This window comes from Spartobacteria bacterium UBA695 (genome assembly GCA_002298145.1).
Classification (GTDB): domain Bacteria; phylum Verrucomicrobiota; class Verrucomicrobiia; order Chthoniobacterales; family Chthoniobacteraceae; genus UBA695.
Genome location: DBMP01000013.1, coordinates 1 through 55479 on the forward strand (window position 1 = coordinate 1; position 55479 = coordinate 55479).

Consider the following 55479-nt stretch of genomic DNA (forward strand, 5'->3'; position numbering starts at 1 on the left):
CCCACGCCGACCCCGACGCCCACCCCCAAACCGACACCCACGCCAACGCCCAAGGCCACCCCGACCCCCACGCCCAAGCCGACGCCGAAACCGACTCCAACCCCTACTCCCAAACCCAAGCCAACCCCCAAACCGACGCCCAAGGAGACCCCAAAACCCAAGGAGACCCCGAAGCCGAAACCCTCCGCCTCCGCCACGCCGAGCCCCAAGGCCTCCCCGAAACCGTCTGAAAAAGCCGCCGCCGCCAATGGAAAAGCCGCGGCTGACAGCGGCAAGAAAGCGGCGGAAGGCGAGCAAACCTCGGCAGCGAAAACGAAATTCCTGGATGCCACGGGCACCGGCAGCGGAACCACCGCCAACGGCAAAAAAGGTGGCAAGACCGCCGACGGCACCGGTGGCGGCGATGGAGCCGGGGGCAACGGCAATGGCAAGATCGGCGGCGTCGGCAACGGCACCGGCGGCGGCAAAGGCGACGGCCACGAGGGCGGCGGCAATAAGGAGACCAACTTCGGCTGGTACAACCTGATGCTGCACGACCGCTTCTATGCGCGCTGGGATCAGCCCCTCTCCGTGCTCCAGACCGGCCAGAGCTATGCCGCGCGGGTCAAGATCAAGATCGAGCGCAACGGCCATATCGCCAGCGTCTCGCTTTCGAAACCCTCCGGCAACGACACCGTTGACGAGTCGGTATTGACGGCCGCCCGGCGCGTCATGCAGGTCGACCCGATCCCCAAGGGCCTCGGCGACGCGGACGGCTATGAGGTTAATATCGAGTTCAATTTGAGCCCCTAGAGCAGCGGGCCGATATTCCAGGGAACCAAGCGCCCCGGGGCTTAATGGCTGACCCAGAACGTTGGTTTTTTTCCAAAAAAAATGAGCATTCCCATTCTCTACGGCCACGGCACGCTGCCGCTGGAACTGCCCCAGAATTGCAAGGCGGCGATCATCACCAAACCGGCCATGACCCTGCTGCCCGACCCGCGCCAGGCGGTCGCCGAAGCCTTGGCACACCCCTCCTCCGGAGAGCCGCTGGCCGCGCTGGCCACCAAGGCGAAATCAGCCTGCATCTTGATTTGCGACATCACGCGCCCCGTGCCCAATGGGCTCATCCTGCGTCCCATCATCGAGACGCTGCTGGCCGCGGGCATCGACGCCGCGCGCATTTGCGTCCTGGTCGCCACGGGCCTGCACCGGCCCAACCTCGGCGCCGAGCTGCACGAGTTGGTCAACGACGAGTGGGTAATCAACACCGTGCGCGTGGAAAACCACTACGCCCACGACGACGCAGCCCACGCCGACCTGGGGACAACGCCTTTCGGCACCCCGGTCAAGCTCGACCGCCGGTTCGTCGAGGCCGATCTGAAAATCGCCACGGGCCTCGTGGAGCCGCATTTCATGGCCGGGTACTCTGGTGGCCGGAAAGTCATCTCGCCAGGCATCGCCCACGCTGACACCATCGGCACCTTTCACAACACGCGATTCATGGAGAACCCTGCGGTGCGCAACTGCAACTTCGAGGGCAACACGCTCCACTCCGAGCAGTTGGCCATCGTCCGGATGCTGGGCCCCGTTCATGCCGTCAACACCTGCCTGGATGCCGAACGCCGGCTGGCCTTCGTCAACTTTGGCGAAATCACCGCCTCCCACGAAGAAGCCGTGCGCTTCATGCGGGCCTTTGCCGAACAAACGGCCCCGGTCCGCTACCGCTGCGTCATCACGAGCACCGCGGGCTACCCACTCGACAAGACCTACTACCAGACCATCAAGGGCATTGTGGGCGCATTGGGGATTTTGGAGAAAGGCGGCTCGCTTTTGATCGCCTCAGAGTGTTCCGAGGGGCTGGGGTCCGCCGAATTCCAGGAGGCGCAGACCGTGCTCGCGAACAAAGGCATCGAAGGCTTCCTCACCGAAGCGCGAAGCCGTTCCCTTGCCCACGTCGACGAATGGCAGACCGTCAAACTGATCGAGGCCATCCGCGACCACCGTGTCCACCTCTACTCCGCGAGCCTGAGCGACGAACAGCGGGCGCTCACCGGAGCCACCTGCCACCGCGATTGGGCAGAGGCCGTGGCCGCCGTCTTGCGCGAAACCTCCGCCACGGAAGTTGCTGTCATCCCCGAAGGGCCCTACGTCATCCCCTTTGCGAAACGTGAACCGTGAGAGGCACGTTGAGTTGACCCTCGTTCCCAATCTCCCGATTGGGAACGTCTTTTGTCTGCGAATCTCTGATTCGTTCCGTATGGCTATGGAATCAGAGATTCCAAGACAAGGGCGTTACGAATCTGGAGATTCGTAACGAGAGGCCATACCTCCCGCGCAAAACCCCGTTGTCCTCGGGTAAACCAAAGACAAACTGCCCGAGGCGGCGCGCGTAAGCCGACGCTATCGCGCGGTAGCGCGGAATGGATCCAGCGTCACGCTGGTTAGGTATATTTGAGGACCTCTTCGATCGTTGTCTCGCCGTCGTAAATACTGCGGAGACCATCCTCACGTAGCGTCTGCATCCCCAGCTCAATCGCCTTCTGGCGCAGCACCACACTCGGAGCACGCTGATTGATCAAATCGCGAATCGGATCCGTCACATTCAGCAACTCATAGATCCCCTTCCGGCCCTTATACCCCGTGTGATTGCAGGCCTCACAGCCCTTGCCGTAGTAGAAATTCTTGTCGCCAATATCGTGCGGCGAAAGGCCGAGCTGCGAAAGCACCGCCTCATTCGGCTCATACGGCGTGCGGCACTTCGGGCAAATGCGGCGGATCAACCGTTGCGCCAGCACCGCCTCCAGCGAAGCCGAAATCATGAACGGCTCCACCCCCATATCAATCAAACGCGTCACCGCGCCCGGCGCATCATTCGTATGCAGCGTCGTAAACACCAAGTGGCCCGTCAGCGAAGCCTGGATCGAGATTTGCGCCGTCTCCACATCGCGCGTTTCACCCACCATGATCCGGTCCGGGTCCTGACGCAAAAATGCCCGCAGCGCTCGGCCGAACGTCAGCCCGATGCTGTCCTGAATCGGCACCTGCATAATCCCCTCAATATCATACTCCACCGGGTCCTCCGCCGTGAGGATCTTCGAATCCATCGTATTGATCTGATTGAGGCAGGCGTAAAGCGTCGTCGTCTTGCCGGAACCCGTCGGGCCCGTCACAATGAAAATCCCGTTCGGCTTCTCGATCGTCTCCAGAATGTAATTATAAATATACTCCGGCATCCCGAGCGCCTTCAGGCTCAGATTCACCGTCGCACGGTCCAGAACGCGCAACACCACACTCTCCCCGAACTGCGTCGGCAGCGAAGAGACACGGAGATCCACCTGGCGGCCCCCCGTCGTCAACTGAATGCGGCCGTCCTGCGGCAACCGGCGCTCCGCGATATTCATATTCGCCATCACCTTGATGCGCGAAATCACAGGCAGCGCCAAGTGAATGGGAGGCGGAGCCATCTCGTAAAGCGCGCCGTCCACGCGGTAGCGGATCTTGAATTCCGTCTCGAACGGCTCAAAGTGAATATCACTCGCCCGGTCGGCAATGGCCTGCGCCAGGATGAGATCGACATAGCGGATGATCGGCGTCGCATTCGCCTCCTCCTCCATCGCGCGAGCATCGAGATTCTGCTCGCCGCCGCCGAATTCCACGTCCCCCCCCAGCTCGGCCAGAACATCGTTCAGGTTCGCCGAATCGCTGCCGTAGCTGCTCTGAATGAGATTCTGGATGTAGCCGACCTGCGCCACCACCACATAGATGTCGCGTCCCAGAGCAAAGCGAATGTCTTCCTGGATCTGGCTGTTGAGCGGGTCGATCAGCGCGATCGTCAACGCGGCTCCGTTCATGCCGATCGGCAGCGCGCCGTGCATCCGGGCGAGGCTGGCGGGCACCAGCGCGAGAATCTCTGCGGGCGGCTCGAACGAACTCAAGTCCACGTACTCCGTGCCGAGATAGGAGGCGATGCCCTGGTAAATCTGGTCCTCGGTCGTGATGCCCATGTCGGTCAGCACATCCACGATGGTTTTTCCCGAACTGAGGAGTTCTGCCGTGATGTCATCGACCTGGCTGCGATCAATGATTCCCCCGTCGACGAGAATTTCGATGACTTGATTTGCGTTCATAGCTGCTAGGATTTTTGGGAAAGGGATTCGCGATGTTTCCGGACGGCGAGCTGGGCGGCCAGTTCGCGGTCCTGGGATTTATTCATCACTTCCTGGTAGGAGATGATGCCGCGGGAGTGGAGGTCCACGAGCGACTGTTCCAGCGAGATCATGCCTTCCTCCGCGCTGGTCTGGACTACCGTGGTGAGGCCGTAGGTTTTATTCTCGCGGATGAGCGAGGCGACCGCAGGGGTGTTGATCAGGATCTCGAAAGCGGCCACGCGCCCCTTGCCGTCGGCCCGGGGCACCAGCACCTGCGAGATGACTGCCCGCAGCGTGGAGGCTAGCTGGATGCGCAGTTGCTCCTGCTGCCCTGGCGGAAACGCGCCCACGACGCGGTCCACTGTGCGGGTGGCTCCGGTGGTGTGGAGCGTGGAGAAAATGAGGTGGCCGGTCTCGGCGGCGGTGACGGCGGCCTCCATGGTTTCGAGGTCGCGCATTTCGCCCACCAGCATCACGTCCGGGTCCTGGCGCAGGCCCCGGCGCAGGCCGTCGGCGAAGTCCGGCAGGTCCACGCCCACCTCGCGCTGGTTGATGACGCCGCACTTGTGCGGGTGGATGTACTCGATGGGGTCCTCGATCGTGAGGATGTGCCGGGACGACGTCTCGTTGATGATATTGAGCATGCTGGCCAGCGTCGTCGATTTGCCAGAGCCGGTGGGCCCCGTGACGAGGATCAGGCCGCGCGGCAGGTCGAGCAGCTCGCGCACGAGGCTGGGGATGCCGATCTCCTCCAGCGTCAAGAAGCGGCTGGGGAGCAAGCGGATGGCCGCCGCGCAGTTGCCCCGCTCGCGGTAAAGGTTCACGCGGAAGCGCTGGTCGCGGAAGGTGACGGCGAAATCGGCGCTCCCATCGGAGTTAAGGCGCTCGATCCAGTGTGGGCTGGGGGCCGCGGCCTTGGCGAAGGCTTCGGTGTCTTCGGGGGTCAAAGAGGGGAGATTCAGCGGCGTGAGCTTGCCTGCAAGGCGCAGCACGGGCGGAATACCGACAGAGACGTGGAGGTCCGAGGCCTCCTCGTCGATCATCAGCCGCAACAAGTCTTCCAGGGGGGTGGCGGACATGACGTTTTAGTTGGCGTCAGACATGGTGGCCGAGATGACTTCGTCGGCGGTGGTGACGCCCGCGAGAACCTTGCGCACGCCGTCCTCGCGCAGGGTGCGCATGCCGAGCTCGCGTGCCCGCTTGCGCAGCTCCACGGTGGAGGCGCCATCGTTGATCATGTTGCGCACTTCGTCGTCGATCAAAAACATTTCGAAAATACCCACCCGGCCCTTGTAGCCGAGGTTGCGGCAGGCGTCGCAGCCCTTGCCGCGCATGACGCTGGCTCCGTCGAGCTGGGAGCGCTCCAGGCGCAGGCCGCGCAGCTCGGCGTCGGTCAGCTCGTGCGGTACTTTGCACTTCGGGCAGAGCTTGCGCACCAGGCGCTGGGCCACGATGGCGCGTACGGCGGAGGAAATCAGGAAGCGCTGGATGCCGATATCGGCCAAGCGGGCGACGGCGCTCGGGGCGTCGTTGGTGTGCAGGGTCGAGAAGACCAAGTGACCGGTCAAGGAGGCGTTGATGGCGATGCTGGCCGTCTCCATGTCTCGAATTTCACCGATCATGATGACGTTCGGGGCCTGGCGGAGCATGGACCGGAGGGCGGCGGGGAAGGTCATGCCGATGTCGGCCATGACCTGCACCTGGTTGATGCCGGGCATCTGGTATTCCACCGGGTCCTCGACGGTGATGATCTTCCGGTCGGGCCGGTTGATGTGGTTCAAGCAGGCGTAAAGGGTCGTCGATTTACCGGACCCGGTGGGGCCGGTGACGAGAATGATGCCGTCGGGCAGGCCGATCAACTGTTCGAAGGTCGCCTGGTCATCGCTCAGGAAGCCCAACTGCGGGAGCCCCAGTTGGAGGCCCGTTTTGTCGAGAATACGCATGACGACGCTCTCGCCGTGGCTGGTCGGGATGGTCGAGACGCGCAGATCGAGCTGGCTCTTGCCGATTTTGACCTGGATGCGGCCGTCCTGCGGAACGCGTTTTTCGGCGATGCTCATCGTGCCGCTCATGATTTTGAGGCGGCTGACGATGGCCTGCTGAAGCTTCTTGGGCGGGCTGGGCATCTCGTGCAGCACGCCGTCGACGCGGAAACGGACGCGGAATTCTTTCTCCAGCGGCTCCAGGTGAATATCACTGGCGCGCATTTTGTAGGCGTCCAGGAGGAGCATCGTTACGAGCTTGATGATGGGCGCGTCGCCCTCATCGGAAGCCCCGGCTCCGGCGGTTCCGGCGTCGGTGATCTGGACATCGCCCTGCTGGGCCTCCTCGGGGCCGTAGTATTTAAGAATCGCGGCCTGGATCTGGTCCGGCGCGGCGCAGACCCACTCCACGTCGCGGTTGATCAAATGGGTGACGGTGTCAAAGGTGTCGAAGTTGAGCGGGTCGCTCGTGGCCATCATGAGGCCCATCTCGACGTTGGCGATGGGGATGACCTTGTAGCGGCGGGCTACGTCGGCGGGGACGATCTCCAGCACATCGGGGGTGATGACCATGTGCGAGAGGTCAACGAACTCCATGCTGTTGTTGGCCGCCAGCGCGCGCAGGACGTCGGTGCGGGAGACGAGTTCCTTGGAAATCAGCGTTTCGACAACACTTTCTCCGGATGCAGTTGCCGATTGGGCTTCTTCCACCTGCTCCCGGGTGATCAGACAGGTGTCGAGAAGCAGTTCGATGATGTAATCTTCGTTGTTTGTCACGGGGGAAAAGGATGTAACCCGACCAACGTAGGGGGCTCCTCCGAAGATGTCAACGTTCTGTGGTGGTAGAAAAACAGGGTGCTTCCTACGGAAATTCCCCGATTCCGCCAGGGGCAGGGGGTTATTCCGGTTCGCCCATGAAGGCTTCGGCGAGCGAGTCGGCCACGAGTTTTCCTTTCCGGGTGAGGCGAATTTTCTCCCCGTGGGGCTCGAAAAAGCCCGCCTCCAGGTACTCGTCCACCTTCGGCTGCCAGGGCGCGAGCAGGGCGGCATCGAGGCCCCGGCTGGTGCGCAGCCCGAAGGCCACCCGCTCGGAAAGCCGGATCGCGGGGGTGAGCGTTTCTCGGAATTCGGCGGCCGGTTTTCCGGAAAGGACGCGCTCGCAGTAGGCGGCGACGCTCTCGACGTTTTCCCAGCGGTCCATGCCGCGGGTGGAAAAGGCGCTCGGCCCCAGGCCCAGGTAATCCGCCCCCTCCCAGTAGGCCAGGTTGTGGAGGCACTCGCGGCCGGGCCGGGCGTGGTTGGAGATTTCGTAGGGCTCGTAACCGCCCGCCGCGAGCCGGTCGAGCGTCAGTTCAAAGAGATCGGCGTCCCAGTCCTTGTCCTGGGCGTATTCGCCGGATTGGAAGCGGCGGTAAAAGGCCGTGTCCTCCTCGTAGGTCAGGCAATAGGCCGAGAGGTGCTCCGGGCCCAGCGCGATGGTTTTCTCCAGCGTGGCGGCCCACTGGGCGCGCGTCTGGGTCGGCACGGCGAACATCAGGTCGAGGTTTACGTTGTCGAACCCGGCCTCGCGCAAGATTTCGTAAGAGCGCTCCGCCTGGGCCGCCGTGTGGACGCGCCCCAGGACTTTCAGCAGCTCCGGCTCCCAAGATTGCACGCCCATGCTGATCCGGTTGACCCCCAGGGCCCGCAGCATCCGGGCTTTTTCCAGCGAAACCGTTGCCGGGTTCATCTCCAGCGTCCATTCCACCAGCTCGGAGAGGTCGAGCCGCTCGCGCATTCCGGTAAGGAGCGTTTCGAGCTGGGAGGTGGAGAGGGCGCTCGGCGTGCCGCCCCCGAAGAAAATCGTGCGGGGGCGCAGGGCGTCGCGGGAAAGGGCCTGGTCCAGCTCGGCCAGCAGAGCGTCGAGGAAGCGCCGCATCTTCTCCCGGTCGAGCGTCTCCTTATAGAAAGAGCAATACGGGCAGACCTTCAGGCAGAAGGGGATGTGGACGTAAAGGTGGCGGATCGGCGGCATCGGGCTGGCCTCTAATGTCGCTGCAAAACCGCCGCGAGCAAAGCAGAGAATGCCTTTACTTGCCCCCCTTCGCGGCTTACTTTGCCCCCAGGTATGACGACCATCGCGAGCTTCAATAAAGCGGAGGAGGCGCACTTGCTGAGAATGCGGCTCGAAGCGGCGGGTATCCCGGCTTATTTGAGGGATGAAACCATGTCGCAGGTCTGGGGAGCGTCCCTGGATCTTGGTGGCGTGAAGGTGGATGTGGACGACAAGGACGCCGACGCGGCGCGGGCGGTTCTGGCCGAAGGGAAATAGCTACCCTCTCCCCTCCGCGCACTCCTCCGAGCAGTAGAACCGGTCATCCTTCTCCAGCCCGGGGCCGTCCCAGTCCTCCCGAGGCTTTCCGCAGCGGGCGCACGGGCAGTCGTTTTCGTCCTTCGAAGGCGTGGCCTCCGGGGAGATGAACTCCTCCTGGACGGGGATCGTCTCCCGGGAAACCTCGTGGATTCCCGGAGGCAGACTTTCTTTCTTGGGCATACCCTTGTTTCGGCTGGCGGCCGGGATTTGAACGCCGGAGCCGTTTGCTGGTCCTAATCTTCACCAAATGCACTTACACGGGGAGACTTGCGCAGGCGCGTTTCAACGCTTAGCCTTTTCTCTCCGCAGGATGCTTTCACTTTACCGTATGAAAATCTCTTTTTGTGCCGCTCTTCTGGCCGCAATGGCGCTCGGGGCCTCGGTTGAAGCCCAGACCCCGCCCGCCAAGGAAAAACCCGCGCCCGCCAAGCCGGAAAAAGCCGTGAAAATGCCGGTCATCGACTTCGAGGAATACGAGCTGCCCAACGGCCTCCACGTCATTCTGCACGAAAACAAATCCGCGCCCGTCGTCGCCACCTACCTCCTCTACCATGTCGGCAGCAAGAACGAACGGGCCGACCGCACCGGCTTTGCCCACTTCTTCGAGCACCTCATGTTCGAGGGGAGCGACAACATCAAGCGCGGGCAGATCGACAAGCTCGTCTCCTCCGCCGGGGGCAACCTGAACGCCTCCACCTCCTTCGACCGCACCGACTACCACTTCAACCTCCCCTCCAACCAGCTCGGCCTCGCCCTCTGGATCGAGAGCGAGCGGATGATGCACGGCAAGGTGGAGGAGATCGGCGTCGAGACCCAGCGCCAGGTCGTCAAGGAAGAGCGTCGCCTCGGCACCGACAACGCCCCCTACGGCACCCTGTTCGAGACCCTCTCCTCGCAGGTCTTCAAGGGCACCCCCTACGAATGGGTCCCCATCGGCTCCGCGCAATACATCGACCAAGCCACGCTCAAGGAATTCCAGGACTTCTACCACCAGTACTACGTCCCCAACAACGCCACCCTCGTCGTGGCCGGGGACTTTGACAAAGAGGCCGTCAAAAAGCAGATCGCCGAGTACTTCGGCCCCATCCCGCGCGGCAAAGAGATCCCGCGGCCCATGTTCGAGCTTCAGCCGCAGACCGCGCCGACGGAGAAGACCGTCGCGCTGCCCACCACGCCGCTGCCCGCCGTGGTCCACGCCTGGCGCGCCCCGTCCGAAACCGCTGCCGATGCCCCCGCCGTTGAGCTCCTGGGCGACATCCTCGGCACCGGCCGTAGCTCGCGTCTCTACGAACGCCTCGTGCGCGACGAAGGGCTCGCCTCCGACGTGGACGTCTTCCCCTACCTGCTCGAAAAAGGCGGCGTCCTGGGCATCTTCGTCACCGGCAACCCGCAGACGCCCCTGGCGAAGCTTGACCGCGCGCTTGACGAAGAAGTCGCCAAAATCCGCGACCATGGCGTCACGCCCGAGGAATTGCAGAAAGTCAAAAACCTGAAACTGCGCGAACTGGCCTCCTCCTACGCCACCATGCAGAGCCGGGCGCAGAACCTCGCTCACTACCGGGTCATGTTCGGCGATACCGGTGCCATCAACCATCAGTTGGAGCGTTACGAAGCCGTTACGCCCGAGGCCATCCAGGCCGCGGCTAAGAAATACCTCACTCCCGAGGGCGTCAACGTCCTCCACTACCCCGTGGTGAAACCGGCCGCTGCCCCTGCCGCCCCTGCCGATGAAAAACCCGCCGCCAAATAATTTTCCACCCATGAAAACGCTTTCGCTTTTGCTAGCCACCGTCATCGCCACCATGGGCGTGGCACAGGCCGAACCCGCCGCCGATTCCGTTGACCGCACCCAGCCGCCCGCCGCCGGGCCGCTGCCCACCGTCCAGTTCCCGGACGCCGTCACCGAGACGCTCCCCAACGGGCTGAAAGTCATCGTACTGCCCACCCACAAGCAGCCGATCGCCACCTTCCGGCTCCTCTTCAAATCCGGTGACGCCGCCGATGGGGCCAAGCCCGGCCTCTCCGACCTGACCGCCTCCCTTCTCAACAAAGGCACCGCCCAGTATTCCGCCGCCGAGTTTGCGAAAAAGACCGACTTCCTGGGCATCCGCGTCGAAGGTGCTTCGGGGCCCGATGCCATCACCGTCACCGCCAGCGGCCTGAGCCGCGACACCGCGCAGATCCTTGAGTTCCTGCGCGACGCCGCCCTGCGCCCCGCCTTCCGCCCCGCGGAAGTGGCCAAGGAGAAAACGCAAATGATCTCCGCTCTGGAGCAGAAGAAATCCGATCCGGAGGAACTCGCCGCCCGCCTGCGCGACAAGCTCATCTACGGCCAGCATCCCTACGGCGCTTCGGCCACCGAGGAATCGGTGCAGTCCATCACGCGCGAGGACATCGCCAGCTTCCACAAGAACCACTACCGGCTCGACAACGCCACACTGGCCATTGTCGGCGATGTGGACCCGAAGAGCGTCCTTGCAGAAGTCAAAAAGACCTTTGCGGGCGAACCGGAAGTGGATGACCTGAAAGCCCTGCCCGGCATCCGGCCCGGCTTCCCGCAGATCCGGGGCGTGAACCTCTACGTTGTGGACCGCCCCGGCTCCGTCCAGAGCGCCATCATCGTCGCTGGGCGCGGCGTGCCTCGCGATAACCCGGACCTGCCCGAACTCGGCGTTGTCAACTCGATCCTGGGCGGCGGCATGTCGGGGCGGCTCTTTGCCAACCTCCGCGAAAAGCACGGCTACACCTACGGCTCCTACTCCGCCTTTGGCCCGCGCAAACTGGCCGGTGCCTTCTCCGCCACCGCGCAAGTGCGCAACGCCGTCACCGGAGCCGCCGTGGGCGAAATCCTCAGCGAACTCAAGCGGATTACCACCGAGCCGATTCCCGCCGAGGAGTTCAACCTCCAGCGCAGCTTCCTGGTCGGCAACTTCCTGATGAGCGTTGAGAACGACGCCCGCACCGCCGAGCGCCAGCAGGAGATCGACCTCTACGGCCTGCCGAAGGACTACTACAAAAACTACGCCGCCAAGCTCGAAGCCCTAACGCCCGAGCGGGCCTCCGAACTGGCCAAGCAATACCTGTCGCCGGAGAACCTCGTCATCATCGTCGTCGGCGAGGCGAAGGAGATCGTCCCGCAGCTGGAGAAATACGGTAAAGTGACCGTCTTCGACACCGACCTTAAGGAAAAGAAGTAAACCATCCTCGCCGCAAGCAGCGGGGTATTGAAACCTCGTTACGAATCTGGAGATTGGGAACGAGGCCCAGCCTGCTGCCGACGAACGCGGAGGATCAACACAATGCCCGCCGCCAGGAGGAACCAAGTTCCCGGCTCGGGCACCTCCTCGACCGCCCAGGCCATGCCGTAGTCTTGCGAATTGGAAGTGTCCCCGTTGTTGAAAAGATCCCCGGAATAGACGATTTCGATGAGATAGTTGCCCGTCGTCTGGAGCGTGAAATAGAGCTCCTGCGTGGTGCTGACGGGGCTGATGCTCTGCGCGACCAGTTGCCGGGCTTCGCCGACGAGCAGATAGATATAGAGATCGAGCTCCGCTTGCTTGAGATCGAGGTAGCTTTCCGCAGTGCTGTCCCACGTGCGGTTGCGGAACCATGCCAGCGTCACCGCGAGCTGCTCGCCCGCCGTAAGCGTATTGGTAAAGGTGTACGAATTGGTCCCTCCCAGGAGCGACGTCCCGTAGGCCCAGCCGACATTTTCGACCTGTAAATTAAACCCCGAATAGGCCACCGACGTGGAAGTCGTGACGTAGGCGCTGGTCGTGTATTGGGTAAAGGCTTTGGTGAGGTTCATCGCCCCGGCCCCCATGGTGTAGTCCAGCGCCTGAGTCGTGGTGATGACGCCGTTGACGAGGTGCTGGCCGTTGTTCCAGCCCGGCAGCTTGGTGGCTGAGTTCATAAGCACGGCTTTAGTGACCAGGCTTTGCGTGGCGGCGCTCTGGACGGAGGCATCGGAATTGGTGAACGCCGGCAGCGTCTTGGCGGTGCTGTTGAGCAGCGACGCACCTGCTGCCACCAGCGGCGCGGCGAAACTCGTCCCCTCCACCGAGTAGTAGCTGAAGCTCTCAATGGAACCATTGGTCCCTGTGGTTATCGTCGTGGGAATTGCGATGTCGGACCCCGGCGCGACCAAGTCGACGCCCGGGCGCGTCGCGGCTCCGTTGGCGTAGTAGTAGGTATTGGTACCGTCGGTCCAGGCGGTCTGCAAGGGGCCCACCGAGGAAAACGAGGCGACGGTGGTGTAGCCCGTCTCCCCGTCCAGAGCGCCTACTGAGATCGTGTTGTAGCCCGAAGCCGGGCCGCCGACCAGCCCCGTGGGCCCGGAGTTCCCCGCGGAGGCGACGATGGTGGTATGGGAATTGGTCACGGCCAGGGAATCGAGCAAGCCGCTCAGAATGCCGACCCCGGCGGTGTCCGAAGAATCCCCGATGCTGGTTGAAACGACATTCCCATGGCTGGCCGCGTAGGTGTAGGCCGATAAACTTTGGGTCGAAATATCGAACGAGCCGTCGGAATACGTCCCGGTGGCGATCGCGGCGGATCCGAGGGTCGTGCCGTAGGCCAGGCCGGTATTGAGGTAGTAGCCGGACTTGGTGTTGCCCCCCAGAAGGGCGGCGCAAAACGTGGCGTGCAATCCGGGGTCGGTCACGACGTCGGAAGTGGCGTAGGTGTAGGCAACGTTGGTGAAATTCTCCGCCGGGAAGAGATTCGTTCCGGTCAGCTGGGCATCAACCACCCACGAGGTCGTGTTTTGGCCCGTGATGCCGTATTGGTAGAACGTGGTCGCGCCGGTGACATCGGCCAGATTCGTGGCCGTGCTTTGGTCACTGGTGATCCCGAAATAATCGGGAGAGAGGCTGCCCTGCCACACCGCCTGGGCGTGCAGCAATACCGGCGAGAAGACGAGCAGGCAAACCAGAATGATTCGCCGGAAGAATAGAGTGCTCGCGATGGGGAGGGAGAAACGCATGGGAGCTGTGCGATAGGTAAAAACCAAATGGCGAAGCAGCGCAAGAAAAACGCGCTACCGCAGATCGCTCTGGATAATGTTGAGCATCCGGAGAAGGTCCTGCTTATTGACCCCCACGGAGGAATATTTGACGATGCCGCGCTGGTCGATCACATAGCAGCGCGGTACGAAATCCTTGGCGAAGAGCGCCGTGATCTCCTTACGGGGATCTTCCGCCAGCGTAAACGTCAGGCCCAGCTCGCGGCCCAGCGCCGCCATTTCCTCCGCCGTCTGCCCGCTGCCGAGCGCCACGATGCAGCCTCCCGCCGCGGAGAGCTTGGTTTGCAGGCCTTGCTGGAGGATTTTCAGCTCATCCTGGCAGGCCTGGCTTTGCGCGGTCACAATCGCCAGGAGCGTCAGCTTGCGGGCCGGTGCGTCGAGCGTCACCGTCTCTCCCTTGGTCGTCTTTGCCTTGAAGGCCGGGGCGCGGTCGCCCACCAGAATGATATCGGAATCGCGGGCCTGGCTCATGGGGAGAGCCGCGCTGGCTGGACCGGGGACCGGCGTTGCCTGGGCGGCCGAGACGGCGGCTTCCTTCTGCTGGTTCTTGCGGGCCCGGAAGGCGGCTGCGGCATCCGGTGCGGCGGTCAGCTCTGGGGCTTGCAGCGCCGTGATCCACTCCGGCGCGGCGCCCGCCGCCCGGAGCGCCTTTTCCTGGTCGGCCGTGAGCGGCTCCAGCAGCTTGCGCCGGGCGGTTTCCTGGAGCAGGAGCTGCGGCGAATCCCCCGAGCGCAGCCGCAGCGAAAGCTCCTGGAAGCTCATCGGGTCAGCGGCTAGGGAACAGAGGGAGGAGGCCAGCCACAAAGCGGCGGCAAAACGGATGGGGCGGAACATGGGAAGGATTATCCGCCAGAGGGGAAAAAAGGCAATACGCGGAGACGCGGAGACAGGGGGCGTGGAGAGAGGGAGAATCCGCCGCCTTCTTTTCTGGAAATTTGTTCCCTCAGATGCTCTAGTGATCTACTTCCTCTCCTTGCGCATGATCAAAGTCGAGCACCTCACCAAACGGTACGCGGGATTCACCGCCGTCAACGACCTCTCTTTCGAGGTTGAAAAAGGCGAAATTGTCGGCTTCCTCGGGCCCAACGGCGCGGGGAAATCGACCACCATGCGGATGCTGTCGACCTACATGCCCGCCACCTCGGGCACCGCATCCGTCGCCGGGTTCGACGTATTCAGCCAGTCCAAGGAAGCCCGCCGCCACCTCGGCTACATGCCCGAGAACGTCCCCCTCTACACCGACATGCGCGTGGATGAGTACCTCCGCTACCGGGCCTCGATCAAAGAGATCACCGGCTCCCGCCAGCGCGAGCGCGTCGGCGATGTCAAAGAGCTTTGCCACCTGCGCGAAGTCGAGAGCCGCATCATCGGCACCCTCTCCAAAGGCTACCGGCAGCGCGTGGGCCTCGCCGACGCCCTGCTCCACGCCCCGGACCTCCTCATTTTAGACGAGCCCACCATCGGCCTCGACCCGAACCAGATCCGCCAGGTTCGCGACTTGATCCGCACCCTCTCCAAGCACCACACCATCCTCCTCTCCACCCACATCCTGCCCGAGGTGGAGATGACCTGCTCCCGGGTCATCATCATCAACCGGGGCCAGATCGAAGCCGCCGACACCCCGGAGAACCTGATCCACTCCATGCGCGCCGCCGGGGAGATCCGCCTGCAAATCAAGACCGCCTCAGCCGAGGAAGCCGTCGCCCTGCTCGGGACGCTCCCGGGCGTCAAGGAAGTCTCCGCCGCCGTTGAAGAAGAAGGCTGGAGCCTCCTCACCCTGCGCATTGACTCCAAGGCCGACCCCGCCGAAAGCATCTGGGAAGCCGCCCGGGACCGGAAATGGGCCGTGCGCGAACTCTCCTGCCGCCGCGCCACCCTGGAGGACGTCTTTGTGGAAATGACCCTCGGCGACGAAGAAGCCTAAAATTGCCTTAGCCCGTATCCTGCCCATGTCGAAATTTTTCACCCTCCTGGCCCGCGAAGTGAAGAGCTACTTCTACTCGCCCATCGCCTACGTCGTCCTCTGTTTCTTCCTCATCCTCACCGGCCTCTGCTTCTACAGCGGCGTCGCGTTCCTCTCGCGGGGAGCCACGGAAGTCACCGTCGTCGAGGCCTTCTTCAACTCCGTCCCGTTCTGGATCGGCTTCATCCTCATCTTCCCGCCCATCACCATGCGCGTCTTCGCCGAGGAGTTTAAAATGGGCACCATGGAGACGCTCATGACCGCCCCGGTGGGCGACTGGCAGGTCGTCCTCTCGAAATTCGGCGGCGCGCTCATCTTCTACATCGTCCTCTGGCTGCCCACGCTGCTCTACTTCGTCATCTTCCAGGAAGTAGCCCGCACCGCCGCCGCCACCTCGCTCGGGGCCTACTGGGGCAGCTACCTGGAGCTACTCATGGTCGGGGCGCTCTTTATCTCCGTCGGCTGCTTCGCCTCCGTGCTCACTCAGAACCAGATCGTCGCCGCCGTCATCTCCCTCTGCGTCATCACCTTCTTCTTCCTGGGGGGCCTCATCTCCTACTTCACCCCGAACATCTCCGCCGCCTTCCGCCTCGCGGTCAACTACGGCTCGGTGCTGGAGCACATGGGCGAATTTTCCAAAGGCCTCATTGATTCGCGCCGGTTCGTCTTCTACGGCTCCGGCACGCTGCTCATGCTCTTCCTCACGCAACGGGTCTTCCAATACCGCCGCTGGAAATCGTAAACGCCCTCCTTCTTCATGGCCAAGAATTCTTCCCATATTCCCCGTCTTCGGATCGGTCTCAACGTCCTCATCCAGGCCGTGCTGGCGCTCGTCCTCTTCGGCATCGCCAACTACCTGGGCTTTCAGTACTACAAGCGCTGGGACTTCTCCCGCGACGGCAAATACACCCTCTCCAACCAGACGCAGCGAGTCATCGGCAACCTGAAAAAGCCGGTCCGCTTCATCGTCTTCTTCTCCGGAGCCTCGCCCGTCGCCAAGGACACCATCAACCTCCTCAAAGAGTACGGCTACGCCTCCAAGAAAATGATCGACGTCGAAGTCGTCGACCCCTTCCTGGCCATGACCCGCGCCCGCGAAGTCGCCACCAAGTACAAACTGCGCGACAACGACAACGTCGTCATCATCGACACCGACGGGCGCAGCAAATTCGTCAACGCCGCCGCCATGGCCGAGTTTGAGCCTGCGATGAACTTAGTCGACAAGCCCCACGTCAGGAACTTCAAGGGCGAGGCCGTCATCACCAGCGCGCTCATCGAACTGACCGAGCCGGACGTCAACCTGATCTACTGCGTCTCCGGCCACGGCGAAACCGCGCTGGACACCGACCCGGCCGTCAACGGCCTGCGGCAGTTCATCGAGCGCCAGAACGTCAAAGTCAAGCCGCTGAGCCTGGCGGGCATCGACGCCGTGCCCGACAACGCCAAGGCCCTCTACATCATCGCGCCGAAGTACGACTTCGACCCCTCCGAGATCAGCCTCCTGAAAACCTTCTGGAACGAGAAACACGGCCGCATTTTCGTCGCCCTCAACCCCGGCTCCTCCACCCCGCGCCTCGCCGTCTTCCTGGCCGAAATGGGCCTCACCATCAACGAAGACCGCATCCTGCGCACCTATCCCGTCAAGCTCGCGGGCGGCATCTTCCGAGGCATCCTCAAGGAAGTCACCGGCGACTTCGTCCCCGGCTCCCCCATCACCAAACGCCTCACCAACGCCTCCGCTCGGCTCTTCGGCGGCCTTGCCCAGTCCATCGCCTTGAATAAAGACCAGGCCGACTCGGTTGGCATCAAACTGCAGCCCCTCATCAAAGCTGCGGACGGCTATTGGGGCGAGACGCAGTACAACGCCGAGGCCGTCTACTTCGACCCGAAGGAAGACCACATCAACCCGCTCGTCGCCGCCTCCGCCGAAAAAGGGACCCCCGACGACATCCGCATCCACGTCGACGCCTCCTCGCGCCTGGTGGCCATCGGCAGCTCCGGCTTCCTGACCAACGAGCAGATCACCGAGTCCGACATGGACTTTATCCTAAGCAGCCTCAACTGGTTGCTCGACCGCGAGGAGTTGATCGGCATCACGCCCAAGCCCGTGCGCAACCTGGCCCTCAACCTCACCGAATCGCAGCTCGGCACCATCGCGCTCTCCACCATGGCCGCCATCCCCGGTTTCGCCGCCATCCTCGGCCTGATCGTCTGGCTCAAGCGGCGGCGCTAAGCCCACCCCACCCGCGACGTTTCGGAAACATACCCCGCTCCTTCTTTCTACTCCCGCAATGAATACCAAAACCACCTTTCTCCTGCTAATCGTGGTCGGCCTTCTCATCGGCGCCATCGCCCTTTTCGAACGCAACCGCCCGAGCGGCTTCGCGGCCCGGGACCAATACCTGCTCGTCTTCGATAAAAGCAAAGTCGAGGGGATCGACATCGTCAGCAACGAAGACCGAGTCGAACTTCGCCGCCGTGGGGCCAAGTGGTTCATCCAGTCCCCCTCCAAAGACCGGGCCAACCCGGCCGCCATAGCCGAGATCCTCGCCCTGTGCGAATCGCTGACCAAGGAACCCGTCGACGGCTGCCGCAACGCCGACAAAAAGCAGATCAAAGCCTTCGGCCTCGCCAAACCGGCCGTGAGCCTGAAGCTGATCGGCCGCCGCATGCCCGCCGAGCTGCTGCTCGGCAAGGACACCGCCGTCGAAGGCAAGCTCTACGCCCGCCTGGAGGGTTCCAACTCCGTCTGGGTCGTCGGCTCCGAACTGCGCAACGTCATGACCCGCAAGCCGGACGAATTCCGCGACCCCACCCTGGCCGACTTCGACAGCTCCTTGGTAAAGAAAGTCGCCGTCAAGACCCCCGCGGGCGACATCGACCTGAACCGCGACGCGGGCAAATGGTCCTTCGTCAAACCGATCCGGACCCGCGCCGACAACCCCACCGTCGTCAACTTCCTCAACAGCGTTCTGCGAACCAGAATCAACGCCTTCCTGCCCGAGAACCGGGGCAACCTCAACACCTACGGCCTGAGCGAACCGCGCGGCAGCGTCAGCTTCCAGCTCCTTGGCCAGTCGCAGCCCGTCGTCCTGGAGATCGGCGCTCGGGATGAGAAAACCGGCGGCGTCTACGGCCGCTTCTCCAGCCGGGGCGGCATCTGCCTCTTGCCCAAGGAATCCGAGAACATCCTCAAGCTGCTCCCCAACGACCTGCGCGACCGGCAGTTGATCCGGCTCGACAGCGACGTCATCGACCGCATCGCCATCACCCCGGCAGGCAAGCCTCCCATCAAAATCATCCGCACCAGAGAAGACTGGAACGTGAGCAGCGAGGGCTACGAAACGCTCCCCTCCATCGTTCCCGGCAACAAGGTCAAGATCATGCAAATGATCGCCGATCTACAGTCGCGGAAAGTCGTCCAGTTCGTCACCGACGTCGCCTCCGACCTTGGCAAATACGGCCTCGACCGTCCGCGCGTCCGGGTCACCTTCTCCTCCTACTCGTCTGAAAACACCGCGGAGAGCGAGGCCGGGGAACACCCGCTCCTGACGCTCGCCTTTGGCAAAACCGAGGGGAACCTGGTCTATGCCCGCGTGGAGAGCGAGCCCTTCATCGTGGCCATCGACGCCTCCGTGCTCGACAACCTCGGCCTGAGCTGGTCGGCCTGGCGTCAGCTGGCCGTCTTGCGCATCCGCTCAACAGAAATCTACTCGATCACCGTCATCCCCTATTCCGAAGGCCTCGCCAAGGCACCGCTCAACATCCGGGCCGACCCGGGCGGCAACTGGGCCACGAATGAACGGACCTTCGGCATCGTCAACCGCGACAACACCCGGCGGTTCCTCAAATCCATCTCCAACATCACCGCCGTGCAATGGACCGACGAGCCCGGCCCGCTGACCCCCTCCTTCATTATCGAATTCGTCACCACCCTGCAGAAGACCAATCGGCTCATCCTTGGGGCCACCGCCGAGGACGGCTCCTGCCTGGCCAGCTTTCAGGGCAAGCCGGGCATCTTCCGGCTGGCCGCCTCAGACAACGAGGTCCTCCACTCCCGGCTGATCGACCCGGTCACGCCGTAGGCGCCCGGTGTCTTGGGCGCGAGGCGCTCAGCTCCGCGATCATCCTCCCGCGAGCGCCCGATTTGCCTTACCCGAGGGAAATCTTCCCTTCGTGCCGGATGTCCTGGCCGCTGTAGAGGTAGAACACCTCTTCGGCGATATTTTGCACGTGGTCGGCGGCGCGTTCGATGGCCTTGGCCACCGTGATCAAGTTGAAGGCGCGCGTCACATTTTCCGGAGCCTCGATCATGAGCTTGATCAACTTGCGGGAAATCCGGCGGTTGAGCTCATCCACCTCCTTGTCGCGCGGGATCACCGTCTGGGCCAGCTCGTAGCGGGCCTCCACGAACGACGTGATCGCGTCATGGAGCATCTCCTTCATGAGCGAGGCCATTTCGGGAATATTCTCCACCTCCGTGAGCTGCGGCTCCTGGTTGAGATCCCGGGCGCGGCGGGCGATCTTGGTCGCCTGGTCGGCGATGCGCTCCAGGTTGCTGGAAATTTTTGAGGCGATCAGCATCAGGCGCGAGTCCCGAGCGATGGGCCCGTGGGTCGCCATGTAGGTCACCACCAGGTCGTCCACGGCCACTTCGAGTTGATCGATTTCGGTGTCGGAGGCTTCCACGAGGTCGGCGAGTTGGTTGTCGCGTTCCACGACGGCTCTCACCGCCAGCGTCAGGCTGCGGTCGGTGAGGGTGGACATCAGGAGGAGCGTCTCGCGGATGCGGGCGAGCTGTTGTTCGAAAGGATGGCTCATGGGTGAAAAGGATGGAGGCTAAGAGATGGAAAGGGAAACCGGGGTGGGTGCGCGCGCGGTCTGTGGATCAACCGAATCGTCCCGTAATATAGTCTTCCGTTTGTTTTTGCGTGGGGTTTGTGAAAATTTTCTCCGTGCGGTCGATCTCGATCAGCCGCCCGAGGTAGAAGAAGGCCGTCAGGTCCGAGCACCGGCCCGCCTGCTGCATATTATGGGTTACGATGATGATCGTGTAGCTCTTTTTCAGGTCGAAAATAAGCTCCTCAACCTTGGAAGTGGCGATCGGGTCGAGCGCGGAGCACGGCTCGTCCATCAGAATGATCTCGGGCTCCACAGCGATCGCGCGGGCGATGCAGAGGCGCTGCTGCTGGCCGCCGGAGAGGCCCACGCCGCTTTCGTGCAGCCGGTCCTTCACCTCGTCCCAAAGCGCGGCCGCCCGCAGCGAGCGCTCCACGATCTCGTCCAGCTCGGCGCGCTTATTGCGCCCCTGGATGCGCAGGCCGTAGACCACGTTTTCGTAAATCGACTTCGGGAACGGATTGGACTTCTGGAAGACCATGCCGACGCGCTTGCGCAGCTCGATGGGGTCGACGTTTGGGCCGTTGATATCCGTGCCGTGGACCTTGATGGAGCCGTGCTTGATGTGCGACTCGGGCACCAGGTCGTTCATGCGGTTGAAGCAGCGCAGCAGCGTGCTTTTGCCGCAGCCCGAGGGCCCGATGAAGGCCGTCACCTTGTGGGCGGGGATTTGTAGATTGACCCCGTGCAGCGCGTGGTAGTCGCCGTAGTAGAAGTCGAGGTTCTCCACATCGACGGCATTGGGCGAAGCGGGAGCCGCAGGCTGCGCGGGCGCGGTCTCTTCTTCTTGCGAAAGCGGTTGAGATGTTGACATTACCATTTGAGTTTGTTGCGGAGGCGGATCCGCAGGAGCACCGAGCCGAGCGAGATCAAGAGCACGATCGCGAGGAACACGAAGGCCGTGCCGTATTGCATCCGCTCGGTGTAGGCGTTTTGCGGAATTTTGGAACTAACAACGTAAATGTGATAGGGGAGCGCCTGGACGGGCTGGAAGAAGAAGTCCACCCAGCGGTCCACCTCCCACGGGTATTTATCGCGAACCACGTAAGCCGCCGTGAACAGGATCGGGGCCGTCTCGCCTGCCACGCGGGCGATGCCGAGAATCGAGGAAGTCAGGATGCCCGGGACGGCGTAGGGGAGGACGTTGGTGCGGATCGTTTGCCACTTGGTCGCCCCAAGGGCCAGCGAAGCTTCGCGGAACCCCTGCGGCACCGCCTTGAGCGCCTCCTCGGACGAAGTGATCACCACCGGCAGCACCATCAAGGCCAGCGTAAACCAGCCCGCCAGGAGCGAAATGTTCCACTTGAAGTAGACCACGAAAAGCGCCGCGCCGAAGAGGCCGAAGACGATTGAGGGCACGCCCGCCAGGTTCACGATGGCCAGGCGGATGAGCCGCATGCGCCACGAAGGCCGGGCGTATTCGCTCAGGTAAATCGCGCTCGCCACGCCGAGGATGAGCGCGATGGTCATCGAACCCGCCACGAGCAGCACCGTGCCGACGATGCAGGGCAGAATGCCGCCCGCCGAATGGGCGTAGCTTTCCGCCGGGATGTCCTCCACGTGCCGCTCGGCCTTGAAGGCGCGGAATTCGCTGTCGCTCAGCTCGTGCTTCTTGCCCTCCCACTCAAAGACGTACAAGGTCGAGGGCTTTTCCGTGAAGAAGGCCGTGTTGACGAAAGGCCAGTGGGTCGTGAAGACCGTCTCCGAACCTTTGATGCCGATTTGCAAAAAAATGCACGCGGCAGCGAGTAATACCAGGTAAGTCCCGGTGCGGATCAGCCACAGGGTTGCTTTTTCGCCGTAGTGGGCGGCGTCGCGGCGGTATTGGAACGGATTTTCGAGATCCGGCGCGGGGCTTGTGAGCGTATCGGTAGGCATGCTGGGTTACCCGATTGAAATTTTGTATTTGCGCACTACCGTCTGGGCCAGCCAGTTGATGAAGAGCGCCAGGAAGAAGAGGAAAAGGCCCACCATGAAGAGCGCCCGGTAGTGGAGCGTGCCGTTGGCGACCTCGCCCAGCTCCTGGGCCACGATGCCCGTCATCGTGTGGACCGGCTGGAACACCGTGCCGATGCCTTCGGTGAAATCCGGGATCGCAATGCGGTTGCCCGCGCAGAGGAGCACCACCATGGTCTCGCCGATCACGCGGCCAAAGCCGAGCAGCACCGCCGAGACGATGCCCGAGAGCGAGGCGGGCACCAGCACGCGCAAGATCGTCTGGAGCCGCGTGGCCCCGAGGGCGTAGCTGGCTTCCTTAAAGTGGCGCGGGATGGAGTTGAGCGCGTCTTCGGAGAGGGAAAAGATTGTCGGAATGGCCATCAGTGCCAGGAGCGCCCCGGCCGTGAAGGCGTTAAGGCGTTCGGCGATGGGGAAGGCGCTGATCCAGGAAAGCGCGTGCCACTGGGTCAGCTGCCGGATGTGTTCGCCCAGCACCGCGATGCCGAAGAACCCAAGCACCACCGAGGGAATGGCCGAGATGAATTCCAGGTACGGCTTGATGAACTTAGCCTCGGCTGGCTGGGCAAGCTCGCTGACGTAAACCGCCGCGCAGACGCCCAGCGGCACCGCGATGAGCAGCGCGATGATGGAGACCAGCAACGAACCGGCCAGGAGCGGGAGAATCCCGTACCAATCCTGCCAGAAACTATTGGTGATCCACTCCGTGCCGAAGAGGAACGAGGTCAAGCTCCGCCACCAGGGCACCGGCGCATCGGCCCGCCAGTTTTTCAGCTTCTCCTCGGTCTCGGGGAAGGTCTTCAGGTAGGCGCGGACGGCGTTTTGGAAATGTTTGTAGCGCGGCTGGTACTCATGCACCGGGAGCGTGAGCGGCTTCTCCAGCACGACTTCGAGATTCTGCTTCAGCGTGGCCACGGCGGCGGTGTAGGCCGGGAAGGTGGCGAGGACGGGGGCCAGCTCGGCCTTGAAATCGACCGTTGCCGTCTTGACCGCGTCGGCCTCGGTCTTCTTGCCCTCTTTGAGGAGGAATTCGCGCTGTTCGAGCGCGTCGTCGTGGATCTTGGCCTTTTCCTTAATGGCCGTTACCTCGTCGGTAAGGTCGGAGACGAGGCTGCGCAAGTCCCCCACCGCGGCGTCAAATTGCGTGGCGTAGGTGTCGAACTCTGCCAGCGCGGCCTGGGCCTCCTCCTGGGTTTTGCCCGCCTTGAGCATTGCCATGATCTGGCGCACCCGCAGGTCCTGCAAACTCCGGTTCAGAGTCGCGTGAGCGGCGGTCTGTTCGCGCATCAGGCCGACGTACTCCAGGCCCGCCTTGCGGTAGAGCCGGAGGTTTTGGAGGTTTTGCGGGAAAAACTCGGCTCCCTCCCGGAACAGGAAGAACGTAATAAGGCCGAGCACGATGATGGCGATCATCGCGTTGCCTCCAAAGAACCCTCTGATAAATGGGTCCAGGCGAAGCCGTCTGCGGTCAAAACGGGTGGGATTTTTCATCCTTGGGAGAGAATCCACCACCGGGGGCGGGGTGGAAAGCACAGTTTTCTAGAAAGCAAGCAACCCGCCGACACAACACCGGCGGGTTGCTTTTTATGGACCCTCTAATTACTTAACCGGAACAAAACCAACCTGTTCAGCAATCTTCTGGCCCTTGGCGCTCAGAGTGAAATCAACGAACGCCTTGGCGGTACCGGCGGGCGTGCCGTTGGTGTAGTAGAACGTGGGACGGGAGTAAGGATAGCTCTTGCTGCGCACGTCGGCCTGGTTGGGCACTTTGCCGTCCACCGCGGCGACCTTGACGCCCGGGGCCTGCGTGTAGGCGAGGCCGACGTAGCCGATGCCAGCCGGGTTTTTGGCCACTTCGGAAACGATCTGCTCGTTACCGGCCATCTTCTGGGCGCTGCCAGCGTAGTCCTTCTTGCTCATGGCGAGCTCTTTGAAGTCGGCGTAGGTGCCGGACGCGGTGTTGCGGGTGTAGATGGAGATCTTGCCCGGGGTGCCGCCCACGGCGGACCAGTCGGTGATTTCACCGGTGAAAATCTGTTCGACCTGCTTGGCGGTGAGGTTCTTGACCGGGTTCTTAGCGCTGATGACGATCGCGATGCCGTCCCAAGCCACGATGGTCGGGCGGAGATCGAGGCCCTTGGCCTGCGCGGCGGAGATTTCCGTCGGCTTGGCGCGGCGGCTGGACATGCCGATATTGGCCGTCTGGTCGATCAAGGCGGCGAAGCCGGTGGAGGAGCCCTCGGCGGCGATGTTAAAGGTGGTGCCGGGGTTTTCCGCCTTGAAGGCTTCGGCGAGCTGCGGGACGAGCTTGGCCCCGAGGGTATCGGAACCCTTGATGACCAGCGTCTCGGCGCTGGCGAGAGTGGCGGTGGCCGCGAACGCGGCGGCAATGGCGATTAGGTTTTTCATAATGACTTTGGTTTTTTTAGAACAATCTGAGCTGATCTGTCTTTTAAAAGAAGGAATTGCCGGTGCCACCCTTGGCACCGGCATGCGTGAAGATTCGTCTAGAACTTGATGTTCAGGTCGACCTGGACCACTTGAACGCTGTTCACGTTGGCGATGGCCTGCCCTGCAGTGGCCTGGCCGCCGTAGAGATCGCGGCGGAGGTTCCACGCATCGTAGTAGGTGACGCCCGCCACGCAGTAGTCGGTGAGGTTGTAGTTGATGCCCGCCTTGACGCCCTGCATGTTCAGGTAGCCGAGAGCGAAGTCGGAGTCGTTGAGGTTGGGGTCAACCGAGGAGAGACCCGTCTGGCGGTAGTTGGCCAGGATGGACCAGTCGCCGGCCTTCTTGTTTTCGCCCACCTGGATGCCCGCCAACCAAGCGAGGTCGTCGCGGTCGGAGTGGGTGGAGACCGGGTGGCCCTTGTAGGTGCCGATGCCGTTGAGGCCGTAGATGTCTTCCGTGCGCTGCTTGCCCGCGGTGTTGTAGGCGATGTCCCACAGGAACTTGGTCTTGAGGCCAAGGAGCTGGAAGGAAACGTCGCCCGGAGCGGTGATGATCGAGAGATCGCGCTGGGAGCTGAAGAGCGCCGTGCCGGTTGTGACCGTGTAGAGCGAGGTGCCCGTGACGACGGCGGTGCCGGTGGTAAACGAGGTCTGGTTATTGAGCACGCCCACGTTACCGTTCGTGTAGGTCATGTAGCCCGGGGCCACGGTGACTTTCACGTTCTTTGTGACTTTGGCGCTGGCGATCAACTGGGTGGCGAAGAGCCAGGAGTCGGTGCCCGCGTCGTGCGTGCTGTAGTCGTACTTGCTGGTCCAGGCGGCGGTGCCGGCTTCCTTGTTGTCGGCAAAGGCAAACTGCCCAGCCACGATGCTCAGGCCGAAGGGGCTATCGCTGGAGCCGAGGGCCTTGAGAATGTCGAGTTTCTCAACCGCGCCTACCGGGTTGATATCGGCGTCCCACACGAGGTCGGTGGTGTAGAACGGGTTGGGCTGTTTGCCGCCGATGACGGTCAGGTAATCGTTGGCCCAGCCGAAGTAGGCTTTGCTAATGTAAATGTTGTAGTTGCCGAAACCCGCGGAGTTATCCTTGGGGTCGTCGATGGTCTGGTTGCCGCTGTCGGCAGCCTGGGCGGTCTGGAGACCGACGCCGCCGAAGAACCCACCGGCGAGGGTGAAGTCGGCACCAAGGCGCAGACGGATGCGCTCACGGCTCTGCTGGGTGTCGTGGGCGTCGTTACTGGCCGAGGCGATCTGGTTCTGGGTGCTGTCGTACTGGTAACGCAGACGGATGTCGCCGTAGAGCTTCAGGCTCGTAATCGAGTTGGAGAGCTGAATCTTTCCGGCGTTGGTCTGGGTGTTTTCCTTGATGAGGTCGGCGCGAACGTCCTCGGCCTCCTGGGCGGAGAGGACTTTCTTTTTAACCAACGCGTCGATAAGGGCACTGCTATCCTGGGCCATGGTTGCTGCGGCGCTTCCGATGGAGAGCGCGCAGGCGAGGGCCCACGTAGTGAGGTTTTTTTGGGTCATGAGGTCGTTTCTAGTGATTTTTCAGCCGCTGCTTCCAGGGCCTAAGCCGGATGGCTGCGACCGGGGCAAGCTGAGGCCCCCTTGTGACAGCCCTGTGGCGCAAATGTGACAATCGCGTGACAATTCCCCGGCTTGCCCAGGGCGCGGTTTCCGGCGATGCTCAGCTCCGCGATATGAGTCTCTCTTCGCCGCTGCCATGCTCCTCAAATACCGCAAAGTCTTTAACATCGGCCTCCAGAACACGTTTGTGTACCGCTGGAACTTCCTTCTTCGTTCGCTCTTTGGGCTGGTGCCGCTGGCGGGGACGGTGCTGATCTGGCGGGCGATTTTCGCGGGGACGGGGGAGTCGGTCGGCACGTACGATTACCACGGCATGATCTGGTATTTCCTCATGGTGATCCTGGTGGATAACCTCGTGACGCCCACCGAGGACGAGTGGCAGATCGCCGCCGACATCCGGGAGGGGCAGATCAGCGCCTTTATGATCAAGCCGCTGAATTACCTCGGGTACCGCTTCGCGCTGTTTGTTTCCTACCGGCTGGTTTACACGCTGGTGACGGTGTTGCCGCTGGGGCTGGCGTTTTTCTGGTTCCGGGAGGTGATCGTGCTGCCAAAGGCTTTGGCGACGTGGCCGATTTTCTTCCTCTCGGCGGCGATGTCGGCCTGCATCTCGTTCCTGATCTCCTACACTCTGGCGCTCGCGGCGTTCTGGATTCTGGAGATCAGCACCATTGTTTTTATCCTATTCTCGTTCGAGTATTTCCTGAGCGGCCAGACCTTCCCGCTCGACATCATGCCCGGGTGGTTCCAGGCGATCCTGCAATGGCTGCCGTTCCCGTACGAGCTGTTTTTCCCCGTCCAGGTGTTCCTGGAGCGGGTGGAGGGGGCGGCGCTTTGGCGCGGGCTGGCGATCCAGGCGGGGTGGGTGGCGATTACCTACGGTATTTCGCAGTTGGTCTGGCGGCGGGGCATTCGGCGCTACCAGGCGGTGGGGGGGTAGGCTCCGAATGTAAAAAGAAAAGCCGGCGGAATGACAAGCTCAGGAAAAACACGAACTCGACCGCTGGCAGTAAGGTAGACACGAGCCCGCTGATGGCATGCCGTACGAATTCAACCCTTTGCGAGTAAACTCCTGCATGTCTCATGGTCTCTACCAACCAGGAATCCTTGACGAGCACGAGCTCATCAATCCAGAAGAGCGTGCTGAGCAGCAACATCCCATAGATAGCCTTCTGCCATTTTCCCGAAGCCTGAGATCCCTCCCAAAGGATCCACCCTAAAAAAGGCAACATGAGATAGCAGGTAAAATAGTGATGTGGCCAAACGACCCGATTGCATAGGCAGAAAACGGCCATTATTCCCGCGATGCTTGCAACGATAATGGAAGACTGGCTATTGGCAATTCTGCTGTTTTTCCAGTAACCCCAGTAGATACACCCAATCAAAGTCCAGTTTACCAGGGAAAAGAATTTCGCGGCATCGACTCCGAAAAGGTTAAAAAATAGTGCAGGGAGGCTGATCCCCGAGGGGATGTTGGCCTTGGGTAATATTTCTGTGAAAAACGTGTGATAGGGAGCGGTGCCCGCCTGATAAAGAACGGCCCCATTAAGGAGGATTGTCAAAACGCCCATTACGATAAGCGTTTTCCACTTAATGGGTTTGAGCAAGAATAACGGACACCAACTCAGCCCAATGCCTTTGAAGACAATTAGAGGAATGGTGCTAAACGCTATGACAGTCTCCCTCTTGCGCAGCCAAGCATAACTGGTAAGGGCAATCAAAAAGCCCAAGAAAGGAGAAATGTTGCCGATCTCCAATGTCGTCGATATTTTGCTTCCGAGCAGCATGGGGATCGCGGGAAGAAGGGCTGCAACTCCTTCGGTGTAGGTTGGCCTCTGGAAAAGAAGACGGCAGATGCGAGATGAAAAATAGCCGATCCCAAATAGCGAACTGCTCATCAGCAAAAGCCAAATGCGTGTGGCTGTGGGATAGTTAAAAAAGGCCAAAGGAGACAACAGAATGGCGAGAGGAGGGGGATAGATATAATGGCACTCACCCTGCAAATTAGGACTGAGCGCCAGAATTTCAGGTGCTACCTGTGAACTACTGGGCAGTGCGATTCCTGGATAAAAATTCCAATGTCCTTTGCGATTGAGGTTGGCTGTGGGTGAAGAGTCGAACAACCTGGAGGCAATTAACGGCTTGAAGACGGGGGCTGCATTATAAACGTCGTCGTTTGGCGTGGGATACAGGGAGTTCCAAAGGTGATGGTGTGCCGCGAGAGCCCCGATGTAATACTGTCCGAAGTCGCCTCCTTGCATTTGCCAGCTTGGGGGGAGTTTTTCTTTATAGAACCAGTGAAGAAGAGGGTATGTTACCACCATCCACGCGCCGCATACGGCGACCATTATCCGCACGAATTTAAGTGGCGGAATCCTTCCTTTTAGGGAAGAGATGAGTGGATCAAAAAGAGTCATATTGTAAAATATTCTTTTAAAGAATGCTGAAACAAGGAAGAGTTTTCCAGTATATTTTTATTCCCCTCCGGGGCATACCCCGCCGTTTGGGGGCGGATGGCTATTCGTAAATTTTCCAAGATGGTTTTTCCCAGGGTGATGTTACTAGATACGAAGAGTTGGGGGCTAATCTTTATTTGCGCTTATTCTATTGGAGGAAACTTAGCGTTTGCCGCTGGGGAATCGCACCCATTCCCGGTCCACACGGTTTACGCCCGGGGGACGCTTAAGCCGTCGCGGCGGCAGGAAATGCTCGATAGCACGGTGCTGGAGGTCTACCGCGAATGGAAGGCGGCCTATCTGCAATCGACGGCGGGCGGTGCTCAGCGCTACGTGGCCTGCAATGCCGACGGCGCTTTCAGCCCGAAGGCGACACGCTCCGTTTCGGAGGGGCACGGCTACGGGATGCTGGCAGCGGTGCTCATGGCCGGAGCCGACCCCGAGGCGCATCGCGATTTCGATGCCCTTTTTGCCTTTCTGCGAGCCCACCCGGCGAAGGGGTACCCCGCGCTGATGGCCTGGCGGCAATCGGCCCGGGGCGAGGCGCTGGTGGAGCGCCGGAATGACGACCGGGAGACGGCGACGGACGGCGATCTCGACATCGCCCTGTCGCTCCTCATGGCTGACCGCCAGTGGGGGAGCCAGGGGGCGGTCGATTACCGGGCCGAGGCGCTTGCGACGATCCGGGCGATCCGCGCTGCGGAGACGGACGCCACCCATGGCACCTTTGCGCTGGGGAGCTGGGTCGAGCGGGAGAGCAAGCAATGGGGCGCCACGCGGCCCTCGGATTTCATGCCCGCGCATCTGAAGGCGTTCGAGGCCGCCAGCAAAGATCCTCTTTGGGCCCAAGTGACTGGCGCAACCTATCGCCTTTTAGCCGATCTGACACGGCAGTACAGCCCGCAAACGGGGCTATTCCCGGACTTCGTGGCGGGGGAGGGGGCGGCTTACCGGCCTGCGCACGCTGGTTTTCTGGAAGGCGAGACCGACGGCGCTTTTGCCTACAATGCCTGCCGGGTTCCCTGGCGGCTGGGGACGGATTACCTCCTCACCGGCGACGAGCGCGCCCGGGTGCTCCTGGCACCGTTCAATGCCTGGGCTGAGAGGGTTTGCGAGGGCGATCCCGCGCGGTTTAACGCCGGTTATCGCCTGGACGGGACGGCGCTCAAAGAAGATGCCAGCGCTGCCTTTACCGGCCCGCTGGCAGTGGCGGCGATGACCGACCCGGCGCGGCAAAAATGGCTCGATGCCCTCTGGGCGCACCTCGCGGCCCGCCCCCCGGGCGAAGAAGGCTACTACGGCAACACGATCCGGCTGCTCACGATGATTGTGATTTCAGGAAATTGGTGGCAGCCTTAAGCCTCCTTATCCCATGCGCCGCTATCTGGAAATCTACGCGATCATGTTTCGCAACTCGCTCATTCGCGAGATGAACTTCAAGACGAACTTCCTGCTCTGGATCCTCGTCGAGGCGCTCTGGTTTATGGGGCAGATCGTCTTTATCGAGGTGATTTTTCAGTACGTGAACCAGATCGGCGATTGGACGAAATGGGAGGTGATCCTCTTAATCGGCACCCACCAGCTCATCAGCCAGGTGTTCCAGGCGTTTTTTTACCTAAATATCGTAAATATCCCCGAGCTGGTGCGCACGGGTCGGATGGATTTTATGATGCTCCTGCCGATGGACACGCAGTTCGCCATTTCCACGCGGCAATTCGGCCTCGATAGCGTGATCAACGCCGGGGTGAGCGTGGCGATCATCGGCTTGGCGCTGGCCAAGCTCGGCCTGCGGCCCACGGCGGGACAGGTGGCGCTTTACACGGCGGCCGTCGGAGTGGGGATCACCATCCATTACTCCATTATGTTCCTCCTGACCACGTTCTCCTTCTGGATTGTGCGCGCCCAGGGGCTGGTCTACGGCTATTATAATATTTTCAACATCGCCCGCTATCCCGACTCGATTTTCCGCCAGGCCCCCGTCATCAAATTCGTTTTTTCGTGGGTCATCCCGGTAATCCTCGTGGCCAACGTGCCCGCGCGCGTGCTCGTTCATGCCGATTCGGGGTCGATCGGGTGGCGGCTGGCGCAGATGGTTTCTGCGGCGCTGATCATCTTGACCGTCACGCGCTGCGTTTGGAGAGTGGCGCTTTCGCGTTACACCAGCGCCAGCTCGTAAGCGGCGCTTTACTCCCGCTGCGCGTTAACCCGTTCCACAAAGTTACGCAGGATGCGCAAGCCCACCTTTTGGCTTTTTTCCGGGTGGAACTGCGTGCCCGCGACGTTGCCCCGCGTGGCTGCGGCGGCGAACACCTCGCCGTACTCGGACGTGGCGGCCACCTCGGAGTTCTCGGCGGGTGCCGGGAAGTACGAGTGGACAAAGAAAACGTGTGGGTTGGCGGGGAGCCCCTGCCAGAGCCAGTGATCCGGCTGGGGAAACTCCAGGCTGTTCCAGCCGATCTGCGGAACCTTGAGCCCCGGCGTGGTAAAGCGCTTGACCTGGCCCTTGAAAAACCCGAACCCGGCCTCGCCATTGGGCGCTTCCTCGCTGCCTTCGAAGAGCATCTGGTAGCCGACGCAGATCCCCAGGAAGGGACGGCCAGACTGGAGCCATTGCTGGAGCGGTTCCCAGAGGCCGCGCACCTGGATGCCCTTGACGCAGTCGGCGAACGCCCCCACCCCAGGCAGCACCACGGCCTCGGCATGAGCCAGGCCCTCGGGGGTGCCGATAAGCTGCACGTCGGCGCCTTCGTGCTGCAAGGCTTTGTGGACGCTGCGGATATTGCCGCTGCCGTAGTCGATAAGGGCGATCATGGGAGAGCCATTAGAGCATTTCCGGGCTGGAAACGCCAGAAAAACGCCGCTTGGGGGGGCCCTTTAGGGCTTGATGTCGTGCTTGGTCAGGAAGGCTATTAACTCCTCCGTGCCGAAATCAGGAAGCACTTTTTCCCCCACGACCAGGGTGGGCGTGAGGCGCTGCCCGGAGAGGCGAATCATTTCGTCGTAGTCCTTGGAATCGGCTTCCACGTCGATTTCATCGTACTTGTACCCGTGTTCGTCGAGCCATGCCTTGGCGCGCACGCACCACGGGCACCACGTTTTGACATAGAGTTTTAGCGAAGTGGCCACGGGATCCAATCTACCCAAAGTTTCGCGGGTGGCAAGCCGCCGGGTTGTGCCTCCGAAGGCTTACAGAGGCCATTCGCCGGTCCAGACGCGCGGAATGAGCGAGTGTCCGGCGTAGACCAAGCGCCAGTCCCACGGCTTCCAGCTCTGGCGGCGCCAGGTGAATTCGAACGGGTCCCGGGAATGGTTGAGCGCCTCCTGCACCGCTTCGGCAAAGGGCATCCCGTTGCCGGAGATGCGCAGCCGGGTGGAGAGCTTCGCCTCCGGGCCCTCCAGGGTGAGCTTGGTTTCGCTGGCGGTGATCTCCAGGGTAAAAAACTGGCGAAGCACCTCGGCGGTCATGCGCACGGTCGCCGCTTTGTCGTCGTTGCCCGAGGTGCGGAAGTCCTCTGCCAGGAGGGGCTTGAATTTCCCCCAATTCCGCGTTTGCGCCGCTTCGAGCAGGTGGCGCTGGTGCAGCTGCACCTGGCGCTCTGGTTGCCATAGCCAGGCGCACCACCCCAAGGCGATCAGTACGAGAAGCGCTGCGAGCGGTTTCCATCGGGTGATGAGGAAAGCCAGGAGCATGGGAAAAAAGGGGTTAGCCTTCCTCCGTCGCGCCTTCGTCCTTGGCCCGGCTCTCGAACCGGGTGAATTCCTTCAGGAACGTCAGCGGAACGTCGCCTACGGGGCCGTTACGTTGCTTGGCGATAATGAGCGTTGCCTTGCCGCTCTTTTCCTCCCGCTCCTCGTCGTTTTCGGCGTAGTACTCCTCGCGAACGAGTAGGCCCACCAAGTCGGCGTCCTGTTCGATGGAGCCGGATTCACGCAAGTCAGAGAGGCGGGGGCGGCCCTTGCTGTCGCCCGTGCGCTGTTCCGGATTTCGGTTCAACTGGGCGAGAACGATGATCGGCAGCTCCAGTTCCTTGGCCAGCGCCTTCACGCCGGAGGAGATTTCCGCGATTTCCAACTGGCGGTTGTCCTGGGCGCGCTTGCTGGTTGATTTCAGCAGCTGAAGGTAGTCGATGACGATGAGCTGGATGTTGTCCTGCGCCTTCATGCGGCGGGCCTTGGCGCGCAGCTCCAGGATGCTTAAGCCAGCGGTGTCGTCGATGAGGATTTTGCTCTCGGAAATTTTGGCCGCTGCGTGGGTCAGGTTCTGGAAGTCGCGCTCGGCCATGAAGCCGTCGCGCACTTTGCCCAGGTTCACCTTGGCCCGCGAGCAGAGGAGACGTTGGACGAGCTGGTCGCTGCTCATTTCCAGAGAGAAGATGCCCACGGCGTGGCCTCCGTTGAGCGCCACGTTTTCGGCGATGTTCATGGCCAGGGCCGTTTTGCCCATGGAGGGACGGGCGGCGATGACGATCATTTCCGAGGAGTGGAGGCCGTCGGTCATCCGGTCGAAGTCCTCGAAGCCGGTGTGCAGGCCGGAGATTTCCCCCTTGCGGTCGTAGAGCTTCTCGATCGAATTCAGGGCGGAGACGACGGCGTCCTTGATCTGGAAGTTCTTGTCGTTGAGGCGGCTTTGGCTGATTTCAAAGACCTTTTTCTCCACGTCGTCGAGGAACGTGTCGACGTTTTCCTGCTCCTCGTAGGAGCGGGCGGCCAGGTCGGTGCAGGTGACGATGATCTGCCGCAGCGTGTGCTTTTCCTTGAGGATCTCAAGGTAGTAGCTGGCGTTGGCGGCAGTGGGGACGAATGTGAAGAGGCTCGTTACGAAGGCCGGGCCGCCGACTTTGTCCAATAATCCCCGGTCGCGCAGGAGCTGCGTGAGGAGAATGAAGTCGATCGGCTTGTTGGCGTCGTAAAGCTCGCGAAGAACGGTGAAGATGGTCGAGTGCGCCGGAACGTGAAAGTGTTCCGGCGAGATCTTTTTCTCCACGCATTCCCCCATGACTTCACGGGGTGCGAGCAGGATGGAGCCCAGGAGGCCGAGTTCGGCGTCCTGGCTCTGTGGTAACATCCGGTGGACATCCGGTGAATAAGTCCCCTTATCCCGAAGGTCCGACCGGTCGCTTTGTGCCTTTTTCGGCTTCGCCTTTTTTTCGATGGCGGCCGTTTCGGGCATGCGTTACTTCGTGTGCTTGGCCTTCGGCTTCGCTTTGAAGCCACCGGCTGCTTCTTCACCTTCGACGGCGGCTTCCTCGGAGGCTTTCTCCTGGGCGGCGGCGGATTCGATGGTGACGGTCAGCTTGGAGGCGACGTCGTGGTGCAGCTTGATGGCGACTTCGTGGGCTCCGCTTTCTTTGAGCGGGCGCTCCAGTTCGACGCTGTGGCGGTCGATCTCGATGCTCAGCTCGCTCTTGATGCGGTCCACGATGTCCTTGGCGGTCACGGAACCAAACGCCTTGCCGGTTTCGCCGGTTTCGAGCGTGAAGGTGAGCTTGAGTTTGTTGATCTTGCGCGAGATCTCCTCCGCTTCGTTGAGCTCGGCGGCTTCGCGCTCGGCGCGCTTGGCTTTAAGCTGGTTGATGCGGCGCAGCGTCACGGGCGTCACTTCCAGGGCTTTGCCGGAAGGAACGAGAAAATTGCGAGCATAGCCGCGTTTGACTTTAACAACGTCGGCTTCGGCGCCCAAGGACGCGATCTTTTCAGTGAGAATAACTTCAGTGGTTGGCATATGTCGTCTCCCGGCCTGGAATTTGCGGGACGTTCTTAGTAGCCGCTCCGGGTGCTTCTGTCAACGCGCTGTTTGAAGAAACTTTCACCGAGGCGGTCGCGGAGGAGGCGGCGGGCGTGGGGGCGGGGAGGCCGTTTCCGTCGTCGATGATGACGGTCATGCCCTCGGTGATCATGTTGGCGAGGCGGATGGCGTCCCAGTTGGCCAGGCGGATGCAGCCGTGGCTGCCCGCGCGGCCGATGGTCCAGGGCGAGTTGGTGCCGTGGACGCCGATGCCGGGTTTGTTAAGCCCGCACCAGAGGACGCCGACGGGGTTGGAGGGCCCGGAGGGGATGTTAAAGAAGTGGTCGGTGCGCACGCCGTGCATGAGGACGCCTTCGTCGTGCCGGAACCAGGGGAGCGTGGCGATGCCGAGGATGCGCCACTTGCCGACGGGGGCGGGTAGGGAGGCGGAGCCGGGGGTGATGGGGAAGGAGGCCAGCAGTTTCTCGCTGCCGCCCTTCGCGTCTATCAGGTCGAGCATCTTTTCCTTGGTGTTGATGCGGAGTTCGCGGGTCTTGAATTCCGGAACGGGGGGCAGTTTGCCGACTTCCCGCACGGTCTCGATTTTAAAGGGGGGGACGTTTGGGACGAAGATCGTGTCCCCCACGGCGAGAGTTTCGAGGTTCTTGCCGGGGTTGATGCGGGCGAGGAAATCCGGATCGGCGTGGTAGCGCTCGGCCACGAATTTGAGGAGCGAGGGGTAGGGGAGCTTTTTCAGCTTCGACTGGGCCTCGGGGCCGCTCGGGACGTCGCCCACGCGGTTCTGGTCCTCGGGGGTGATGGTGTACTGGGTGTAGATCGGGTCGATGGAATCGAGCGGGAGGGCGAGGCCTTCCTCCAGGACGCCGGTGCCGGGGAGGTTGTTGGCCTTTTCGTAGCGGGCCAGGGCTTTTAGGGTGAATTCCTTCGGGCGGCCGTCGATTTTCCCGGGGCCGAAGCCTTTGTTATCGAGGAAGATCTGGAGGCGCGTGGCCAGTTCGCGTTCGCCCACGGGGACGGCTTTGACCACGCGGACTTCGGGTTCGATCGCGGCCGCGGGGCTCGGTGATCCAAGGGGGGCCGGGGCGGGGGTTTGCGCGCCGACGGGCGGCGGCGGAACGACCTGCGCCAGGACGGTTGAGGTGGCGAAAACGAGGGCGATACAGGCTGACTTCATGGGAAACGAGGGGCGGAAAAGTTTGCCGGATAGTCTTGGCGCGTTTTTGCTCGGAGTCAATATGCGGATGTTAAAAACGGGGCCTTGGGATGGGAAAATAAAGGGAAACTAATCTTTGGACAACCGGGCCGGAATTTGTCATTACCCAGAGAGGAACTTGCATTATGACCGAAGAAGAAATCAAAGAGCTGGACAGCGCCGTGAAGAAGGCGCGTTACGTTTTATCGCAAAAGGCCGGGGAGCTGCATGATCTCATCGAAGATCGGCTGCCCGCAGACTACAAAGAAATCCCGGCTTATGCGGAAGCAGCCTTCAAAGCCTGCCAGGTCTGGGACGAGCTGAACCAGAAGCTGATCGCCGCTAGGAAATAGATAAGCACAGTCGCGAACGGGGGACGTTATTTATATACTCACGCAAAGGCGCAAAGCCGCAAAAAAGACAAAGGCAGACCATATCCTTCTTTGCGCCTTTGCGCCTTTGCGTGAGACTACTGCCTTTTTCCGGCTTAGGTAGTCTTGGCCCCGCCGGAGTTCTAAAACTCGTAGAGCCGCAGCCCGGGATGGATGTAGGCGAGAGGCTCCCGGGGACGTTCCCACAGGAGGCGGCCGGTGGAAAATAGCTCTTGGTAGAAGCGCTCCCGCTTTTGCCGGACCGGATCGGCTTTCCTGTTTTTCCCGGGGTTGAGGAAATAGCGGTAGTTTTGGTCGGAAACGGCGGCGTAGTGGATGCCCCAGGAGCGCAATTCCTCCAGGCTGCCGAGGTCGGCGGCGCATTTGTCGGAGACCCAGGCGGTTTGCGGAAACCAGTAAGCCGCTTGGCCGGATTGCAGGGCTTTTCCGAGGCAGGTACGGGCGTCGGCGGCCACGGTGGCGTCGGCGGGCAGGTTTCCGCGCATCCAGGTGATCAGCTCCCGGCGGTCGTCGGAACCGAATCCGGCGTAGCGCAGCCATAGGTCGGGCAGCGGCCAGAGGACGGCCCCCACGCCGAGGACCCAGGCGGCGAGCGCGGCGTGCCTGAATTTTCTTCGCGCCATTTCCGCGAGCCCTGCGGCTCCGAGGACGCCCAGGATGAGCATGGCGGGCAGGACGTAGCGGTCTTTGACCTTCGGGCAGAAGCTCATGGCCAGGATGAGCACGATGGGGAAGGTGCTCAGGACCCAGATAAAGGCGCTCTGGGCGCGGCGGTTCCTCCAGCGCAGCGCGAACCAGAGGAGGGTTCCCAGGAAAAGCGGCGGGGGGATGTAGCTGATGAGCCCGGTGATGTATTTGCGCTGGAAAAAGGAACCGCTCTCCTCGGCGGCGCTCTGGATCTTGTCGAACTCTGACCCGAGCCCGGCGGCGGCGTCGTTGGGGGTGAGGAAAATGTCGCGGTTGATGAGGGCGAAGACGGCCAGGGCGATGCCGAGGAAAAGCAGGGCCGCCTTCCAGGCTCCCCGGAAGGAGCGGGCCGGGGCCAGGATGGGGATGAGCCCGAGGGCCAGCGCGGAGAAGCCGATGTATTTCCCTGAGGCGGCGAGGCCCGCGGCGAGCCCGGCCACTGCGGCGGCGGCGAGCGAGGGGCAGCGGGCATACCAGCTGAGGGCGGCGAAGCACGTCATGAAGCCCCCGAGGAGTACGCAATCCTCCTTCATATAGTGGGCCAGCTCGAACAGCAGCGGGTTGAATACGAGGAAGCCCCCGGCGAGAACTCCGGCGATGGGGCCTCCCAGTTGCCAGGCCAGTAGCACCAGCGCCCCGACGGCGAGGGCGGCTCCGGTGGCGGAGGCCGCGCGGCCCATTTCAACCACGGCCTGGCCGGTGAGCGGGGCCCCGGTGACCCAGAGGGCGGCCCGAGCTGATTTTAGAAGCAGCAGCGGGTGGTGGAAATTGCGCTGGCCCGAGAGGACCTGCGCCACCTTGGTCGGCTCGTCGATGTGGTAAAAGTAGGGAAAGGTGGCGCGCCGGGTAAAGAGCCCGAGGGCCGCTGCGGCGAAAAGCAGGGCCGCGATCCAGGCGCGAGGGTCCGGCGCAGGCCAGGAGAAAATACTGGAGGTGGACGGAGCGTGGGATCGGGGGACCTCGACGTTCATGCGTGCGGTTTGGGGCGGGGCTGGTTTTTGCCGGACGCTTAAGCCCCTAGTCCCCTCCTTGGGGCAGGGCGCTGGGCGTGGCGGCTTTGGGCGGGACGTAGACGCCCTTTTTGGGCTTTTTCTGCGCGCTTTGGCCCAGGACGGGGAAGGTCTTGATGAGGAGGATCGCCTCTTCCCGGGTCAGCCCCCGGTTTATGGTAATGATGCCGTCGGAGACCCGTTTATCGACGAGCATGGCCGTGACGGCCCGTGTGTTGACGAAGGCGACGAGCATTGCGCCGCGGGCGTCGTTGGAAAGCGAATCGAGGGCGATGCGTCCGTGGGCGTCGAGCCGGAAGGCGCACCCGAAGGTTTCGTCATTGGCCGGGAAGGGGTAGATGGCCACGATGTCGTCCTCGGAAATCTCTGCGGATTTGGAAAGCGTCACTTTGCGATCCGATCCGGGCACGACCGAGGTCATCATGAAGGGCGCGCCGGAGACTTCGTTGACCTCGATGTGGAACCGGACCGTGACCTTGGGTTTCTTGGCGCCGGCGATCAGGCAAAGGGCCAGCAGGGGGAGGAGGAAACGCATGAAACGCATGGCGGGGAATTTGCGCTGTGCGAAACCGATTTGCAACTCTGTGTTGCAGGGTTTAAAAATGACCGCTGTGTTTAATTTCCGTGCTCGCCGTCTCTCTCGCCTCGCGCTCGCGGCGCTTTGCCTTGCGCTTACCGCGGCCCTGGGAGGGTGTGCTTCTGTTCCCAAATCGCCCAACAAAGTCCGCTATAACGGTCTGGACCTGACGGTTCTCACCGCGCCCTCGCCGCTGAAGCTCGGCGACACCCGCCGCCTGACGGTCGTCATGAAGCTCGCCAACCGCTCCCGCCGCTTTGTGCGCCTGGAGTTCCCCACGACCCAGCGCATGGAGGTCATCGCGCGCGACGCCGCGGGCCGCCAGCTCGTGGTCTGGAGCGAGGATGAGGCGTTTGAAAACGAGCCGTGCTCGGTCGGCATCAACCCGGGCGAACACCTCGAATACCGGGCGGTGATCGGCACGCGCGATTTCGTTGCCGGGCGCAGATACATTCTCGTGGCCTACATTACGGGCTATCCGAAGCTGAGCGTGGAGATCCCCATTACGCCCGAGCCGTAGCCGGGAGGCCGGGAGGCGGCTTGGGATCACGGCAAAAAAAGAAAGCAGGTTGAGATCCCTGCTTTCAAACAAAAAACAAACGCGGTGGGGGAAACCCGCCGGTCCTAGCTTCCGTTGCGCTTCAAGACGGCCGTCATGCGTGCCACTTTCTGGCGCATGATCTTGCCCATCTTAAATTTCACAGCGGCCCGGGCGGGAATTTTGTAGAGGCTGCCCGGTTCGTTCGGATTTCGGCCAACGCGCGGCTTGGTCAGGCGAATCTCGAAAACTCCGAAATTTCGCAGTTCGACGTCGTTGCCGTCGGCGAGAGATTCAGTGATGTAATCCAAGGTTTTTTGGACCACATCAAAGACTTGGGTCTGCACAAGACCCGTTTCGTTACTGATCCGAACGACTAAATCCCTCTTTGTCAAGTTCGCCATACAAAGCGGAAAATACCTCCCTACTACCTGGGCGGCAAGCGGAATATTTTGCCTTTGAAGGAATTGAAATCCCCTTCCCATGCGGGATTTAGGCTTGTTGGGGCTTTTTCTTAGCGCCGGGTGAGCCTTTTGGAGGCCGCTCGCAGCAGCGGGTTGGCCAGCGCGGCCACGGCTCCGGAGAGGAGCAGACGGCGCACTTCGGCGCGGGAAACTTTGACTCTCCGGGCGGTTTCCAGCGGGCGGGATTGCTCCATCAGCCGCAGGGTCCGGACGCCCAGCGCCCAGGGTAAAAAGCAGGCCAGGCGCACTCGCCAGGGCCGGATGGCCTCGATGTAGCGCAGCCCCTCGGCGAGGTGGGCCCGGGCGCGGCCGGTCCAGCGTTCGTAGGCCGCGCGGGCGAGGGCGGGGGCGGCGCGCAGCTCCCCGGGGGCATGGCCTTCAAGGTCGGTAAGCGGTAGGTAGCAGCGCCCGTTGGCGAAATCGGCCGGGGCGTCGCGCAAAATATTCACCAGTTGCAGGCCTTTGCCGAAGGCGATGGCGCGCCGGATGAGCTCCTCTGGCGAGGTGCCCGGGGCGTAACGGGGCAGGTGGCGCAGGCAGATGCGGGTCCAGAATTCGCCTACGCACCCGGCCACGCTGTAGGTGTAGTCATCGAGCTCTGCTTCCGTGGCCAGCGCGGTGACGCCGCTTTCCTGGCCGCAGGCTCCGAAGCGCTGCAAATCGAGCCTCTGGCCCCGGAGGATCTCCTCCAGGACGCGCGTGATCTCCTCGCGGTCGCCCGGTTCGGTCTGCTCCCAGAGCCGCCAGATTTCCGCAAAACGGCCGAGGAGTTCCCGCTCCGAGGCGTCGGGCAGGCCGGGGATGAAGCCGGATAAATCGGGCGCGGGGCCGGGGCCGCTACGCAGGGCCGAGGCCATGTGTGCGAGGGCCTCCAAGCGTTGGGCGGCGGCGCTCGCGGCGCTGTCGGCTACGGTATCGCTGGCGCGGGCCAGTAAATACGCGAGCCCCACCGGTTCGCGAAGAACCGGCGGGAGCATTCGAATGGTCAGGTAAAAAGACCGGGAAACCGCCTTCAACACGTGGTCGAGATCTGCTCGCATCCCGTGTGGGATAGGCGCTTCCCCGGTCGTTGGCAAGCTAGATCAAGGCCAGCGAGCGCAGCGTGGGGGTGTCGAGCTGACCCGTGACCGGGAGGCGGCAATCGGCCTGCCAGGCGCGGATCGCGGCCCGGGTGCCGGGGCCAGCGCAGCCGTCGATGGCTCCGCAGTAGTAACCGCGGCGGGCCAGGGCGCGCTGAGCGTCGCCTACGACATCGCCCGCTACCTCGCGGCCGACCACGACGGGACGGTCGTAATAATAGGGTGTATCGTAGTAGGCCGGGCCATAGTAAGGCCCGTAGTAGCCGGGGTAGACCGGGACGCCGACGCCGATTCCGACGCTCCAGCGGGGACCGCCTCCCCAGTGACCGCGGCCATAGCCGTGACCATAACCATGGCCATAGCCGCCATAGCCGTGATGCCAGTCAGCCATGGCGGGCAGGCTTAGGATGCCAAGCGCCGTTACGGCAAGTGCAATCGATTTGAAAATACGCAGCATAATAGGTGGGTGGATTCTGATAACTTAGACGCGGCCTAGGGCGGAATATTCACAAAAAATCGGGAATCTTCTTCCGAGGCCGCATTCTAGTGTTGCACATTGTCAAACAAGTGCAAATCGCGCGTACGCCTTAGGTGCCAGGGGGCGCGAAGGGGAGCCCGATACACGGAACGCCTGGATATCCATGGATCCAGGCGTTCCGTCGGGCATCCGCCCACGTTTTTTTTCTTTCTCCTTACAGGTGGAGAATTTTCAGCAAAAGCAAGAGGACGACGACCACCAGCACTAGCGCGGCGGCGCCGCTGGGGTAGTAGCCCCATCCCGAGCTATACGGCCACCGGGGCAGCGCCCCGATGAGCAGGAGCACGATGAGGACGAGAAGTAGAATTGCAGCCATATACCTTTGGGATTCGCGGGCGGCGGCGGGGGCGCGTGCGCGGGCTTACGCCGGGTTCAGCCGGGCGTTGAGCGTGATCTCCGCGTTGAGCAGCCGGGAGACCGGGCAGGTCGCCTTGGCTCGCTCTGCCGCCAGCTCGAAGGCCGCTTCGTCCGGTTCGGCGATCGTCACCGCAGCGTCCAGGTGGACGGCCGGAATGACAAACCCCTCCGGGCCCTTTTCAAGCGCAACGGCCGCCGTGGTTTGGATGCGTTCCGGCTTCATGCCAGCCTTCTCCAACTGCGCCGCAAGCGCCATGGAAAAGCAGGCTGCGTGGGCCGCCGCGATCAACTCCTCCGGGTTGGTCCCCGCGTCGTTTTCGAAGCGCTTGCCGAAGGAATAGGCCGCGCCGGGCAGGGCTCCGCTTTCCGTGGAAATCGTTCCGGAGCCGTCGCGGAGACCACCGTTCCAGACGGCGGAGGCTTTGCGGTAAATCATATTTAATAATGTAAAATAATACCTGGTTTGCGGCTACGCCCTGGGGGTGCGCCCCGTGATCAGGGAGACGATGAAGAGGATCAGGAAAATGATGAACAGGACCTTGGCCGCCCAAGCCGCCGTTCCCGCGACCGCTCCGAACCCGAGGACCGCGGCGACAATGGCGATAACGAGGAAAACAATGGAATAGCGTAACATAGAGCTGACTCCCGGTTTGGTGTACCCCTGAACTTCGCGCTTCCTGCGGTCCGTGGACGCTGGTGCGCGGCATGATGGATTCCATGAACGGCCGGGGTCCGGCGTCCGGCCTCCGCGCGCCATGCGTTTTTTTTCACGTCGTATGAAATCCACCTTTTGCACGCTGCTCCTGGCGCTTATGGCCGCGGGCGGCGTTTTTGCCCAGACCCCGGCCCCCTCGGCGTCGGCCACGGGGAGCCCCGCTCCGAAGCCCGATGATTCCGCCATGCGCCCGCCGGAAGAGCTCACCATTGAGCAGCAGGGCAACTCCCCCGTTGACCTTGAGCTGACCCGGATCATTCGCCGCGCGGTGCTTAAAGAGGCCGCCCTCTCGGGCCCGGCGAAGAACGTCAAAATCATCTCCGTTGAAGGCAAGGTGACGCTGCGCGGGCCGGTCCACTCCGAGCAGGAGAAAGCCATGGTGGGCGCCATCGCGGAGAAGGCCGCCGGACGAGGCAAAGTCACCAACCAGCTGGAAATCAGAAAGTAGCCTTTTTTTATTTGGCAAATCGTTAGCGGCCAAAGTGGTTGGGGGAAAGCCCGTGCCAAAGCATGACTGGCACGGGCTTTTTTTCCGAGAATTGCCATGGCGTCCCGGGCTGTTTTTGCCCTATGCTCGCAGGACCGATGAACTCGTTTGACCAAGCTGTTTCCGTGGTATACGACGCCCTGAGCGCGATTCGCACGAACGCCTCCGGCCCGCTGCCGAGGGCCGATCGCGCCGCGCTGGAACGGCTGGCGTCGGCTCCCGAGGCCGCCGGAGCGCCCGCGCCCGCGCCTGAGGCCAAACTCCCCTCCAGATCGCAGCCCGAACCCCAGCCCGCGCCCATCCCGGTCCGCGCCGACGCTTCGGCGAAACCGGCCGCGCCCGAGCCCGCGGCCGAGCCTTCCCAGAGCCAGGCCGAGCGGCTGGAGGCATTGCGCCAGCGGTTTGCCGAGTGTGGCAAGTGCCCCAATTTGGCGGGCACCCGTACCCACGTCGTTTTCGGCGTCGGCAACCCCGAGGCCCGGCTGATGTTTGTCGGCGAAGCTCCCGGGGCTGACGAAGACCGGGAAGGGGAACCGTTTGTGGGGCGCGCGGGCCAGCTGCTGACGAAGATCATCCAGGCCATGGGCTACGAACGCAGCGACGTTTACATCGCCAACGTCCTCAAATGCCGCCCCGACATGCCTCCGGGCGAAACCGGCAACCGCAAGCCGCGTCCGGATGAAATGGCCACCTGTTTGCCGTATTTGATTGAGCAGATCGAGATCATCCGCCCCCGGTGCCTCGTGGCCCTGGGCGCGACGGCCATGGAGGGGCTCTTGGGCGAACCGGCGGTCATGCGGCAGGTCCGGGGCCGCTGGCACAAGTTCCGCGACATCCCGCTCATGGCCACCTACCACCCCGCCTACCTCCTGCGCAACCAGTCGATGGCCGAAAAGCGGAAAGTCTGGGAGGATATGCTGCTCGTCCTGGAGAAGCTCGGCGATCCGATCTCCGCCAAACAGCGCGGTTACTTTCTGCCGAAAAGCCAGTAATCCCAAAAACGCTCCCTTGTTTTCATCGGCAGGCCGCAGATTACCAGGTAACCCCGAGTGCAGGCATAATACTGCCTTGTAACCTGTTGCCCCCGTAGGGACTTGTGGAGGCCTGCTTGTGCAGGGGAGGGGATAAAACCTTGGCCATGCGTCCGAAGGAATTTGTTGGTGTGTAATTTCTGTATCAATGATTGCGCCGGGCTGGCGCGTTGACTTTCCCCTCTTGCCTGCTAGGTTGCGCCGCGATGAAATTTGCTCTCTACACCCTAGCGGCGCTGTGTCTTTGCCTGCCGATGGCGCAAGCGGCTGATTCCAAAGCGACTCCTAAACCGACGCCCAAACACGTCACCATTAAGGCGATTTCGAGCTCCGAGATCACTATCGACACCGGCGTCGTGGCCAAGACGTACAAGCTCGACGACCACACGGTCTACGTATTCCAAGGGCAGCGGGTGCCCCAGAGCGACGTCAAGGCGGGGATGCGCGTTAACGTGACCCCTTCCTTTGACGGCAAGAACGCCACGATGGTCACCGCCACCGAAGCCCCCAAGGCGACTCCCGCGCCAGCCGCCGCGCCCTCAGCGGCTGCCCCGAAGGCGACTCCCAAGAAATAACCGGCGGTTTCCTACCGGGCCGTCACGCTGACGGTCTGAATCTCCCGGACCGTTTCGCCGCCGATCTGTTGCAGCACGCCCACCGAAAGGTCCACGGGCGCGCCTTTACCCGCCCGGGATAGGAGGTTCTGCACCTCATCCGGGCTGTTGACCTGGAAGCGCCCCACCTTGTAAAGCACCAACCCCCGGCGCAGCCCTACGCGGGCCGCCGGGCTCTGGGCCTCCACGTCGGAAATCAGCACCCCGGCTTGGTCGGGCAGTCCGAGGGCATCGCTCAAATCAGCCGTCATGGCCTGGACCGAGATGCCGAGCCTGCGCCGGGAAACATCGGCGAGCTGATTCTTTTTCGCCTGGGCCGGGTTCTGCGCATCGCGTTTAAACTCCTCCACCTTTTCCGCCACCTTCTTGGCCGGAATGGCAAAGCCGATCCCTTGGGCCGGGACGCCCTGAGGCGTGTAAGCCAGCTTGGCCGAGGCCACGCCGACGAGCTTGCCAGAAAGATCCACCAGCGGGCCGCCGCTGTTGCCGGGGTTAATCGCCGCGTCCGTCTGGAGCAGCCCCTCATACTGGACCTGATCCACGCTCAGATTGCGGTTCGTGGCGCTCAGGATGCCCCGGGCCACCGAATGCCCGTAGCCGAGCGGGTTGCCGACAACGAGCACCGTTTCGCCCAGCAGATTCGGCGAGACATCCCCGAGCGAGATGTAGGGCAGGGGCGTCTGGCTCTCGATCTTGAGGAGCGCCAAGTCCACCGAAGGGTCGCCCGTCACATAACGGGCACTGTACGTCTTGCCGTCGGGCGTCGTGACCTGGATCTTCAGATCCTCGGCCCGCTCCACCACGTGCTCATTGGTAATAATGTAGCCCGAGGGGTCCACGATGAACCCCGAGCCGAGGCTCTTGACCTTTTGCTGGATTTCGCGCCGGGGGGCCGCCTGGCCGCCGAAGTACTGGTTAAAGAAATCCTCGTACGGATCGCGCACGGCGCGCCGGATGATCCGCTCCGTGTTGATATTGACCACGGCGGGAAGCGATTTGGCGACCGCCGCGACGGCCGGTTCGGCAGCCGGATTGGCGGCGTTGGGTTCGGGTTCGGCCTGCCCCGGGACCAGGGAAGCGCCCAGCAAGGCGAGGACCGTCAGAAAGTGCTTTCGGTTCATGGTTGTTACGGGATTTATGACACCAAACCGGGCGGTTTGCTCAAAAATCGCGGGAAGCAGCGAAATTCAGGACGGCGGTTACTGCCCGCTCAATGCCGTGTAGATGGCCTGGCGCAGGCGAATCTGCTCGTCGAGCTTGCGCCGGAAATAGTCGTAGGTGTCGGGAAAGTTATACGCGTTGATGTCCGAACGGCTCAAGTAGGTAAGCTCCCCCAGAATACGGTTTGCCGCGGCCTTGCGGCTTTGCCCATCGAGGGTGGTGCCGAAGGCGGGGCCGCGGGGCGAGGTCTGGACCGCGTGCCGCATGGCGGCGGTTTGGAAATAGCCTTGGTAAATGCGGTTACCGTGGCTGTATCTAAAGAGGGTAACGAAGTCCTCGCTGAGCTTTTCGATTTGCTCCAGCGCCACCGCCTGGGCGTGGAAACGTGGCCAATTCAGCGGTTCCCAAGCCCTCACAGAATCGAGCCGGTAGCCGAACCGCCGGGCTTTCTCCGATATGCCCTCCTTGGCGTTGCGATCGACATCGTGAACGAGGAGATACGTGGCAACGCCAATGACCTGGCCCGTTTTCTCATGCACAATGGGGCTGCCGCTGTTGCCCGGGACAAACGGAGCATCCACTTCGACCAGGTTGGGGCCGATCCCCACGACTTTTCCCTTGATGGAGGTGACGACCCGGGCACCCTCGGCATTCCCGAACACGACGACGGAATCGCCGATGTGGGCATTTTGTTCCACGTTTTCCATCAAGCGAAACCCCTGTCCGGCGAATTTAAGGTCCGTGGTTTCAAATTTAACGATATCGTGTCCCACGGCCACGGCGCTGGATCTCACCGGGAACGTTTCTCCGCCCAGGGTGAGCAGTTGAAAGGAATCGTTGGCGGCGGCTACATGAGCATTGGTTATGGCCACGGTGGTGCCATGCATCTCACAGAGGAAGCAGCTTCCGCGCCCCTTGCTGCCATCGACAATGAGGAGCGCCCGGCTGTGCGCCGCCAGGTAGCTTGCCGTGGAAAAACGGTTGATCACGGGGAGGTATTTCCCAACGGGAACAAACCAGATCAGCAGGATCAGCGCTGCGGCGCAAAGGGCCAATGTCTTTGCCATGACCTCCGGATTATGCGCGGGGAGAGGAGACAGGGTCAAGATTTACGCCCATTAGGTGATATTTCGCTTCGCATCCATGCGTAGGTGCGCTTATATTCAGCCCGGAGTCGCCCAAGCCACCATGAGGACCTCGCTCGTAAACGCCTTTAACGCAGCACTTTTGGATGGAACGTATGAACGCTGGAAGCACGATCCAGCTTCCGTCGATCCCAGTTGGTCAGCCTTCTTCGAGGGCTTCGAACTCGGGGCCTCGCCTCAATTCCAGGGCGCACAGGCTGCACCAACCGCCGCTCCCTCTGAAGATTTGCAAGCCGCGCCGTCCGAGGTCGCCGAGGGAGGGCATATCCCCGCCATTCCCGCCGGAATGCGGCCCGAGTTGCCGCTCCAGACCCGCGTGGACGGCCTCGTTTACGCCTACCGGACCCTGGGCCACTCCATCGCACATCTCGACCCCATCCACGGCTCCCGGCCCGAACAGCCGCTCTTGAAGCTGCGGGAGCTTGGGTTTAGCGAAAAGGACCTCGATCTAACCGTGGCCTCCAAGTTTTTCCGGGGTGGCGAGCAGATGCGCTTGCGCGATTTGATCGGCACCCTGGAGGCGATCTATTGTAGCACTCTGGGGGCGGAGTTCATGCACATCCAGAACCCGCGCGTGCGCAACTGGATCCGCGACCGCCTGGAGAGCCGCCAGCCGGAGACGGCCTACCCCGCCGAGATCCAGAAGGCCGTCCTGCGCGAACTTTGCGAGGCCGAGAGCTTCGAGCACTTCCTGCACACCCGCTACGTGGGCCAGAAACGCTTCTCGCTCCAGGGCGGGGAGTCCCTCATGGTCATTTTGCAGACCCTCTTTGAGACCTCCCCCGCCAACGGCGTCGAGGAGATCGTCATGGGCATGGCCCACCGGGGCCGCCTGACCGTGTTGGCCAACTTCGTGCGGAAGTCCCTCCGCGTCATCTTCAGCGAATTCAGCGAAAACTACGTACCCGACACCGTCGCGGGCGATGGCGACGTCAAGTACCACCTCGGCTACCAGTCCGTGCGCACCACGCGCGACGGCCACGAAGTGGAGATCCGCCTCGCCTCCAACCCGAGCCACCTTGAAGCGGGCGACCCCGTCGTCATCGGCATGACCCGCGCCCGCCAGCGCGTCCGGGGCGATACCGAGCACCGCACCAAAGTCCTCCCCGTCCTTGTCCACGGCGACGCCGCCTTCGCGGGGCAGGGGATCGTGGCCGAGGTCTTTAACTTCTCGCAGCTGCCCGGCTACAAAGTCGGCGGCACCGTGCACGTCATCGTTAATAACCAGATCGGCTTCACCACGCTGCCCGCCGACGCCCGTTCCTCCGTCTACGCCTCCGACGTGGCGAAGATGATCGAAGCGCCCGTCTTCCACGTCAACGGTGACGATCCCCTGGCCGTGCTCTACGTCACCGAGCTGGCCTTTGCCTTCCGACAGCAGTTCCACCGCGATGTCGTTATCGACATGCTTTGCTATCGCCGTTATGGCCACAACGAAGGCGACGAGCCCACCTTTACCCAGCCCGATCTCTACGCGCTCATTGAGAAACACCCCCCGGTTACCAAACTTTTTTCCCAGCGCCTCATCGAGAACGGCATCCTGACCGCCGAGGAATCCGAGGCCCTCGACGACGAGTACAAGAAGAAGCTCGAAACCACCCTGGAGGAAGTTCGCAAAGCCGCTGCCGAGCCCGTCAACCCCCTTGCCGAATCGACCGCCGTCTTCCAGCCGCCCTACTCGCACGACCGGGTCGATACCGCCGTCCCCAAGCGCCAGCTCGACCAGATCGTCGGGGCCCTCACGCGCATTCCCGACACCTTCCACGTCATCCCGAAGCTCCAGCGCCTCGTCCTCGACCGCCGTGCCAAAGCCCACGCCGCGGGTGGCCCCTACGACTGGGCCTTCGCCGAGCAGCTCGCCTTTGGGTCCCTGCTTCTGGAGGGCGTCCCCGTGCGTCTCTCCGGCCAGGACAGCCAGCGCGGCACTTTCAGCCAGCGCCACGCCGTCCTCTTTGACGCCGAGACCAACGAGCCCTACATCCCGCTCCAGCACATCGGCGAAGGCCAGGCGCGGCTCTGCATCTATAACTCGCTGCTGTCCGAGGCCGCCGTGCTCGGCTTCGACTACGGCTACTCGCTCAACTACCCCACCATGCTCTGCATCTGGGAGGCGCAATTCGGCGACTTCGCCAACGGTGCGCAGGTCATCATCGACCAGTTCATCGCCCCGGCGGAATCCAAGTGGCAGCGGCCCAGTGGCATCACGCTCTTGCTCCCGCACGGCTACGAAGGCCAGGGCCCGGAGCACTCCAGCGCCCGCATGGAGCGCTTCCTCCAGCTCTGCGCCGAGGATAACCTGCAAGTCGTCGACCCGACCACCCCCGCGCAGTACTTCCACCTCCTGCGCCGCCAGATGAAGCGCCCCTTCCGCAAGCCGCTCATCGTCTTTACGCCCAAGAGCCTGCTGCGTGCCGAAGCGTGTGTCTCGGCCATTGGCGACTTCACCAAAGACCGCTTCCACGAAGTCCTCCCCGGCCCCCTCCTGGGCAGCCCCGAGGAAGTACGCCGCCTCGTTTTCTGCACCGGCAAAGTCTACTACGACCTCATTGCCGAGCGCCAAAAAGCCGGGCATACCGATACCGCCATCATCCGCATTGAGCAGCTCTACCCGTTCAACGAAGCCGCCGTGAAAGAGGCCATCGCCCCCTTCGCCAACGTGGACGACCTCGTCTGGTGCCAGGAAGAGCCGCAGAACATGGGCGCCTGGCGCTTCATCTACCCGCGTCTTGGCACCGTGCTCCACGCCCACCTGCGCTACGCGGGCCGGGCCGAGGCCGCCAGCCCCGCAGTCGGCGCACTGGCCCTCCACCGGATGGAACAACGGCAACTCGTCGAGGAGGCGTTTAAAGGAAAATGAAATCCCTTTTGCGTTTTTTGCGCCTTTTTGCGGTTAAAAATTCATTCCCCATATGAGTCTCGAAATCAAGATCCCCTCGGTCGGCGAATCCATCGTCAGCGGCGTGCTCTCTGTTTGGCACAAAAACGAAGGCGAGACCGTCGCGGCGGGCGACATCCTTTTCACGCTAGAGACCGATAAAGTCTCCACCGAAATCACCGCCGAGAAGTCGGGCGTGCTCCATCAACTTGTGCCCCAGGGCGAGGAAGTGAAAATCGGCCAAGTCGTCGCCACCCTCGAAGAACCCGGCACCGGCGCGCCCGCTCCCGAGCCGAAAGCCGAGGCCCCGGCCCCCGCGCCCGCCCCGGTCGTCGTCGCGCCCAAAGAAGAGCGCTTCACCCGCAAGAAAATGTCCCCGCTGCGGCGCAAAATCGCCGCCCAGCTCGTCATGGCGCAGCAGACCGCCGCCATCCTGACCACCTTCAATGAGTGCGACATGAGCGCCGTCATGGAGCTGCGCAAGAAGCACCAGGAGGCGTTCGTCAAAGAACACGGCGTCAAGCTCGGCTTCATGTCCTTCTTCTTGAAAGCGGCCGTCGTCGCGCTGCAATCCGTGCCCGCCATCAACAGCCGCATCGACGGCGAGGACCAGATTCTCAACCACTACTACGACATCGGCGTCGCCGTCGGCACCGAGCGCGGCCTGGTCGTCCCGGTCATCCGCGACGCCGATAAAAAGAGCTTCGCGCAGCTGGAGCGCGACATCATCGCCTATGCCCAGAGCGCCCGCGAGGGCAAACTGCGCGTCGAGGACCTGCAAGGCGGCGTCTTCACCATTTCCAACGGCGGCGTCTACGGCTCGATGATGAGCACGCCGATCCTGAACCCGCCCCAGAGCGGCATCCTCGGCCTCCACAAAGTGATGGAGCGCCCGGTGGGCGTCAATGGACAGGTCGCCATCCGCCCGATGATGTACCTGGCCCTGAGCTACGACCACCGCGTCGTCGACGGCAAAGAAGCCGTCACCTTCCTCATCAAAGTCAAGGAGGCCATCGAGGACCCGGCTCGGCTGCTATTGGGTATGTAAAAAGAGGCAAAATTTCACGGACCCAGGGCTCGTGTGATCCCAGGACACAAATAGGGGCGGCGTTCATTCGCCGTCCCTATTTGTTATGATACGATTTACACGGATAAAAGGCATTAAGTCTCACGCAAAGGCGCAAAGAAGAAACGCACCTGCCTTCTTTGCGCCTTTGCGCCTTTGCGTGAGATATTTTTTATAGAGAGGCCGTTTAGTGGCGTTTGACTATGAAAGTCGTATTGCAAGATACGCCTCGATTGCTCTTGGAATTCAGAGCGCGGAGCGCAATACTCCGGCGCAGGATGAAGCCCTTCCCCCCACTCCGTCTCCTCGCCGCCGCCTGCCTTGCCGCCTCGCTTACTGGATGCGAGAAAAAGCCTGCTCCCGCCCCCGTCGCACCGCCTCCGCCTACTCTGGCTCCCGCGTCCCGGGTCACCTCGGCGGTCCCGACCGCCTTCGAAGCCGTCACCAAGCACCTCGACCCCGGCGGCTCGGCCTATTGTTATTTCAACACCGATCAGGTGATCGAGTGGCTCGGCGGGTACTTCACAGCCATGGAGCCCGTGGTCATGCAAGCCGCCACGAGCAAAATGGAACCCGAGGGGAAAGCTCGCACGGAGACCGCCTGGCGCTTTGCCACCCAGTTCGTCAGCCAGTGCGGCATCAAAGACCTCTCCGGGTTTGGCTACAGCTGCATTGCGCTGGAGCCGGGCTATTCCCAGGAAAAAGCGGTTTTCTACCACGACCCGGCCAAAAAAGACGGCCTCATCTGGAGAACCCGTAGCGCCGAGCCCAACGCCCTGCCCTTCCTCGCCTACCTTCCGGCCAATTCCGCCCTTGCCACCAGCGGCAACACAAAACTGCTCCCTATCTGGGAGGAGATCAACCGCCAAGCCGCCAACACCCCGGAGATCAAAGAGATCGTCAACGACGCGGCCAGCGGCTTCCTGAAAGCCACGGGGCTGGACCTCGCCGCGCTCTTCGGCTCGCTCGGGCCGAACTATTCCACCCTCCTCACCCTGGACGAAGCGCACCTGGCGATGATCCCGGCGGGCCAGACGCCCATTATCATTCCTGAACCGGCGCTGACCTTCTGGGCCCAGGTGCAGGACGACCTGCTCATCAAAAAGCTGGAGGAAACGCTTTCCAAAAACCCGATGGCGACCAAATCCGACGTGGAGGGCTGGACCCTCTACACCATCAAGCTCCCGCTGCCCTTCCCCTGGCTGCGCCCGGCTGTCGCGTGGAAGCCGGGGACCGTGGCCCTTTTCAGCAACGCCGCATTGCTGAGCGAAATGCTGGAGGTCAAAGCCGGGAAAAAGCCGGGCCTGGCCGCCAGCCCCGAGTTCATCAAACTGCGCAAGGGCATGCCCGAGAGCGGGGAGGGCTTTGGCTACCTGGCCCCCGTTTTCCAGAAAACCGTCCAGGCGATCCAAGTGGCCACCGCCGGAGGCCAGGACCCGGTCTCCAAGCAGCTCATGGACCGAATCTCCGGCATGAACCGCCCCTCCACGGCCTTTTCCGTCCAGACCCTCACCGAGGCCGGTTCCGTGAGCATCATTCACGAGAAGGACGAGACGAAATAGGTTCAGCAGGCGCGGGGCTTCTTGAAAAAGAGAAGTTCTCCCCGGGGGCGGCCTCTGCTATGATGGCCGCCCTTTATGATTTTGCTCCCTGCCATTGACCTGATGGGCGGCCAAGTGGTTCGCCTCCGCCAAGGAAAAGCGTCTGACAAGACGGTCTACTCCAACGATCCCGCCGCGTTCGCGCGGAAATGGGCCCAGGAAGGGGGCGACTACCTGCACATCGTCGATCTCGATGCCGCCTTCTCCGGCGTTTCGCAGAACCTCGAATCCGTCCGCGCCATCGCCGCCAATGCCGGGATTCCCTGCGAACTGGGCGGCGGAATGCGCAGCGAGGAAGCCATCGCCCGCGCTTTCGAGGCCGGGGTTTCCCGCGTTGTCATCGGCACCCGCGCGGCGGAGTCGGTTGATTTCGTCGCCGCCATGGCAGCCAAGTTCGGCGGCGAGCGGATCGCCGTCGGCATCGATGCCCGCAACGGCGAAGTCTCCGTAAAGGGCTGGACGGAAGGCTCGGGCGTGCGCGCCGTGGATCTCGCCCTCAAAGTCGAGGCCGCCGGAGCCGGAACGATCATCTACACCGACATCGCCACCGACGGCATGTTGACCGGCCCGAATTTCGCCGAAATGGAGAACCTCCTTTCCCGCCTGAAATGCCAGCTCATTGCGAGCGGCGGCGTTTCGTGCGCCGAAGATGTCCTGCGCTTTTCCCGCATGACGGGCCTCTATGGCGTCATCATGGGCAAGGCGCTCTACGACGAGAAAATCGATCTGCCCGCTTTGGTGAAAGAGCTGCAAGCGGCGGCGTAAGCTTTTTTTTAAAACGTATGCGTATCCTATACTTCGACTGCCTTTCGGGAATCAGCGGCGACATGACCGTCGGGGCCCTCTGCGACCTCGGGGTGAAGCCTTCCGCGCTGGAGTGGGAATTGTCCAAGATCGAATTGGGCGACTACCACATGCACTTCGAGCGCCAGGCCCGCCACGCGATTGAAGGCGTCAAGTTCGGCATTCACGAAGGCGCGACGCATACGCCCGACCAGGACGAGGACCACGGCCATCATCATCATCACGAGCACGAGCATGGCCATGACCACGATCACAACAAAGCCCATGAGCATGTCCACGAACACGGGCACGAGGGCTGCACCTGCGGCCATGCCCATCATGAGCACGAGCATGAGCACGCTCATGAGGAGCACGGCCACTCGCATGAACACGGTCATGAACACACCCACGAGCATGGGGAACACGAACATGCTCATGGCCGCACGCATGCGGAAATTCGTGCGCTCATCGAGGCGTCGGACCTGAGCGCCTTTGTCAAAGTCCATGCGCTTTCGATCTTCCACCGCATCGCCGTGGCCGAGGGGAAAATCCACGGCAAGACCCCGGAGGAAGTCGCTTTCCACGAAGTCGGCGCGCTCGATTCCATCGCCGATATCATCTGCGCCTGCGTCGGCATCGAACTGCTTGGCGTGGACCAAGTCCGCTTCTCGCCGCTCACCGAGGGGCATGGCTGGGTCGATTGCGCCCACGGGCGTTTTCCCGTGCCCGCCCCGGCTACGCTGGAGATCCTAACCGGCATCCCGCTGGGCCAGGTGGACGAACCTTACGAATTCATCACCCCCACCGGCGCGGCGATCGCAGCGGAGTTCGGTGCGTCTTTTGGTGTCATGCCTTCGATGCGCTTGAGTAAGATTGGATATGGCGTCGGTTCCCGCAAGCTGGAGAGCCGCCCCAACGTCCTGCGGGCCATCCTGGGCGAGACGGACGAACCGGGCCGCGCCCCCTACCTCACGGACACCGTCCTGCGCGTTCAGACCGATCTCGACGACCTTTCGCCGGAAATCGCGGGCAACGTTGTCAATCGCCTCCTGGCCGCCGGAGCGCTCGACGCCTCGTTGCTGCCGCTCCAGATGAAAAAGGGCCGCCCCGGTCTGCAACTCAACGTGCTCTGCGCCGAGGAGACGCTGCCGAAGCTGGCCGACGTGATTTTTTCGGAAACCACCGCCTTCGGCCTCCGCATGGACCGCGTGGATCGATGGAAGCTCGACCGCCGTTTCGAAAAAGTGCAAACGCCCTTTGGTGAGATTACCGTGAAGCTGGGCCTGCGGGGCGGGGAAGTCATCCAGCGCGCGCCGGAATACGAGTCCTGCCGCGAGGCAAGCGAACGCGCGGGCCAGCCGCTGCGGGTCGTCTATGAAGCGGCGATCAAAGCGGCGGAAGGGCTGAAGTAGGCTAGAATTAAAAAAGGAAACGAAGTTTCCAAACGGGATGCAAGGGACAATGTCCCTTGACGGGGGCCGGGGCAGAGCCCCGGAAGCCAAAACTATCGGCAAGGCGGGGGAAAAAAACCGTACTTTTGTGTAGCGGTCTCCATCGCCCCGCCTTGCTCTCGATGGAGAGCGCGAGCGACTCCGCCAAAGCGCCTTGGGCGCTTATCTTTGGGCGTCCCGTCCCCGAAAAATCGCTGCGCTCTTTTCGGGGAGGCAAGGCGGGCACTGGGACAAAGATAACGCGGGGTTAATCAGAGCGCGCCGCTTTGGGAAGGTGGGTTGAGGCCCGCCTTGCTTGAGAAGGGGGAGATGGGAGGCGCTGCCTCCCAAACCCTCCGGCAGGAGGCTTCGCCCCCTGCACCCCGGGGAAACTTCGTTTCCCTTCCCTTACTAGCCTACTCCGGCATATCCACGCTGGCCACGGCGAAGGCGGCGATGCCTTCCTTGCGGCCCAGCGAGCCGAGGCGCTCGTTGGTGGTCGCTTTGATGCCGACGCGGCGGGGCGGGATGCCCAGGGCGGCGGCGACGTTGGCGCGCATGGCCTCCAGGTGGGGGCTGATCTTGGGCGCTTCGGAAATTAAAGAGCTGTCGATATTGACGATGCGCCCGCCCTGCGCCTTCACCAGCTCTGCGCTGCGCCGGACGATCTCCAGGCTCGAAATGCCCCGGATCGATTCGTCGGTGTTCGGGAAATGATGGCCGATATCGGATTCTCCGATCGAGCCCAGCACGGCGTCGGCGATGGCGTGGCAGAGCACGTCGGCGTCTGAATGCCCATCGAGCCCTACCGGATAGTCCATTTCCACACCGCCCAAAACCAGCTTGCGGCCCGCCTCGGGCGAGGCGAACGCGTGAATATCATATCCGATGCCGACAAGGTTCATGGCGTGCTGAGTGAGTGGTGGTTGTGGCGCGCTATTGCGTATTTGCGCGCAAGTTTACGGTTAGTCGATTTCCAGGTTGATCACGCCGTTGTTGGCGTTGATGGAAAGTTTGTCGGGATGGTCGGCATGCGGGGCGGTGGTGCAGATGCCGCCCGCGGCTTCGACGAGCATTTGGCCCGCGGCGATGTCCCAGAGGTTGACGCTCGATTCGATGTAGGCGTCGAGGCGGCCCGAGGCGACGTAGGCCAGATCGAGCGCGGCGCTGCCCATGAGGCGGCATTTGCGGG

The 55479-nt window shown here is 62.3% G+C and carries 54 protein-coding genes (1 of these 54 only partly in view); 22 read left to right on the top strand and 32 right to left on the bottom strand.

Annotated elements, in window-relative coordinates; all coding sequences use genetic code 11:
• Together B2828_RS06210 and B2828_RS06215 are read left to right on the top strand one after the other, a co-directional pair.
• A partial coding sequence (locus tag B2828_RS06210; protein ID WP_479632833.1) for an energy transducer TonB family protein occupies positions 1 to 792 on the top strand: 792 nt, incomplete at its 5' end.
• A gap of 81 nt (positions 793 to 873) precedes the next feature.
• Positions 874 to 2160 carry a nickel-dependent lactate racemase family protein gene (locus tag B2828_RS06215; protein ID WP_479632834.1) on the top strand — a complete coding sequence of 429 codons (1287 nt, stop codon included), beginning with the start codon at positions 874 to 876 and terminating at the stop codon, positions 2158 to 2160.
• Between the two features lie 263 nt (positions 2161 to 2423).
• Here B2828_RS06215 and B2828_RS06220 read toward each other — a convergent pair whose 3' ends face one another.
• The 4 genes from B2828_RS06220 to hemW all read right to left on the bottom strand — a co-directional run bounded on the left by B2828_RS06220 (position 2424) and on the right by hemW (position 8126).
• Positions 2424 to 4109, bottom strand: coding sequence for a GspE/PulE family protein (locus B2828_RS06220; RefSeq protein ID WP_479632835.1), 1686 nt, complete (start codon positions 4107 to 4109; stop codon positions 2424 to 2426).
• Positions 4110 to 4114: 5 nt separating this feature from the next.
• Complete coding sequence (locus B2828_RS06225) at positions 4115 to 5209, bottom strand: type IV pilus twitching motility protein PilT (protein ID WP_479632836.1); 1095 nt, start codon at positions 5207 to 5209, stop codon at positions 4115 to 4117.
• Between the two features lie 6 nt (positions 5210 to 5215).
• Positions 5216 to 6889: a GspE/PulE family protein gene (locus B2828_RS06230; protein ID WP_479632837.1), complete on the bottom strand. Its 1674-nt coding sequence runs from the start codon at positions 6887 to 6889 to the stop codon at positions 5216 to 5218.
• A gap of 121 nt (positions 6890 to 7010) precedes the next feature.
• Entirely contained in the window at positions 7011 to 8126 is a 1116-nt protein-coding gene (hemW, locus tag B2828_RS06235) for a radical SAM family heme chaperone HemW (RefSeq protein ID WP_479632838.1), read from the bottom strand.
• 93 nt (positions 8127 to 8219) lie between these two features.
• Here hemW and B2828_RS06240 point away from each other — a divergent pair, with 93 nt between their 5' ends.
• Positions 8220 to 8423 carry a putative signal transducing protein gene (locus B2828_RS06240; protein ID WP_479632839.1) on the top strand — a complete coding sequence of 68 codons (204 nt, stop codon included), beginning with the start codon at positions 8220 to 8222 and terminating at the stop codon, positions 8421 to 8423.
• Here the strand turns inward: B2828_RS06240 and B2828_RS06245 are convergent, their stop codons facing one another.
• On the bottom strand, positions 8424 to 8645 hold the full coding sequence (locus tag B2828_RS06245) for a hypothetical protein (protein WP_479632840.1): 222 nt from the start codon (positions 8643 to 8645) through the stop codon (positions 8424 to 8426).
• Between the two features lie 148 nt (positions 8646 to 8793).
• Here B2828_RS06245 and B2828_RS06250 point away from each other — a divergent pair, with 148 nt between their 5' ends.
• Both B2828_RS06250 and B2828_RS06255 read left to right on the top strand, forming a co-directional pair.
• On the top strand, positions 8794 to 10215 hold the full coding sequence (locus tag B2828_RS06250; RefSeq protein WP_479632841.1) for a M16 family metallopeptidase: 1422 nt from the start codon (positions 8794 to 8796) through the stop codon (positions 10213 to 10215).
• A 10-nt stretch (positions 10216 to 10225) separates the two neighbouring features.
• Positions 10226 to 11662, top strand: a complete 1437-nt coding sequence (locus B2828_RS06255; RefSeq protein WP_479632842.1) for a M16 family metallopeptidase — start codon at positions 10226 to 10228, stop codon at positions 11660 to 11662.
• Positions 11663 to 11700: 38 nt separating this feature from the next.
• On the opposite strand, the gene B2828_RS06260 is transcribed toward B2828_RS06255, so the two are convergent.
• Together B2828_RS06260 and B2828_RS06265 are read right to left on the bottom strand one after the other, a co-directional pair.
• The gene (locus B2828_RS06260; RefSeq protein WP_479632843.1) at positions 11701 to 13449 is read right to left on the bottom strand and encodes a PEP-CTERM sorting domain-containing protein; all 1749 of its coding nucleotides are present in this window, start codon (positions 13447 to 13449) and stop codon (positions 11701 to 11703) included.
• Between the two features lie 54 nt (positions 13450 to 13503).
• Complete coding sequence (locus tag B2828_RS06265) at positions 13504 to 14322, bottom strand: peroxiredoxin family protein (protein WP_479632844.1); 819 nt, start codon at positions 14320 to 14322, stop codon at positions 13504 to 13506.
• Between the two features lie 121 nt (positions 14323 to 14443).
• On the opposite strand from B2828_RS06265, the gene B2828_RS06270 reads away from it, so the two are divergent.
• From B2828_RS06270 to B2828_RS06285, 4 genes are read left to right on the top strand one after another with little or no spacing between them, the layout of a single operon-like run.
• Positions 14444 to 15412, top strand: coding sequence for an ABC transporter ATP-binding protein (locus B2828_RS06270; RefSeq protein WP_479632845.1), 969 nt, complete (start codon positions 14444 to 14446; stop codon positions 15410 to 15412).
• Positions 15413 to 15437: 25 nt separating this feature from the next.
• Positions 15438 to 16193: an ABC transporter permease gene (locus tag B2828_RS06275; protein ID WP_479632846.1), complete on the top strand. Its 756-nt coding sequence runs from the start codon at positions 15438 to 15440 to the stop codon at positions 16191 to 16193.
• A 15-nt stretch (positions 16194 to 16208) separates the two neighbouring features.
• Positions 16209 to 17684: a GldG family protein gene (locus B2828_RS06280; RefSeq protein ID WP_479632847.1), complete on the top strand. Its 1476-nt coding sequence runs from the start codon at positions 16209 to 16211 to the stop codon at positions 17682 to 17684.
• Between the two features lie 58 nt (positions 17685 to 17742).
• Positions 17743 to 19536 (top strand): DUF4340 domain-containing protein, encoded by a 1794-nt coding sequence (locus tag B2828_RS06285; RefSeq protein WP_479632848.1) that lies wholly within the window; start codon positions 17743 to 17745, stop codon positions 19534 to 19536.
• Between the two features lie 67 nt (positions 19537 to 19603).
• Here B2828_RS06285 and phoU read toward each other — a convergent pair whose 3' ends face one another.
• From phoU to B2828_RS06315, 6 genes are all read right to left on the bottom strand, one after another.
• Positions 19604 to 20272 carry a phosphate signaling complex protein PhoU gene (gene phoU, locus B2828_RS06290; RefSeq protein WP_479632849.1) on the bottom strand — a complete coding sequence of 223 codons (669 nt, stop codon included), beginning with the start codon at positions 20270 to 20272 and terminating at the stop codon, positions 19604 to 19606.
• Between the two features lie 67 nt (positions 20273 to 20339).
• Complete coding sequence (pstB, locus tag B2828_RS06295; protein WP_479632850.1) at positions 20340 to 21164, bottom strand: phosphate ABC transporter ATP-binding protein PstB; 825 nt, start codon at positions 21162 to 21164, stop codon at positions 20340 to 20342.
• Positions 21164 to 22228, bottom strand: coding sequence for a phosphate ABC transporter permease PstA (gene pstA, locus B2828_RS06300; RefSeq protein ID WP_479632851.1), 1065 nt, complete (start codon positions 22226 to 22228; stop codon positions 21164 to 21166). The genes pstB and pstA overlap by 1 nt, the downstream gene beginning before the upstream one ends.
• 6 nt (positions 22229 to 22234) lie before the next feature.
• Positions 22235 to 23797 (bottom strand): phosphate ABC transporter permease subunit PstC, encoded by a 1563-nt coding sequence (gene pstC / locus B2828_RS06305; RefSeq protein WP_479632852.1) that lies wholly within the window; start codon positions 23795 to 23797, stop codon positions 22235 to 22237.
• A 108-nt stretch (positions 23798 to 23905) separates the two neighbouring features.
• Positions 23906 to 24715: a phosphate ABC transporter substrate-binding protein gene (locus B2828_RS06310; protein ID WP_479632853.1), complete on the bottom strand. Its 810-nt coding sequence runs from the start codon at positions 24713 to 24715 to the stop codon at positions 23906 to 23908.
• Between the two features lie 98 nt (positions 24716 to 24813).
• A complete protein-coding gene (locus B2828_RS06315) occupies positions 24814 to 26283 on the bottom strand; it encodes a putative porin (protein WP_479632854.1) in 1470 nt (489 codons plus the stop codon).
• Positions 26284 to 26479: 196 nt separating this feature from the next.
• Here B2828_RS06315 and B2828_RS06320 point away from each other — a divergent pair, with 196 nt between their 5' ends.
• Positions 26480 to 27283 (top strand): ABC transporter permease, encoded by an 804-nt coding sequence (locus tag B2828_RS06320; RefSeq protein ID WP_479632855.1) that lies wholly within the window; start codon positions 26480 to 26482, stop codon positions 27281 to 27283.
• On the opposite strand, the gene B2828_RS06325 is transcribed toward B2828_RS06320, so the two are convergent.
• Entirely contained in the window at positions 27216 to 28760 is a 1545-nt protein-coding gene (locus B2828_RS06325) for a glycosyltransferase family 87 protein (protein ID WP_479632856.1), read from the bottom strand. The genes B2828_RS06320 and B2828_RS06325 overlap by 68 nt on opposite strands.
• A 288-nt stretch (positions 28761 to 29048) precedes the next feature.
• On the opposite strand from B2828_RS06325, the gene B2828_RS06330 reads away from it, so the two are divergent.
• Positions 29049 to 30158, top strand: a complete 1110-nt coding sequence (locus B2828_RS06330) for a family 8 glycosyl hydrolase (RefSeq protein ID WP_479632857.1) — start codon at positions 29049 to 29051, stop codon at positions 30156 to 30158.
• Positions 30159 to 30171: 13 nt separating this feature from the next.
• Complete coding sequence (locus B2828_RS06335; RefSeq protein WP_479632858.1) at positions 30172 to 30975, top strand: ABC transporter permease; 804 nt, start codon at positions 30172 to 30174, stop codon at positions 30973 to 30975.
• An 8-nt stretch (positions 30976 to 30983) separates the two neighbouring features.
• Here B2828_RS06335 and hisH read toward each other — a convergent pair whose 3' ends face one another.
• The 6 genes from hisH to B2828_RS06365 all read right to left on the bottom strand — a co-directional run bounded on the left by hisH (position 30984) and on the right by B2828_RS06365 (position 35719).
• The gene (hisH, locus tag B2828_RS06340) at positions 30984 to 31610 is read right to left on the bottom strand and encodes an imidazole glycerol phosphate synthase subunit HisH (protein WP_479632859.1); all 627 of its coding nucleotides are present in this window, start codon (positions 31608 to 31610) and stop codon (positions 30984 to 30986) included.
• 63 nt (positions 31611 to 31673) lie between these two features.
• Positions 31674 to 31925: a glutaredoxin family protein gene (locus B2828_RS06345; protein ID WP_479632860.1), complete on the bottom strand. Its 252-nt coding sequence runs from the start codon at positions 31923 to 31925 to the stop codon at positions 31674 to 31676.
• A 60-nt stretch (positions 31926 to 31985) separates the two neighbouring features.
• Complete coding sequence (locus B2828_RS06350; protein WP_479632861.1) at positions 31986 to 32489, bottom strand: hypothetical protein; 504 nt, start codon at positions 32487 to 32489, stop codon at positions 31986 to 31988.
• Positions 32490 to 32502: 13 nt separating this feature from the next.
• Positions 32503 to 33969: a replicative DNA helicase gene (gene dnaB, locus B2828_RS06355; protein WP_479632862.1), complete on the bottom strand. Its 1467-nt coding sequence runs from the start codon at positions 33967 to 33969 to the stop codon at positions 32503 to 32505.
• A 3-nt stretch (positions 33970 to 33972) separates the two neighbouring features.
• Positions 33973 to 34521 carry a 50S ribosomal protein L9 gene (gene rplI, locus B2828_RS06360; protein ID WP_479632863.1) on the bottom strand — a complete coding sequence of 183 codons (549 nt, stop codon included), beginning with the start codon at positions 34519 to 34521 and terminating at the stop codon, positions 33973 to 33975.
• A complete protein-coding gene (locus tag B2828_RS06365; protein ID WP_479632864.1) occupies positions 34508 to 35719 on the bottom strand; it encodes a L,D-transpeptidase family protein in 1212 nt (403 codons plus the stop codon). The genes rplI and B2828_RS06365 overlap by 14 nt, the downstream gene beginning before the upstream one ends.
• A 164-nt stretch (positions 35720 to 35883) precedes the next feature.
• Between B2828_RS06365 and B2828_RS06370 the strand changes: the two genes are divergently transcribed.
• Positions 35884 to 36090, top strand: coding sequence for a CCE_0567 family metalloprotein (locus B2828_RS06370; RefSeq protein ID WP_479632865.1), 207 nt, complete (start codon positions 35884 to 35886; stop codon positions 36088 to 36090).
• Between the two features lie 161 nt (positions 36091 to 36251).
• Here B2828_RS06370 and B2828_RS06375 read toward each other — a convergent pair whose 3' ends face one another.
• Positions 36252 to 37787, bottom strand: a complete 1536-nt coding sequence (locus B2828_RS06375; RefSeq protein ID WP_479632866.1) for a hypothetical protein — start codon at positions 37785 to 37787, stop codon at positions 36252 to 36254.
• Between the two features lie 46 nt (positions 37788 to 37833).
• Positions 37834 to 38361 carry a hypothetical protein gene (locus tag B2828_RS06380; protein ID WP_479632867.1) on the bottom strand — a complete coding sequence of 176 codons (528 nt, stop codon included), beginning with the start codon at positions 38359 to 38361 and terminating at the stop codon, positions 37834 to 37836.
• A gap of 67 nt (positions 38362 to 38428) precedes the next feature.
• On the opposite strand from B2828_RS06380, the gene B2828_RS06385 reads away from it, so the two are divergent.
• Positions 38429 to 38923 carry a BsuPI-related putative proteinase inhibitor gene (locus B2828_RS06385; RefSeq protein WP_479632868.1) on the top strand — a complete coding sequence of 165 codons (495 nt, stop codon included), beginning with the start codon at positions 38429 to 38431 and terminating at the stop codon, positions 38921 to 38923.
• Between the two features lie 104 nt (positions 38924 to 39027).
• Here the strand turns inward: B2828_RS06385 and B2828_RS06390 are convergent, their stop codons facing one another.
• The 6 genes from B2828_RS06390 to B2828_RS06415 form a co-directional block, all read right to left on the bottom strand.
• A complete protein-coding gene (locus tag B2828_RS06390) occupies positions 39028 to 39345 on the bottom strand; it encodes an HU family DNA-binding protein (RefSeq protein WP_479632869.1) in 318 nt (105 codons plus the stop codon).
• 110 nt (positions 39346 to 39455) lie between these two features.
• Positions 39456 to 40445 carry a phytoene/squalene synthase family protein gene (locus B2828_RS06395; RefSeq protein ID WP_479632870.1) on the bottom strand — a complete coding sequence of 330 codons (990 nt, stop codon included), beginning with the start codon at positions 40443 to 40445 and terminating at the stop codon, positions 39456 to 39458.
• 37 nt (positions 40446 to 40482) lie between these two features.
• Positions 40483 to 40941 (bottom strand): peptidoglycan-binding domain-containing protein, encoded by a 459-nt coding sequence (locus B2828_RS06400; protein ID WP_479632871.1) that lies wholly within the window; start codon positions 40939 to 40941, stop codon positions 40483 to 40485.
• Between the two features lie 235 nt (positions 40942 to 41176).
• On the bottom strand, positions 41177 to 41338 hold the full coding sequence (locus tag B2828_RS06405) for a DUF3309 family protein (protein ID WP_479632872.1): 162 nt from the start codon (positions 41336 to 41338) through the stop codon (positions 41177 to 41179).
• A 45-nt stretch (positions 41339 to 41383) separates the two neighbouring features.
• A complete protein-coding gene (locus B2828_RS06410) occupies positions 41384 to 41812 on the bottom strand; it encodes an OsmC family protein (protein ID WP_479633366.1) in 429 nt (142 codons plus the stop codon).
• Between the two features lie 36 nt (positions 41813 to 41848).
• Positions 41849 to 42013: a DUF1328 domain-containing protein gene (locus B2828_RS06415; RefSeq protein WP_479632873.1), complete on the bottom strand. Its 165-nt coding sequence runs from the start codon at positions 42011 to 42013 to the stop codon at positions 41849 to 41851.
• Positions 42014 to 42155: 142 nt separating this feature from the next.
• Between B2828_RS06415 and B2828_RS06420 the strand changes: the two genes are divergently transcribed.
• From B2828_RS06420 to B2828_RS06430, 3 genes are all read left to right on the top strand, one after another.
• Positions 42156 to 42542 carry a BON domain-containing protein gene (locus B2828_RS06420; protein WP_479632874.1) on the top strand — a complete coding sequence of 129 codons (387 nt, stop codon included), beginning with the start codon at positions 42156 to 42158 and terminating at the stop codon, positions 42540 to 42542.
• 137 nt (positions 42543 to 42679) lie between these two features.
• Positions 42680 to 43573 (top strand): uracil-DNA glycosylase, encoded by an 894-nt coding sequence (locus B2828_RS06425; protein ID WP_479632875.1) that lies wholly within the window; start codon positions 42680 to 42682, stop codon positions 43571 to 43573.
• A 245-nt stretch (positions 43574 to 43818) separates the two neighbouring features.
• A complete protein-coding gene (locus B2828_RS06430) occupies positions 43819 to 44187 on the top strand; it encodes a hypothetical protein (protein ID WP_479632876.1) in 369 nt (122 codons plus the stop codon).
• A gap of 11 nt (positions 44188 to 44198) precedes the next feature.
• Here B2828_RS06430 and B2828_RS06435 read toward each other — a convergent pair whose 3' ends face one another.
• Complete coding sequence (locus B2828_RS06435) at positions 44199 to 45347, bottom strand: trypsin-like peptidase domain-containing protein (protein ID WP_479632877.1); 1149 nt, start codon at positions 45345 to 45347, stop codon at positions 44199 to 44201.
• 78 nt (positions 45348 to 45425) lie between these two features.
• The gene (locus B2828_RS06440; protein WP_479632878.1) at positions 45426 to 46454 is read right to left on the bottom strand and encodes a S1 family peptidase; all 1029 of its coding nucleotides are present in this window, start codon (positions 46452 to 46454) and stop codon (positions 45426 to 45428) included.
• A gap of 121 nt (positions 46455 to 46575) precedes the next feature.
• Between B2828_RS06440 and B2828_RS06445 the strand changes: the two genes are divergently transcribed.
• From B2828_RS06445 to larC, 5 genes are all read left to right on the top strand, one after another.
• On the top strand, positions 46576 to 49389 hold the full coding sequence (locus tag B2828_RS06445) for a 2-oxoglutarate dehydrogenase E1 component (RefSeq protein ID WP_479632879.1): 2814 nt from the start codon (positions 46576 to 46578) through the stop codon (positions 49387 to 49389).
• A 52-nt stretch (positions 49390 to 49441) separates the two neighbouring features.
• On the top strand, positions 49442 to 50455 hold the full coding sequence (gene sucB / locus B2828_RS06450; protein ID WP_479632880.1) for a dihydrolipoyllysine-residue succinyltransferase: 1014 nt from the start codon (positions 49442 to 49444) through the stop codon (positions 50453 to 50455).
• A gap of 296 nt (positions 50456 to 50751) precedes the next feature.
• Entirely contained in the window at positions 50752 to 52035 is a 1284-nt protein-coding gene (locus tag B2828_RS06455) for a DUF3352 domain-containing protein (RefSeq protein ID WP_479632881.1), read from the top strand.
• Between the two features lie 75 nt (positions 52036 to 52110).
• Entirely contained in the window at positions 52111 to 52839 is a 729-nt protein-coding gene (gene hisA / locus B2828_RS06460) for a 1-(5-phosphoribosyl)-5-[(5-phosphoribosylamino)methylideneamino]imidazole-4-carboxamide isomerase (protein ID WP_479632882.1), read from the top strand.
• Between the two features lie 17 nt (positions 52840 to 52856).
• A complete protein-coding gene (gene larC / locus B2828_RS06465; RefSeq protein ID WP_479632883.1) occupies positions 52857 to 54269 on the top strand; it encodes a nickel pincer cofactor biosynthesis protein LarC in 1413 nt (470 codons plus the stop codon).
• Positions 54270 to 54703: 434 nt separating this feature from the next.
• On the opposite strand, the gene ispF is transcribed toward larC, so the two are convergent.
• Positions 54704 to 55192 (bottom strand): 2-C-methyl-D-erythritol 2,4-cyclodiphosphate synthase, encoded by a 489-nt coding sequence (gene ispF, locus B2828_RS06470; protein WP_479632884.1) that lies wholly within the window; start codon positions 55190 to 55192, stop codon positions 54704 to 54706.
• 60 nt (positions 55193 to 55252) lie between these two features.
• Positions 55253 to 55479, bottom strand: the 3' portion of a protein-coding gene (locus tag B2828_RS06475; RefSeq protein ID WP_479632885.1) for an inositol monophosphatase family protein. It continues 523 nt past the right edge of the window; the window shows 227 of its 750 coding nt (coding positions 524-750); its start codon lies beyond the right edge, outside the window — the gene reads right to left on this strand; the stop codon is at positions 55253 to 55255.

Excerpts from the sequence above, each read along its gene's own strand:
- B2828_RS06385 (WP_479632868.1), top strand. The coding sequence starts at position 38,429 with ATGACCGCTGTGTTTAATTTCCGTGCTCGCCGTCTCTCTCGCCTCGCG.
- dnaB (WP_479632862.1), bottom strand. The coding sequence starts at position 33,969 with ATGCCCGAAACGGCCGCCATCGAAAAAAAGGCGAAGCCGAAAAAGGCA.
- B2828_RS06245 (WP_479632840.1), bottom strand. The coding sequence starts at position 8,645 with ATGCCCAAGAAAGAAAGTCTGCCTCCGGGAATCCACGAGGTTTCCCGG.
- B2828_RS06250 (WP_479632841.1), top strand. The coding sequence starts at position 8,794 with ATGAAAATCTCTTTTTGTGCCGCTCTTCTGGCCGCAATGGCGCTCGGG.
- B2828_RS06395 (WP_479632870.1), bottom strand. The coding sequence starts at position 40,445 with ATGCGAGCAGATCTCGACCACGTGTTGAAGGCGGTTTCCCGGTCTTTT.
- B2828_RS06430 (WP_479632876.1), top strand. The coding sequence starts at position 43,819 with ATGAAATTTGCTCTCTACACCCTAGCGGCGCTGTGTCTTTGCCTGCCG.
- B2828_RS06260 (WP_479632843.1), bottom strand. The coding sequence starts at position 13,449 with ATGCGTTTCTCCCTCCCCATCGCGAGCACTCTATTCTTCCGGCGAATC.
- B2828_RS06325 (WP_479632856.1), bottom strand. The coding sequence starts at position 28,760 with ATGACTCTTTTTGATCCACTCATCTCTTCCCTAAAAGGAAGGATTCCG.
- sucB (WP_479632880.1), top strand. The coding sequence starts at position 49,442 with ATGAGTCTCGAAATCAAGATCCCCTCGGTCGGCGAATCCATCGTCAGC.
- B2828_RS06370 (WP_479632865.1), top strand. The coding sequence starts at position 35,884 with ATGACCGAAGAAGAAATCAAAGAGCTGGACAGCGCCGTGAAGAAGGCG.
- B2828_RS06220 (WP_479632835.1), bottom strand. The coding sequence starts at position 4,109 with ATGAACGCAAATCAAGTCATCGAAATTCTCGTCGACGGGGGAATCATT.
- B2828_RS06375 (WP_479632866.1), bottom strand. The coding sequence starts at position 37,787 with ATGAACGTCGAGGTCCCCCGATCCCACGCTCCGTCCACCTCCAGTATT.
- hisA (WP_479632882.1), top strand. The coding sequence starts at position 52,111 with ATGATTTTGCTCCCTGCCATTGACCTGATGGGCGGCCAAGTGGTTCGC.
- B2828_RS06455 (WP_479632881.1), top strand. The coding sequence starts at position 50,752 with ATGAAGCCCTTCCCCCCACTCCGTCTCCTCGCCGCCGCCTGCCTTGCC.
- B2828_RS06280 (WP_479632847.1), top strand. The coding sequence starts at position 16,209 with ATGGCCAAGAATTCTTCCCATATTCCCCGTCTTCGGATCGGTCTCAAC.
- B2828_RS06380 (WP_479632867.1), bottom strand. The coding sequence starts at position 38,361 with ATGCGTTTCCTCCTCCCCCTGCTGGCCCTTTGCCTGATCGCCGGCGCC.
- B2828_RS06440 (WP_479632878.1), bottom strand. The coding sequence starts at position 46,454 with ATGGCAAAGACATTGGCCCTTTGCGCCGCAGCGCTGATCCTGCTGATC.
- pstA (WP_479632851.1), bottom strand. The coding sequence starts at position 22,228 with ATGCCTACCGATACGCTCACAAGCCCCGCGCCGGATCTCGAAAATCCG.
- B2828_RS06420 (WP_479632874.1), top strand. The coding sequence starts at position 42,156 with ATGAAATCCACCTTTTGCACGCTGCTCCTGGCGCTTATGGCCGCGGGC.
- B2828_RS06365 (WP_479632864.1), bottom strand. The coding sequence starts at position 35,719 with ATGAAGTCAGCCTGTATCGCCCTCGTTTTCGCCACCTCAACCGTCCTG.
- B2828_RS06275 (WP_479632846.1), top strand. The coding sequence starts at position 15,438 with ATGTCGAAATTTTTCACCCTCCTGGCCCGCGAAGTGAAGAGCTACTTC.
- phoU (WP_479632849.1), bottom strand. The coding sequence starts at position 20,272 with ATGAGCCATCCTTTCGAACAACAGCTCGCCCGCATCCGCGAGACGCTC.
- B2828_RS06240 (WP_479632839.1), top strand. The coding sequence starts at position 8,220 with ATGACGACCATCGCGAGCTTCAATAAAGCGGAGGAGGCGCACTTGCTG.
- rplI (WP_479632863.1), bottom strand. The coding sequence starts at position 34,521 with ATGCCAACCACTGAAGTTATTCTCACTGAAAAGATCGCGTCCTTGGGC.
- ispF (WP_479632884.1), bottom strand. The coding sequence starts at position 55,192 with ATGAACCTTGTCGGCATCGGATATGATATTCACGCGTTCGCCTCGCCC.
- pstB (WP_479632850.1), bottom strand. The coding sequence starts at position 21,164 with ATGTCAACATCTCAACCGCTTTCGCAAGAAGAAGAGACCGCGCCCGCG.
- B2828_RS06445 (WP_479632879.1), top strand. The coding sequence starts at position 46,576 with ATGAGGACCTCGCTCGTAAACGCCTTTAACGCAGCACTTTTGGATGGA.
- B2828_RS06405 (WP_479632872.1), bottom strand. The coding sequence starts at position 41,338 with ATGGCTGCAATTCTACTTCTCGTCCTCATCGTGCTCCTGCTCATCGGG.
- B2828_RS06415 (WP_479632873.1), bottom strand. The coding sequence starts at position 42,013 with ATGTTACGCTATTCCATTGTTTTCCTCGTTATCGCCATTGTCGCCGCG.
- B2828_RS06285 (WP_479632848.1), top strand. The coding sequence starts at position 17,743 with ATGAATACCAAAACCACCTTTCTCCTGCTAATCGTGGTCGGCCTTCTC.
- B2828_RS06390 (WP_479632869.1), bottom strand. The coding sequence starts at position 39,345 with ATGGCGAACTTGACAAAGAGGGATTTAGTCGTTCGGATCAGTAACGAA.
- larC (WP_479632883.1), top strand. The coding sequence starts at position 52,857 with ATGCGTATCCTATACTTCGACTGCCTTTCGGGAATCAGCGGCGACATG.
- B2828_RS06215 (WP_479632834.1), top strand. The coding sequence starts at position 874 with ATGAGCATTCCCATTCTCTACGGCCACGGCACGCTGCCGCTGGAACTG.
- B2828_RS06435 (WP_479632877.1), bottom strand. The coding sequence starts at position 45,347 with ATGAACCGAAAGCACTTTCTGACGGTCCTCGCCTTGCTGGGCGCTTCC.
- B2828_RS06425 (WP_479632875.1), top strand. The coding sequence starts at position 42,680 with ATGAACTCGTTTGACCAAGCTGTTTCCGTGGTATACGACGCCCTGAGC.
- hisH (WP_479632859.1), bottom strand. The coding sequence starts at position 31,610 with ATGATCGCCCTTATCGACTACGGCAGCGGCAATATCCGCAGCGTCCAC.
- B2828_RS06315 (WP_479632854.1), bottom strand. The coding sequence starts at position 26,283 with ATGACCCAAAAAAACCTCACTACGTGGGCCCTCGCCTGCGCGCTCTCC.
- B2828_RS06320 (WP_479632855.1), top strand. The coding sequence starts at position 26,480 with ATGCTCCTCAAATACCGCAAAGTCTTTAACATCGGCCTCCAGAACACG.
- B2828_RS06330 (WP_479632857.1), top strand. The coding sequence starts at position 29,049 with ATGCTCGATAGCACGGTGCTGGAGGTCTACCGCGAATGGAAGGCGGCC.
- pstC (WP_479632852.1), bottom strand. The coding sequence starts at position 23,797 with ATGAAAAATCCCACCCGTTTTGACCGCAGACGGCTTCGCCTGGACCCA.
- B2828_RS06255 (WP_479632842.1), top strand. The coding sequence starts at position 10,226 with ATGAAAACGCTTTCGCTTTTGCTAGCCACCGTCATCGCCACCATGGGC.
- B2828_RS06310 (WP_479632853.1), bottom strand. The coding sequence starts at position 24,715 with ATGAAAAACCTAATCGCCATTGCCGCCGCGTTCGCGGCCACCGCCACT.
- hemW (WP_479632838.1), bottom strand. The coding sequence starts at position 8,126 with ATGCCGCCGATCCGCCACCTTTACGTCCACATCCCCTTCTGCCTGAAG.
- B2828_RS06350 (WP_479632861.1), bottom strand. The coding sequence starts at position 32,489 with ATGCTCCTGGCTTTCCTCATCACCCGATGGAAACCGCTCGCAGCGCTT.
- B2828_RS06335 (WP_479632858.1), top strand. The coding sequence starts at position 30,172 with ATGCGCCGCTATCTGGAAATCTACGCGATCATGTTTCGCAACTCGCTC.
- B2828_RS06225 (WP_479632836.1), bottom strand. The coding sequence starts at position 5,209 with ATGTCCGCCACCCCCCTGGAAGACTTGTTGCGGCTGATGATCGACGAG.
- B2828_RS06400 (WP_479632871.1), bottom strand. The coding sequence starts at position 40,941 with ATGCTGCGTATTTTCAAATCGATTGCACTTGCCGTAACGGCGCTTGGC.
- B2828_RS06265 (WP_479632844.1), bottom strand. The coding sequence starts at position 14,322 with ATGTTCCGCCCCATCCGTTTTGCCGCCGCTTTGTGGCTGGCCTCCTCC.